Genomic DNA, 55810 nt, shown 5'->3' with positions numbered 1-55810 from the left:
GAATGCCTGAGTTTGCGGCCTTCCGAGGAGAAGGTCATGCGCACGGCGATTGCCGGCCTGTCTTCCCCCTCGCGCAGCGAGCAGAGATCGTTGGAGATGCGTTCAGGAAGCATCGGCACGACGCGGTCCGGAAAATAGACCGAATTGCCGCGCTTCAGGGCTTCGCGGTCGAGCGACGTGCCGTAGCGAACATAGGCTGCGACATCGGCGATCGCCACGGTGATCACAACGCCGCCGGGATTCTTCTCGTCCGTGTCGGGCGTGGCGAAGACCGCGTCGTCATGGTCCTTGGCATCGGCCGGATCGATGGTCACCAGCGGCAAACTGCGCCAGTCCTCGCGGTGATCGAGCGTCGCCGGCTTCACCGCTTCGGCCTCGGCAATCACGTCCGCAGGAAAGACATGGGGAATGTCGTGGGCGTGGATGGCGATCATCGAGACGGCCTTCTCGCTGCTCAGCGAGCCCAGCACCGCCAGCACCTTTGCCCGAGGCAGTCCGTAACGGGATGCCCGCGCCGGCTCCACCTCCACCAGATCGCCATTTCTGGCGCCGTTCTGGAATTCCTTGTCGACGATCAGTTCCGGCTGCCGCCGTTCGACCGGCTCGATGCGGAACGTTCCATCCTTCAGCACGCGGAAGACGCCGAGCACGGCGTCGCTGCGCTTCTCGAAGATCTTCATCACCCGCCCGGTATAAGCAGGGCCTGACGGATCGTCGGTCGGGAAAGTCTTGGCAAGCACGCGGTCGCCAATGCCGGGGACCGGGCCGCCGGCGGCGCGCGAGATGCGGATGGCAATGACGGGGGGCGAGCCGGCGCCGGTATATTCGCTCGGATTCGCCAGAAGCACGCCGTCATCGTCGCGGCCAAAAATGTCGAGCACCGCGACATGAGGCACGGCGCCCGCACGGGTGAGGCGCTTGCGCTCCTTGTTGAGGAGGCCTTCATCCTGCAGATCTCGCAACAGGTCTTTCAGCCAGATGCGGTCCTCGCCGCGCAGCGCGAAGGCCTTGGCGATCTCGCGCTTGCCGGAGCGATCGGGATTTTCGGCGATGTAGCGCAGGACCTCGTCACGCGACGGACGATAGTTGTCCTTGACCTTGGCCCTGGTGTCGGCGTTGCGCGGATCGCCGTGGCTTCTTCCGGAGATCCTGCGCGCCACGTCCTGCTACCCCTTCTTCGCCGCCCGGCGGAAGGGCTTTTTGCCGCCTCCGCCCTTGGCTTCCTTCTCTGCAATCAGGGCGAGCGCTTCTTCCATCGTCACCGATTGCGGATCCTTGCCTTTTGGCAGCGTCGCATTGACCTTGCCGTAGTTGACGTACGGACCATATTTGCCGTCGCGAACGACGATCTTGCCGCCGTCGTCGGGATGATCGCCCAATTCCTTGAGCGCCGCCGGCGTGGCGCCGTTGCGGCCACCCTTGCCCTTCTGCTGCTTCTCGGCGATCACCGAAACGGCGCGGTTCAGGCCGATCGAGAACACGTCCTCGATGCTTTCCAGATTGGCATAGGTGCCGTCATGCAGCACGAACGGGCCGTAGCGTCCGAGGCCGGCCGAGATCATCTTGCCGGTTTCGGGATGCTTGCCGACATCGCGCGGCAGACCCAGCAGCGCCAGCGCCTTCTCGTGGTCGATCGACTCGGGCGTCCAACCCTTGGGCAGGCTGGAGCGCTTGGCCTCCTTGCCTTCGCCGCGCTGGATATAGGGGCCGAAACGGCCACTGCGCAGGGTAATTTCTTCGGCGGTGTAAGGATCCTTGCCGAGCAGCTTGACGCCGTCCTCGCCATTGCCGTTCTCGCCATTGGGATTGGCGGCGTCGCCGAGCTGGCGGGTGTAGGAGCATTCGGGATAGTTCGAGCAACCGACGAAGGCGCCGAACTTGCCGAGCTTCAGCGACAGGTTGCCGGTGCCGCATTTCGGGCAGATGCGCGGATTGGAACCGTCCTCACGCTCCGGGAAGACCAGCGGCGCGAGTTCTTCATTAAGCGCATCGAGCACGTCGGCGACGCGCAGTTCCTTGATGTCGTCGACGGCGCCGGAGAAATCCTTCCAGAAGTCGCGCAGCACGTCCTTCCAGGCGAGCTTGCCGTCGGAAATCTCGTCGAGCTTCTCCTCGAGCGAGGCGGTGAAGTCATATTCGACATAACGCTCGAAGAAGCTTTCGAGAAAGGCCGAGAGCAGCCTGCCCTTGGCCTGCGGCACGAGCTTGCGACGGTCGATGGTGACGTAGTCGCGGTCCTCGAGCGTCTTCAGGATCGCGGTGTAGGTCGACGGCCGGCCGATGCCGAGCTCTTCCAGCTTCTTGATCAGCGACGCCTCGGAGTAGCGCGGCGGCGGCTCGGTGGTGTGCTGGGTGGCGTTGATCGCCTGACGGGCAAGCTGCTCGCCGGAGCGGATCTCGGGCAGGCGGCGGCTCTCCTCGTCCTCGGCGTCCTCGTCCTTCTGATCGGTGTAGGCGGCAATGAAGCCGTCGAAGCGGACGACCGAGCCGATCGCGCGCAGCTCCGCGGTGCGGGCGCCGTTGACCGCCTCGATCTCGACCGTGGTGCGTTCGATCTCGGCCGGCTGCATCTGGCTGGCGATGGCGCGCTTCCAGATCAGCTCGTAAAGCCGGGCCTGGTCGGCATCGAGATATTGCCGAACGGAAGCCGGCGTGCGCTTGAAATCGGTCGGGCGGATCGCCTCGTGGGCTTCCTGGGCGTTCTTGGCCTTGGTGGTGTAGAAACGCGGCTTCTCCGGCAGGTATCTCGCGCCGAACTCGCTGACTATGGCGCTGCGGGCAGCCTCGATCGCCTCAGGTGCCATCTGCACGCCGTCGGTACGCATATAGGTGATGAGGCCGGCGGTCTCGCCGCCGACATCCATGCCTTCATAGAGTCTTTGCGCCACCTGCATGGTGCGATTGGCCGAGAAACCGAGGCCTGACGAGGCGGCCTGCTGCAGCGTCGAGGTGGTGAAGGGCGGGCCGGGATTGCGTTTTGTCGGCTTGGCCTCGACCGACAATGCCTTGAAGGTCGCGCCTTCGAGCATCGCCTTGATGTCGTCGGCCTGCGCCTTGTTGGCGATGTCAAGCTTCTGCAGCTTCTTGCCGGCAAAGGCGGTCAGCCGCGCCTCGAAACTGTCGTTGCGCGGGGTGCCGAGGATAGCGGCGATCTGCCAGTATTCCTCGCGGATGAAGCGCTCGATCTCGGATTCGCGGTCGCAGACCAGGCGCAACGCCACCGACTGCACGCGGCCGGCGGAGCGGGCGCCCGGCAGCTTGCGCCACAGCACCGGCGAAAGCGTGAAGCCGACGAGATAGTCGAGCGCGCGGCGGGCCAGATAAGCGTCGACAAGCGGCGCGTCGATCTGGCGCGGATTGGCCATGGCATCCAGCACCGAGGCCTTGGTGATGGCGTTGAAGACGACGCGGCTAACCGGCTTGTCCTTAAGCGCGCGCTTCTGCTTCAGGACTTCGAGCACGTGCCAGGAAATCGCCTCGCCCTCGCGATCTGGGTCGGTGGCGAGGATCAGCCCGTCGGCATCCTTGACCGCCTTGGCGATGTCGGCGAGGCGCTTGCCCGACGCGGTGTCGACCGACCAGGACATGGCGAAGTCCTCGTCAGGGCGCACCGAGCCGTCCTTGGCCGGCAGATCGCGGACATGGCCGAAGGAGGCCAGAACCTTATAGTTCTTGCCGAGATATTTGTTGATTGTCTTCGCCTTGGCCGGCGATTCGACGACGACGACGTCCATGAGGTCTCTTAAATCAGCTGTGAGGTGGCGGAAGAACTCCGCGACGCGCGACGAAATCCCACTCTTTTCGTCGCTCACATGGCCGTGCTTTTGCGATCGGTCAAGGGGAAGTCGCCAATTTGGGAAGCGGCCGCTGGCAATACACTCTTAGAGTGTATGGCAAAAATCACATTTTTGGGGATGGAGGCATGCACGCCTCGATCCCGGTCGACGACCGGTAAAAGACGACCGGCTGCCGGATCAAGGGAACCGGCAGCCGGAGCATTCAACAACGTTGCCTCAGTCGGCCTTGACCACGTGCCAGGCGCCGGCAACGCCTTCGCCGGCCATGTCGCCGGCCTTCTTGTCCTTGACGAAGGTATAGACCGGCTTGCCGTCATAGGCCCACATCTTGCTGCCGTCGGTGCGGTCGACGATCGTCCATTCATCGTCGGCCTTGGCGCCGGCCTCGGCCTTCAGCGGCGGCCAGTTGGCGGCGCATTTGTCGTAACAATTGGACTTGCCCTTCTCGTCCTTGTCGAAGGTATAGAGCGTCATGCCCTTGGCGTCGGTATAGATCCTGGTGCCGTTCACTTCGGCTTCCTTCCAGGCTTCGGCGGCCTGGGATGCGGCGGTGCCCAGCAGTAGCGCGGCAAACCCGAGTGCGATTGCTTTCACGGTAGTCTCCTGAAACAAGCGCGCGGCAGTCGCGCGCTGTTCGGTCAACGCGTTGGGATGCCTGTTTCTTCCTGCGGCAAAGCGGCGACGTGCCACACAATGGTGATTGGCACGGGCGTGCCCGCATCGCTATATCGACGCCAGCACAATCGGGACTCATTGGATGGCATTGGACATCGGCTATGTCAGCGCGGTCGGGGCAGGGGCGATCTCGTTCCTGTCGCCTTGCGTGCTGCCGCTGGTGCCGCCCTATCTCTGCTACATGGCCGGTGTTTCGGTCGATGATTTCCGCGGCAATCAAAGCGTGACCGCAAAGGAAGGCGCGCGCGGCGCGCTGCTTTATGCTTCCGTGGCCTTCGTGCTCGGCTTTTCCACCGTCTTCGTGACGCTTGGGGCCGGCGCCTCGACCATCGGCCGCCTGCTGCGCGTCTGGCAGGAACCGCTGGCGATGGCGGCGGGCGTGCTGATCATCATCATGGGCCTGAACTTCCTTGGCATCCTGCGCATTCCGCTTTTGTCGCGCGAGGCGCGCTTCCAGTCGCAGGGCAAGCCGGCCAGCATGATCGCGGCCTATGTCATGGGGCTGGCCTTCGCCTTCGGCTGGACGCCTTGCATCGGCCCGGTGCTGGGGCCGATCCTGACTTTGGCCGGCGGGCGCGAGACCGTTGGCGAGGGCGCGCTGCTGCTTGCCGCCTATTCGCTGGGCCTCGGCATCCCGTTCCTGATCGCGGCGCTGTTTTCCGGCGCCTTCATGCGCTTCCTCGGCAAATTCCGCGTCCATCTCGGCCGTGTCGAGAAAGCGATCGGCGCGCTGCTGGTCGTCGCCGGCGTGTTTTTCCTCACTGGCGGCGTGCAGAGCGCGTCCTATTGGCTCTTGGAGAATTTCCCGGTGCTGGGAAGGCTGGGGTAGTTTAGTTGCTGGCAGAGAGTCGAGCTGTGAACCCGTTGTAGAGATCAGCATCGAAGGGTCCTGTGCCCTCTATCTCGTGTTCCATAATTTGCTATGGAGACCTGGGGCGACCACTATGTTCAGACAACCCATCGAGTCACCTGCTCCGCCGTCTCACCGGAATTTCCGCCGCGACGATCACTCCGGCACGCCGGAGATGCCCAGCGCCTCGACGTAACGCTCGCCGAACACCTTGTCCTGCCATGGGTTGATCTGTCTCTGCAGGGTGAGCGTGTAGGTCGGGAACGCCTCCATCAGCCGCCGCGCCGCCGCCCGCGCCTCCTCCAGCCGGTTGAGTTTGACCAGCGCCATAATCACCACCCGGTGCGAGGAGCCGTAGTTCGGCATCTCCTGCAGCGCGCGTTCTCCCCATGCCAGCGCTTCCTCGTAGCGCTCGAGCATCAGGTAGCTCATCCCGATGCCCGAGAGCGCGATGCCCTTCTCGGGGTCGACCGGGCTCAGCCGCATTGCCCTGTGAAAGTGCTCGATCGCGACGAGCGGGCGGCCGGAATGTGCGTTGACCCAACCGCAGCTCGTATGGCCCTGCGCCGAATTGGGATTGAGCAGCAGGGATCGTTCGATCGTGGCCAGCGCCATCTCGTAGTCCTTCGCGCTGTAGGCGATCACCTGCGCGGCGAAGCGCAGGCTCGTGGGGTCGTCGCGCGCTTCCGCCAGTACCTCGCGCGCCATGCGCGTGGCGACCCGGGTATCCTCGGGCTCGTGCCAGCACTGGCTCACGGATATGCTGCGGATATAGGCGCCGAGTGCCTTCGCCAAGTTGAAGCCGGGGTCGATGCTAAGCGCCTCGTTGGTGAGCCGACGCACGTCGGCAAAGCCTTCGCGCGTCATGCTGTAGAAGCGCGGCAGCGCGCGAAGGTAGAGGTCGTAGGCGCTCATGTAGTCGGTCGGCTTCATGCGCGCCTGCTTGATTTCCTCCAGCCGGATGCTCGGCTCGACAGCGCCGACGACGCTCTCGGTCACCTTGTCCTGCAGGTCGAAGATGTCGCACATATCGCCCTCGAAGCGGTCGGCCCAGACATGGTGTCCGCTGATCGCGTCCACCAACTGCCCACTGATACGCACCCGCGATCCTGCCCTGCGGATGCTGCCTTCGAGCACGTAGCGGACGCCCAGCTCGCGCCCGACCTGGCGCAGGTCCACCGCCCGGCCCTTGTAGGTGAAGGACGAGTTGCGGGCGATCACGAAGAAGGAGTTCACTCGGCTCAATCCCGTGATGATGTCCTCCACCAGCCCGTCGGCGAAGTATTCCTGATCGGGGTCGCCGCTCATGTTGGTGAAAGGCAGAACCGCGATCGAGGGTTTCTCGGGCAGGGGAGGCGGGGCAGCGCTGGCGTCGGACTCGACGCGGTAGGCGCGCACGGGCCGCTCGATGTTCTTGAGGCGCAGCTCGCCGAGCGGCGTGAAGCCGCAGTCGAGCTTGCCCTGAAGGTGGTCGTAGGCGGTGCCCGAGACGACAACGGTGCCGGGATCGGCGACGCTTTCGAGGCGGGCGGCGATGTTGACCCCGTCGCCGTAGAGGTCGCCGTCCTCCTCGCAAACCACGTCGCCGAGATTGACGCCGATGCGGAAGCGAATCCTCTCTTCCTCGGGGGTCTCCGCCTCGCGTTCTGCCAGGGTCCGCTGGATCGCCATCGCCGAGGTCACCGCGTTGACGACGCTCGCGAATTCGCACAGCATGCCGTCGCCGGTGAGCTTGACGATCCGACCCTGATGCTCGGAGACCAGCGGTTCGAGGAGGTCCTTGCGGTAGATCTTCAGCCGCTCGAGCGTGCAGCGCTCGTCGCGCTCCATCAGGCGCGAATAACCGACCACGTCGCAAGCTAGGATCGCAGCGAGGTGGCGCCGCACGGTCATCGCACCGCTCGGCCAAGCGCCTGCACGCGTGCCGCTCCGCGTCCATGTCCCGCCAACTTCCAGACGCGCCACGCGCATGGTATCCATCTCTCCCAGTCTCCGCCCGTCGCCGATGTGGAACGGAAAACGCAGCTCGACCTTGCCTTCACGAGATTTCGCCATCCCGCTTGCGACGCAGCACCCCCAGCAGGCCGGGGATATTTCCTGACCTGTGTAACCGGCTGACGCCACCGCGGCGGTGCTTTTGTATCGGGCATCACACCCGACGTTCGCACTTGGAGACTTGGCTTTGCCATCTCACCGGAATTTAACCGCATTGGTGCAGCATGGCCTACGCTGTTAACATGCGTTGATTCAAACCTTTTTCATACGGTTGCCCATCCATGAGCCAGAGAACCTGCCTGTCCGTTATCCTCGCCGCCGGCGAAGGCACGCGCATGAAAAGCGCGATGCCCAAGGTGCTGCATGCCATTGCCGGCCTGCCGATGGTGGCTCACGTCGTGAAAGCCGCTGAGGCCGCCGGCGCGACCGGTGTGGCGCTGGTGATCGGCCACGGCGCAGACGAGATGCGCAAGGCGGTGCAGAAATTCGCGCCGAAGGCGGAGACCTTCGTGCAGGAGAAGCGGCTTGGCACCGGGCATGCGGTCCTCGCCGCGCGCGAAGCGATATCAAAGGGCTATGACGATATTCTCGTGATGTTCGGCGACACGCCGCTAATCGATGCGCAGGCGCTGGCCGCCGCGCGGCAGAAGCTGGCGGAGGGTGCCGCCGTCGCGGTCATCGGCTTCCGTCCGCCAAGCCCGACCGGCTACGGCCGGTTGATCGAAAAAGGCGGTCATCTCATTGCCATCCGCGAGGAGAAGGACTGCTCGGAGGAAGAGAAAAAGATCGGCTTCTGCAATGCCGGCATGATGGCGGTGGCGGGCAAGCATGCGCTGCGGCTGCTCGACAAGGTCGGCAACAAGAACGCCAAGGGCGAATTCTACCTCACCGACATCGTCGAGATCGCCGGCGCGGAAGGGCTCGACGTAGTGGCAACGGAAGCGAGTTTCGAAAGCGCGCTCGGCATCAACAACCGAGCCGAGCTCGCCGAGGCGGAAGCGATTTGGCAGGCGCGCCGTCGGCGCGAGGCGATGCTGTCCGGAGTTACGCTGATCGCGCCCGAAACCGTCTATTTCTCGCACGACACCGAGATCGGCGCCGATACGCTCGTCGAGCCGAATGTCTGGTTCGGGCCGGGTGTGAAGATCGCGTCAGGCGCCAAGATTCACGCCTTCAGCCACATCGAGGGCGCAACGATCGCCTCAAATTGCGATGTCGGGCCGTTCGCCCGGTTGCGGCCGGGCGCGGACCTTCGAAACAAGGCAAAGGTCGGCAATTTCTGCGAGGTCAAGCAGGCGACGATCGAAGAGGGCGCCAAGGTCAATCACCTGACCTACATCGGCGATGCGCGCGTGGGTGCCGCTGCCAATATCGGCGCCGGCACCATCACCTGCAATTATGATGGCTACTCGAAATTCTTCACCGATATCGGCGAGGGCGTCTTTGTCGGCTCGAATTCCTCGCTGGTGGCGCCGGTCTCGATCGGCAAGGGCGGGTACATCGCTTCCGGCAGCGTGATCACCGAAAGCGTGCCCGACGATGCGCTGGCCTTCGGCCGCGCGCGCCAGAAGACGATTCCCGGCAAGGGGAAGGAATTGCGCGAACGCTTCGCCTCGGCCGCCGCGGCGCGGAAGAAGGCAGCGGCGGAATAGCGTTTCAGGTGGTGCTTTCGGTGATTTTGCCGAAAGCAGCCGTTACCACGATCTCGCCGACGATTGCCTTGTTGAACTGAGGCAGGTCTTCAGCGGGTATCCAATATTCGAGATGCGCTCTGCTGCCGGCATGCTCGACGCGGTAGCCGTCGAGGAAGCTTTTCAGGACCTCAAACCGCGTGACGAAGCCGGAACCGCTCGCCTGCACGTTCCAGTCGCGGGCGATCTGGACAGCATAGGCTTCAGTGAGCACCGGATAGAAAATCGGCTGATCGGGCAGGCGCGGCGGAAATTCGCGCATGCCCGAAGCCTTGATCAGCGTCAACTCCTGCGGTCCGACCGGCCGCCACAGCGTTACGGTATTCGTCGCTTTGCTCATAGGTTAAATAAACTGCCCAATTCGAGTCGAGGCAATGCCCCCAAGGAGCGTTCGCCATACGGGCCTTTGCCAACTGTGGCGTGGCGTTTGTCGTTCGAACGATGACATGCTCCGGCCACAAATGTTTACATGGTGATGAACGCCGCCAAACCGTCTAAGCGACAAGACAAGGCGTTTGCGGTAACCGGATTGCAAGGGCGTTCTGAGAATGTCCAATGGTACAAAAACCGTTCCCGGTGACATGGAACGAAACGCAAAGTGACTTTTACGGCAGGCCGGCAATCCATAGATAGCGCTGGGTTTTCTGCTGGGAATCGGGGGCAATCGCCATGTGCGGTATCGTTGGAATCGTTGGCCGAAGCCAAGTCGCGCCGCTCATCGTCGATGCGCTAAAGCGGCTTGAATATCGCGGCTACGACTCGGCCGGCGTCGCCACCATCGAAAGGGGCGAGCTCGGCCGCCGCCGCGCTGAGGGCAAGCTGGTCAATCTCGAACGCCGGCTGAAGGACGAGCCGCTGGACGGCACGATCGGCATCGGCCACACACGCTGGGCGACACATGGCGTGCCCAACGAGACCAATGCGCATCCGCATTTTTCCGAAGGCGTCGCCATCGTCCACAACGGCATCATCGAGAATTTCGCCGAGCTGCGCGACGAACTCACCCGCGACGGCTACTCTTTCTCTTCGCAGACCGACACCGAGGTCGTCGCCCATCTGGTGGCGCGCGAGCTCGCCAAGGGGCTGAAGCCGGTGGAAGCCGCGCATGCGGCGCTGAAGCGGCTTTCCGGCGCCTTTGCCCTGGCAATCATGTTCAAGGGCGACGAGGACCTGATCGTCGGCGCCCGCAACGGACCGCCTTTGGCCGTCGGCCATGGCGAGGGCGAGATGTTTTTGGGCTCCGACGCCATTGCGCTGGCGCCTTTTACCAATGCGGTCACCTATCTCGAAGACGGCGACTGGGCGGTCGTGCGTCGCGAAAGCGTGACCATCTACGACATCGACGGCAGACAGGTCGACCGCAAGCGCCAGCAGTCACTGTCGACCAGCTTCATGGTCGACAAGGGAAACCGCCGCCATTTCATGGAAAAGGAAATCCATGAGCAGCCGGAGGTGATCTCGCACACGCTGGCACACTACGTGGATTTCGCATCGGGGGTGTCGAAGCCGCTCGACCTGCCCTTCGACTTCGCCAAGATCGGCCGCCTGGCGCTTTCGGCCTGCGGCACCGCCTATCTCGCCGGGCTGATCAGCAAATACTGGTTCGAGCGCTATGCACGGCTGCCGATCGACATCGACGTCGCCTCCGAGTTCCGCTACCGCGAGATGCCGCTTTCGGCCAATGACGCGGCCTTCTTCATCTCGCAGTCGGGCGAGACCGCCGACACGCTTGCTTCGCTGCGCTATTGCCGCAAGGCCGGCATGAAAATCGGCGCTGTCGTCAATGTGCGGGAATCGACCATGGCGCGCGAATCCGACGTCGTGCTGCCGACGCTGGCCGGGCCGGAGATCGGCGTCGCCTCGACCAAGGCTTTTACCTGCCAGCTATCCGTCTTGGCTGCGCTCGCGGTCCGCGCGGGCGTGGCGCGCGGCACGATCTCGCGCGATGAGGAAAAGCAGCTGGTGCGCGAGCTTTCCGAGGCGCCGCGCTACGCCACCCGGGTGCTGAAGCTTGACGAGCAGATCGAGCGCATCTCGCGCGAGCTGTCGCGCTACAAGGACGTGCTCTACCTCGGCCGCGACACCAATTTTCCGCTGGCCATGGAAGGCGCGCTGAAGCTCAAGGAAATCTCCTACATCCACGCCGAAGGCTATGCCGGCGGCGAGCTGAAGCACGGGCCGATCGCGCTGATCGACGAGAACATGCCGGTGATCGTGATTGCGCCGCATGACCGTATATTCGAAAAGACCGTGTCGAACATGCAGGAAGTGGCGGCGCGCGGCGGCAAGATCATCCTGATCACCGACAAGAAGGGCGCGGCGCAGGCCGGCATCAAGACGATGGAGACGATCATCCTGCCCGAAGTGCCGGAGATTATCTCGCCGATCATCTACGCGCTGCCGATCCAGATGCTGGCCTATTTCACCGCCGTCTTCATGGGCACCGACGTCGACCAGCCGCGCAATCTGGCGAAGTCGGTGACGGTGGAGTAGCACCGTCACTACCGCCGGATTGTGGATTGCGTCATGGGTTCCTCGGTTAGTGACAGTACTTCGAAGTGCGACGGCCAACAGCCTTCTTTCGTCATCCACGGGCGGAGCAGGAGCGAAGCTCCTGCGCAGACCCGAGGATCCATTCCGTGACGTTTGCGGCGGATCAAAGCGGTGCAGAATTAGGCACTACCACCCGATACCGCGGAACAGCTCGAACCACTCAGGATTGGCCTTTTCGATCAGTTCGATCTTCCACTGGCGAGGCCAGCGTTTCAGCGACTTTTCACGCTGGATCGCATCGCGGATGTCGAATACTCCTCGTACCAGACCAGGCGTTGTACGCCGTAGCGCCCGGTAAAGCGCGAGCCTTCGCCGGACCTGTGCTCCGGCATCCGACGGCCAAGATCGTTCGTCACACCAGTGTAGATGGTGCCGCGCTTCTTGCTTGCTGTCATATAGACATAGCCGGTCATGCGTGAACGATAACGGATTGATGGTTAGGGGACTATTCTGACGGGTGGCATTTTTTGGCCGGCGTCACGGAATGGATCCTCGGGTCTGCGCGTCCGCTTCGCTCCCGCTCCGCCCGTGGATGACGAGGGAGGGGTGTTGCGGCCAATCGCGAACGGAGCAGCTTCCATTTGGAATGCTGAAAGCCGGTTGATGGAGGGCACCCTTAAAAACTTCGCAGTTCCAAACCGGCTCGCGGTTCACTAATCTCAGCGTTGCAACCTGCGCCGCGGTGAACCCATGTCCGACGCCCTGAAGACCTCTGGCATGACCCGGCTGAGGAATTATTTCCTGACGGGCTTCATCGTCTGCGCGCCGCTGGCGATCACGGTCTATATCGCCTGGTCGCTGATCGGCTGGGTCGATTCCTGGGTAAAACCCTATATCCCAGCCCGCTACAACCCCGATACCTATCTGCCGTTCCCGGTTCCGGGCTTCGGGCTGATCGTGGCGCTGGTGCTGATCACGCTGATCGGCTTCCTGACGGCGAACATCGTCGGCCGCGCCATTGTCAATTTCGGCGAGCGGCTGCTTGGCCGCATGCCGCTGGTGCGTGGCATCTATGGCTCGCTGAAGCAGATTTTCGAGACGGTGCTGTCGAACAAGGGCGACATGTTCCGCCAGGTCGGGTTGGTCGAATATCCGAGAAAGGGCGTCTGGTCGCTGGTCTTCGTCGCCAGCGACAAGGAAACCGAGATCAACCAGAAGCTCGATCAGGAAGGTGATCCGCTGATTGCGGTGTTCATGCCCTGCACGCCCAATCCGACCACCGGTTTCCTGATGTATGTCCACAAATCCGAGATCGTGCCGCTCGACATGTCGATCGAGGACGGCGCCAAGCTGATCGTCTCGGCCGGCATGGTAGCGCCGGAGGTCAAGGCCAAGCTGGTGACGCTGAATGGCGAACCGGTCGAAGGACCGCTCGCCAATCCGCCGCTCGGCGCTCAGCCGGCGCGCAGCAGCCGCACCGCCTCGTCGCGGCCGAACAGGTAAAGCAGCAGCCGCAGCGCCCCGCCGCGTTCGGACTGCAATTCCGGGTCGCGCGACACGATCAGACGTGCGTCGTCGCGCGCGGCTTCGAGCAGATCGGCATGGAACTCGAGGCGCGCCACCTGGAAGCCCGGCGTGCCGGACTGGCGGGTGCCCAGCAACTCACCTTCGCCGCGCAGTTTCAGGTCCTCCTCGGCGATCTTGAAGCCGTCCTCTGTCTCGCGCATCACCGAGAGCCGGCGTTTGGCCGTCTCGCCGAGCGGCTCCTTGTAGAGCAGGACGCAGGAGGAGGGCTTGTCGCCGCGCCCGACCCGGCCGCGCAACTGGTGCAACTGGGCAAGGCCGAAGCGTTCGGCATGCTCGATCACCATGATCGTTGCGTCGGGCACGTCGACGCCGACCTCGACCACGGTGGTGGCGATGAGGATGCGCGTTTCGCCCTGCTTGAAGGAGCGCATCGCCTCGTCTTTCTCCGCACCCTTCATGCGACCGTGCACCAGGCCGATCCGGTCGCCGAAGAGCGGTTTCAGCGAAGCAAAGCGGTCCTCCGCCGACATCAGCTTGATCTCTTCGGATTCCTCGACCAGCGGGCAGATCCAGTAGATCTTCTGGCCATCGGCGACGGCGTCAAGCATGCGGCCGACCAGCTCATCCAGCCGTTCCATCGGCAAGGTGACGGTGCGGATCGGCTGCCGGCCGGCCGGCTTCTCGGTCAGTTTCGAGACGTCCATGTCGCCGAAGGCGGTCAGCACCAGCGTGCGCGGAATGGGCGTCGCCGTCATCACCAGCATATCGGGTGCATCGCCCTTGGCGGTGATGGCGAGGCGCTGATGAACGCCGAAGCGGTGCTGCTCGTCGACGACGGCAAGCACCAAGTCGTGAAACGTCACGCTTTCCTGGAACAGCGCATGCGTGCCGACGACGATGTCGATTTCGCCGCCGGCAAGACCGGCAAGCGTCTCGGCACGCTCGCGGCCCTTCTCGCGCCCGGTCAGGATAGCGAGGCGCAGGCCGGCTTTTTCCGCTAGCGGCGCGATCGTCGCCAGATGCTGGCGCGCCAGGATCTCGGTCGGCGCCATCAGCGCCGCCTGGCCGCCGGCCTCGACCGCGCGCGCCATGGCGAGCAGCGCCACCACCGTCTTGCCTGAGCCGACATCGCCCTGCAGCAGGCGCAGCATGCGTTCGGGATCGGCAAGGTCCGCATTGATTTCGCCGAGCGCGAATTCCTGGCTGGGGGTGAGCTTGTAGGGCAGGGCAGCTCGCAGCTTCTCGACGATGCGGCCGTCGCCGGTAAGCGGCCGGCCCGAGAGGCGGCGAATTCTCGCTCGCACCAGCGCCAGCGAAACCTGGCCGGCCAGCAATTCGTCATAGCCAAGGCGTCGCCAGGCCGATCCCTCGACGGCAACGTCGATCGGATCCTTCGGATAATGGATGCGGGCGAGCGCATCGCTGAAGGACGGGAATGTATGGCGGCGCATGAAGGCATCGTCCTGCCACTCCGGCAGTTCTGGCAGGCGGCCAAGCGCCTGTCCGATGGCGCGGCGCAGCACCTTGGCCGAGAGGCCGGCGGTGAGCGGATAGACCGGCTCGACCAACGGTAGGCCCTCGGCCTCGTCGATCGGCGCGATGTGGTCGGGATGGACCATCGTCGGGCGGCCGTTGAACCACTCCATGCGGCCCGAGATCACCACACGCTCGCCCTCGGGAAGCATTTTCTGCAAATAGGCGGCATGGGCATGGAAGAAGGTCAGTGCGACCTCGCCGGTGTCGTCATGGGCGTAAACCCTGTACGGCACCGACCTGTTGCCGCGCGGCGGCGGCTGATGGCGGTCGACGCGCACCTCGAGCGTGACGATCTGGCCCTCGGCCGACAGCGCGATGCCAGGCCGGTTGCGGCGGTCGATGACGGTGTTGGGCAGCACGAACAGAAGGTCGGCCGCGCGCGCAGCGCGATCGCCGAGGTCGGCTGGCACGACACGCTCGATCAGCAATCCGACCTTCGGGCCGACGCCGGCAAGCGAAGTGATCGGAACGAACAAGGGATCGAGGACGGTGGGACGCATCGTGTCAGCTTATGTCGCGACGAGGGCAGCGCAAAGGCTGACACCGCTCTCTATCCACGCTATACGCGCCGCTTTGGACAGGGATGCGGCGCCATGACCGGAACACAGCGATCAAGCGAGGGGTTGGACGCGCGCCGCCGCAAGCTCCTGTTCCGCTCCTGGCATCGCGGCATGCGCGAGATGGACCTGATCCTCGGTTCCTTCGCCGACGCCGAGATCGGCGCCTTGACCGGCGATGAAATCGACCAATATGAGAGACTTCTCGAAATTCCCGACACCGAATTTTTCCCGATGGTCACCGGCGAGCGCCCAGTTTCGCCCGATATCGACTGCGCGGTTCTGCGGAAGATCCTGGCGTCGCGCCGGACCATGACATTTTGAAAAACGCATATCCATGACCCTCATTCCTTCCATTGGCCTGCCCAAGGGCCGCGCCGGCCAGTTCGTTGTCGACGGCGTCGCCGACGGCTACGAAGCCTTCGCCCTGGTGCAGACGGCGCAGGAGATCGCGCCCGACAAGCCGGTGCTGTTCGTCGCGCGCGACGGCCAGCGGCTGCCAGCGATCATCGAGGCGCTCGCCTTTGCCGCGCCCGGCCTGCCGGTGCTGGAGCTGCCGGCCTGGGACTGCCTGCCTTACGATCGAGTCTCGCCCGGCGCAGATGCCGCGGCGCGGCGGCTCGACGCGCTTTCGGCCATGATCGCACTGGCCAAGAAACCGCATCGCGCGGTGATCCTCACCACCGCCAATGCGCTGTTGCAGCGCATCCCGCCGGCCGAGCTGATCGAAGCGCAGACTTTCCACGCCAAGCCGGGAAACCAGATCGACATGAACGCGCTGATCGCGCGGCTGGAGACGTCCGGCTTCGAGCGCGTGCCGACCGTTCGCGGGCTTGGTGAATTCGCGGTGCGCGGCGGCATCCTCGACCTTTTCGCGCCCGGCTGGAGCGAGGCGCTCAGGCTCGACTTCTTCGGCGACACGCTGGAATCGATCCGCGTCTTCGACGTCGCGACGCAGCGCACCACCGGGCAGCGCAAGTCGATGTCGCTGCAAGCGATGAGCGAGGTGGCGCTGACACCGGAAACGATCAGCCGCTTTCGCCGGTCCTATATCGAGGCCTTCGGCGCGCCGTCGCGCGACGACGCGCTCTACGCGGCGGTCAGCGAAGGCCGCCGCTTCGCCGGCATGGAGCACTGGCTGCCCTTCTTCTACGAGCGGCTGGAGACCGTGTTCGACTATCTGCCGGACGCGCCCGTCGTGTTCGACCATCTGGCACATGAGGCCTTGGCCGAGCGCCACACGCTGATCCTCGACCATTACGAGGCGCGGCGGAAGCAGGCCGACAGCGCGCTCAAGGATGCCGTACCTTACAAGCCGGTGGCGCCGGATCTGCTGTATCTCTCGCCCGAAAACCTCAAGGCGTCGCTCGGACCGCGCGAGGACATAGACTTCACCGTCTTCGACGCCCCCGACGTCGGCGGCAAAAAAGTCTTCCATGGCGGCTCGCGGCAAGGCCGCAGCTTTGCCGAGGAGCGCGCCGATCCCAACATCAACGTCTTCGACGTCGTCGTGAAGCACATTGCCGACGAGCGCGCGGCGCGTCGCCGCGTCGTCGTCGCCGGCTGGACTGAAGGCTCGCTCGACCGGCTCGGGCAAATTCTCGCGGAGCACCATCTCAGTAATCTGAAACCTGTCGCGACGCTGGCCGAGGTCGAAAAGCTAGAGCCGGGGCAGGCGGGCCTTGCCGTGCTGCCGCTCGAATCCGGCTTTGAGACCGACGATCTGGTCGTCGTCGCCGAGCAGGACATCCTCGGCGACAGGCTCATTCGGCGTTCCAAGCGCAAGAAGAAGGCCTCCGATTTCATAGCCGAAGCCTCGTCGCTGTCGGCAGGCGACATCGTCGTCCATGCCGACCATGGCATAGGCCGCTTCATCGGCTTGCGCACCATCGAAGCGCTCGGCGCGCCGCATGACTGTCTCGAAATCCACTACGCCGGCGACGATCGCCTGTTCCTGCCGGTGGAAAACATCGAGCTTCTGTCGCGCTATGGCTCGGATTCGGCTGAGGCGACGCTCGACAAGCTGGGCGGCGGCGCCTGGCAGGCGCGCAAGGCACGGCTGAAGCGGCGTCTGCTCGATATGGCCGGGCAATTGATCCGCATCGCCGCCGAGCGGCAGATGCGTGCAGCGCCCTCCATGATCCCGGCGGAAGGGCTTTATGGCGAGTTCGCCGCCCGTTTCCCCTATGAGGAGACCGACGACCAGCAGACGGCGATCGATTCCGTCCTGGATGATCTCGGCGCCGGCAAACCGATGGACCGGCTGATCTGCGGCGACGTCGGTTTCGGCAAGACGGAAGTTGCGTTGCGCGCCGCCTTCATAGCGGCCATGGAGGGGTTCCAGGTCGCGGTCGTGGTGCCGACGACGTTGTTGTCGCGGCAGCACTTCAAAACCTTCTCGCAGCGCTTTTCGGGCCTGCCGATCCGCATTGCGCAGGCGTCGCGCCTGGTTGGTTCAAAAGAATTGGCGGAGACCAAGAAGGGCATCGCCGAAGGCACGGTCGACATCGTCGTCGGCACGCACGCGCTGCTCGGCAGCTCGATCTCGTTCAAGCGCCTCGGCCTGCTGATCATCGACGAGGAGCAACATTTCGGCGTCAAGCACAAGGAGCGGCTGAAGGATCTCAAGTCCGACGTGCATGTGCTGACGCTGTCGGCGACGCCGATCCCGCGCACGCTGCAACTGGCGCTGACCGGCGTTCGCGAGCTCTCGCTGATCGCCACGCCGCCGGTCGACCGCATGGCGGTGCGCACCTTCATCTCACCCTTCGATCCGCTGGTCATCCGCGAGACACTGCTGCGCGAACGCTATCGCGGCGGCCATTCCTTCTATGTCGTGCCGCGTATTAGCGACCTGGCCGAAATCCAGGATTTCCTGAGGGAATCCGTGCCGGAGCTGAAAGTGGCGGTGGCGCATGGCCAGATGCCGCCGGGCGAGCTCGACGACATCATGAACGCTTTCTACGACGGTCAGTATGACGTGCTCCTGTCGACCACCATCGTCGAATCCGGGCTCGATATCCCGACCGCAAACACGCTGATCATCCATCGCGCCGACATGTTCGGCCTCGCGCAGCTTTATCAGTTGCGCGGCCGCGTCGGCCGTTCGAAGGTGCGCGCCTATGCGCTGTTCACGCTACCGGCGAACCGCAAGCTCACCGATACGGCCGAGCGCAGGCTGAAGGTGCTGCAGTCGCTCGACACGCTCGGCGCAGGGTTCCAGCTCGCCAGCCACGACCTCGACATCCGTGGCGCCGGCAATCTTCTGGGCGAAGAGCAGTCCGGCCATATCAAGGAGGTCGGCTTCGAGCTCTACCAGCAGATGCTGGAAGAGGCGGTGGCCGAGGTGAAGGATACCGGCGAGGCGCAGGACGGCGGCTGGTCGCCGCAGATCGCCGTCGGCACCGCGGTGATGATCCCGGAAAGCTATGTGCCCGACCTGCAGCTCCGCATGGCGCTCTACCGACGCCTTGGCGACCTCGAAACCACCGAGGAGATCGACGGCTTCGGCGCCGAGCTGATCGACCGTTTCGGGCCTTTGCCGGAAGAGGTGACGCACCTGTTGAAGATCGTCTTCATCAAGGCGCTCTGCCGCAGGGCCAATGTCGAGAAGCTCGATGCCGGGCCCAAGGGCGTCGTCATTCATTTCCGCAAGCGCGAGTTCCCCAATCCGGTCGGGCTGGTCAAGTTCATCGGCGAGCAGGGATCGCTGGCCAAGATCAGGGCCGACCATAGCGTCGTTTTCATCCGCGACTGGCCGAACGCGGAGAAGCGGCTCGCCGGCTCGGCCGTGGTGATGACGCAACTGGCGCGGCTCGTCGATAAGGCCGCGTAACGGCGTCTACATTGGAAGCCGAGCAGCTCAACGCATTCGCCACCACTGAAAAACCCGGCTAGAATAGGCAGTCGGCTTCGTGTAAGGAGCCGCGACCTCGTATCGAGGCTGGAATGGCGGGCAACCACGCTCGCCGGTTTATTTGACGCAATTCCGGACGGAAAGCCGTTACACTTTCCTGGAGTTGCTCTGGAAGGGCGTTGGGTGCAGCGATGACGAAATGGTCCCCGAATTCGTGGAGGGCAAAGCCGATCAAGCAGGTCCCGGCCTACCCGGACCTTGGGGCTTTGCAAGCCACGGAAGCGCGGCTCGCGACCTATCCGCCGCTGGTCTTCGCCGGCGAGGCGCGCAAGCTGAAGAAGCAGCTGGCGGCGGTCGCCGCCGGCGAAGCCTTCCTGCTCCAGGGCGGCGATTGCGCCGAGAGCTTTGCCGAGCATGGCGCCGACAACATCCGCGACTTCTTCCGCGTGTTCCTGCAGATGTCGGTGGTGCTTACCTTCGCCGGCGCGCAGCCGGTGGTGAAGGTCGGCCGCGTCGCCGGCCAGTTCGCCAAGCCGCGCTCGTCCGACAACGAGACGAAGGCCGGCGTGACGCTGCCGAGCTACCGCGGCGACATCATCAACGGCATTGAATTCGACGCCTCCTCGCGCATTCCGGATCCGGCGCGCCAGGAGATGGCGTATCGCCAGTCCGCCGCGACGCTCAATCTTCTGCGCGCCTTCGCGCAGGGCGGCTATGCCAGCCTGGAAAACGTGCATCGCTGGATGCTGGGCTTCGTCGCCGACAGCCCGCAGGGAGAAAAATACGAATCGCTCGCCAACCGCATCACCGAGACGATGGATTTCATGCGCGCGGTGGGCATCACGTCCGAAACCAATTTCGCGCTGCGCGAAACGGATTTCTACACCAGCCACGAGGCGCTGCTGCTCGGCTATGAGGAAGCGCTGACGCGAGTCGATTCGACCTCCGGCGACTGGTACGCGACCTCGGGCCACATGATCTGGATCGGCGATCGCACCCGCCAGCCAGATCACGCGCATATCGAATATTGCCGCGGCATCAAGAATCCGCTCGGCCTGAAATGCGGGCCGTCGCTGACACCGGACGGCCTGATGGAATTGATCGACCTGCTCAATCCCGAAAACGAGCCGGGCCGTCTGACGCTGATCGCGCGCTTCGGCTCCGACAAGGTCGCCGAGCATCTGCCGAAGCTGGTGCGGGCAGTTAAGAAGGAAGGCCGCAACGTTGTCTGGTCGTCGGATCCGATGCATGGCAACACGATCGAGGCGGCCGGCTACAAGACGCGGCCGTTCGACCGCATCCTCAAGGAAGTGCAGACCTTCTTCGAAGTTCATCGCGCGGAAGGCACGCATCCGGGCGGCATCCATATAGAGATGACCGGCAAGAACGTCACCGAATGCACGGGCGGCGCCCGCGCCATCACGGCGGAAGACCTGCAGGACCGCTATCACACCCATTGCGACCCGCGCCTCAACGCGGATCAGGCGATCGAGCTCGCCTTCCTGGTCTCGGACCTGCTCAAGAAGAGCCATCCGGTCCAGCACAAGCAGGCCGCCAACGCCTGAACAGAGGCTTGACGCCTATCGTCGGAGGCGCTGGCGGCGATGCCGCCGCCTTTTGACGTCGGGCTAATAAACTTCAAGTCGCGGGTCATTCCAGATCGGGCGGTCCAGGCGGATCGCCCGGGAAACTGGCCCTGCCGGGCGGAATGACGGCAAAGCTGATCTCCAGCGGCGGTGCCTTGAGCGACCAGTCGAACGGCACGGTCTTGACCGGCAGGCCGGCGATCCACGCCTGCTGTTGCGGGGAGAGCCTCCAACCGGTCGGCCACACCAGCAGCAGGCCCTGATCCCGCAGGCGCTGGTCCGTGATCCAGGGGGCAAGGCGCCTGTCGAGCGTCGTGAAAATCGACGGCCGGTCCGCCGCTTCCAGCCCGGCAAGCTGAGCCACGCCGTCCTCGCCGCCGACGATGCCCAGTGGTCCTGGTACCGTCTCATGCCAGATCGCTTCGGCCGTCTGCGAGATCGATCGTGCCGGCCAGCACATCGGCTGCAGGCGACCGAGGACGTTGCAACCGGTCCAGCGTGTAATCGCATAGGCGCTCGATACGCCGACCACGCATAGCAGTGCCAGCAGCGTCAGCCGGCGCAACTCAGCCAGCCCCAGGCGTTGTCCCAAGAGTGCAACCGCGAGGGTGCCGACCAAATTGTACATCGTCGCGCCCCAGGACTCGCCGGTGCCGGTAAACAGCGAGGCGGCCATGATCAGGAGCGCCGGCCCCAGGCCCATCCATGCCAGGTAGACAATCGCGCGCCGCTCGGGGGCAGGGCGGGCCGGTAAGGGGTCTCGTGCCGGGCCGGGCCGCCGTCGCAGCAGGCCGGAAATAGCAAGAACGGCGGGAAGAGCGGCAAGCCCTGCAAGCTGAACGCCGATATAGTAGAGCCGTGCGCGGTTAGCGAGCACCCAGGCGTTGCGATGCTCCGCATAGGTCAGCGGCAGGAAATCGAGGCGGAAAAGCGCAATTGCCAGCGGCGCCGCGAGGCCCAGAAAAACCGCAAGACCGAGCCATGGCCATGGGGTGGCAAGCCGGCTTCGAGCGCGGGCGTCGTACAAAATCCAGATACCACCGAACACCAGTAGCAGAGCCGTCGAGAGCTTTGCGTAGAGCCCGATGCCGGAGACGAGGCCGAGGGCGAGCCACCAGCCTGGACGGCCGTCGCACGCCGAGCGCCACAGCAACCATGAGATTGCGGCCCAGAACGGCATCTGCGCATAGTCATGGTTGAATTGCGGGGTCGGCCAGCCGAAGAAATAGATCGACGGCATCAAGAGCACGGCGGCGATCGCCCGGGTCGGGCCCATGATGTCGCGCGCGAGAAGGTAGACCAAAACGAAAGTCGTCGAGATCATCAACTGCGACAGCATATATTGCGGCCAGCGGAATGAGCCGGTGAGCAGGTGGCTGATCTCGAGCAGCCAGCAGGGGAGTTGCGGGTGCTTGTAGGTCAGCAGCACCCATTCGCGTCCCCACATGAAACCCTCGACGACGTCGCGCGGCGGCCCAACATTGACGAGCGCGGGCATGACAGTCCAGCAAGCGATCTGGATCAGGCATAAAAGCGCCAGCAACCGCCATGGATGCCGGACCAGACCTTTCCAGATGGAAGACAGATCGTCTTCCGCCGCAGCCGCGGCGGGCCAGACATGCACGGATTCACTGGTTCTCGACATACGGGCCTAAAATCATACCGATGGATTGCTGAACAGTCCGATAGCAAAAGCTTACGAAAAAGTATTCTTCCGCAACATTGTAAAACCAAGATTGCGATGGAACCCGTCGCCGGCGCTTCGGGCAGGACCGGCCGGCCGATCATTGCCGGAGCCCGTCCGTAGCGCCGCGGTTTTAGCAATACAGGTTCCTCCATGCGCCATCAGCATGCCGTCATCCATCACCGGGGCCTCGATTTCTGGTCGGCGCGCGCCGCGGTTCTCGTCGTCATCTGCCTGCAGCTTCTGGTCATCAACAACCTGTCCTTCGGTCCGCGCTGGCTGGCCCCTACAGTGGAGGCGGCGCTGCTGGCGCCCCTGTCGATCGCGACGGCCTGGACGCAAATGGCGACGCGCAACGCCGTCGACCATGAGCATTGGTACGCGATCGGCCGATTGCGCCTCTATATCCGCCGCGCAGCATTGGTGATGACCGGCGTCATCAGCATCATGAATTGCGGGTCGCTGGTCTTCCTGGTGCGGGCGTTGCTGGAAGGGCATGCCGGGGCCGGCACGACGCTGCTCGTCGACGCGCTCAACATCTGGGTCACCAATGTGATTGTCTTTGCGCTATGGTTCTGGAGCACCGACCGGGGCGGCCCGCCGACCTGCGGGCTGGTCAAGCGAGCGCAGGCAGATTTCCTGTTTCCGCAAATGACGCTGCCAGATCGCGAGATACAGGGCTGGCTGCCGGGCTTCGTCGACTATGTCTTCCTGGCCTTCACCAATGCCACGGCGTTCTCGCCGACCGACACCTTGCCGCTCACGCAGCGCGCGAAGCTCCTGATGATGGCCGAAGCGATGATCTCGCTCCTGACGATCGCGCTGGTGGCGGCGCGTGCGGTGAACATCCTGGCTTAAAACTGGATCGATATTCGGGTGAGGGCGGCCTGCGAATGGCGGCCTCCTGCGCTTCCGGTGCTCACGTACTTGAAGTACGCTCCGCTCGGGTTCTCGGAGGCCACCATTCTCGGCTCTTCCTGACCTGAATCTCGATACAGTTTTCGGAGTTCAGTAGCCGCGCTCCCAGCGCATTCCGGCAAGCCTTGGGTCCGCAAAAGCAGCGCGTGAGAATTCCAGCCTCTTCTCCGGGAATTCGCAGATCGCCTGCAGGCCGAAAGAGCCGATCCGGATGCGCCAGGTCTGCGGCTCCAGCGGCCTGGCCTTGGCAAAGCCCTTGCAGGTCAACAGCGCGATGTTGGCGCCCCTGGGATCGCGCACCGAGCGATAGCGGATCGCCTGCAACTCGGCTTCGCGCGCGACATCGGCGATCGCCTGGCAGGCGGTGTAGTCGGTGGGCTGCGTCCAGGCCTGTTCGTCGCGATCCAGGGGCGGCCGTGTCAGGTCGATCGCGCGGCCGCATTTTATCGCAGCGGCGAAGGCAGTGTATTCCGCGGCGTCGTTCGGCCATGGCGTCGCCGGCGACTCCGCAAAGAACAGCAAGCGGTAGAAAGCCATTTCCGCCACCGCCGTCAGCACCGTCTCGGCGGCATAATAGACGCCTTTGGTCTTACCGGCGCGGCGAAAACGCGAGCCGTATGGATAAACGGAGCCATAGCGAAAAGGCGTCGACAACAGGTAATGGAGGTGGCGGCACTCCAGCGGGATATGCGGCTTGGTGTCCTCGATGAGATCTTCCAGCAGCGCCTGCTCGTCGAGCGTGTCGATGAGCTTAAGGGTCGAGACGCGGTGCTGCGCCTCGACCATTCGCCAGTACTTGCCTTCGAGCCGGACGGCCTCAGACGAGAGCGCGCCGGGAGTCCAGGTAGGCAATGACATCGACAAGTCCGGCAATCGTCAGGATTTTTTCGAGCGGCGTGCCGTCGAGCGTGGTGTTGGGATTCTTCAGCCACGCCCGGGCGACGGTCTCGTCGCCGCCGACGATGGCGTCGAGCGAGCGGAACAGGCGCACGAACAGCACCGCCAATTCGAACGGCTTGGTGCCGCGTTCAAGCAGGAATTCCTGCCGGCGCATGCGCGAGACCGTTGCTTCCGACACGCCGATGACCAAGGCAAGCGTCCTGGCGGTGATATCGAGCAGGTCGGCCGCGCGCAGCGTGGCCTTGGTAATGACGGCATTTTCGGCCGCCGTCGCGGCCGCGACTGGACGTTGCATAAGCGCACCCTTTCATTTCTGTGGAAAATATAATCCACAAAAATTCGCCTGGAAAGGGGTGTGTCAGTCTTTCTTGTAAAGCAGCCAGCTTTTGCCAGCCCGGCTGACCGTGGCCGAGTGCTTTGTCACACGGTTGCGGCCGCCGACCTTGGAGCGGTAAAGCGCCTGGTCGGCCTTGGTGTAGAGATCCTCGGGGTTTTCCGCCTCCGAGGCCATGCAGATGCCCATCGATACGGTAACGGTGCCGTAGTTCATGCCGGTCTGGCTGCCGGTGAACGGTGTCTGCTCGATTAGCGCGCGGATGCGCTCGGCGATCTCGTATGTGGCTTCCTCGCTGGCGCCTTCGACGATAAGCGCGAACTCCTCGCCGCCGGTTCGCGCGACAAATATGTCGGCACGCACGCTGGACTGGAAGATCTCGGCGATGATCTGCAGGATCCTGTCGCCGACCGGGTGGCCATAGCGATCGTTTATGTCCTTGAAATGATCGATATCGGCAAGGATCAAGGCGTTGAACAATATGCCGCGGTTGCTGTTGTAGATCCGGGTGATCTCCTTGTCGAAGGCGCGGCGGTTCCACAGCTGCGTAAGCGGGTCGGTGTCGGCGAGCCGCTTGTATTCCTCGAGCTTCGACTTGACGCTTTCAAGCTCGGCTGTCTTTTCGCTGAGCGTGCTGGCGATCTGACGGCCATGGTCGATCGTCGAGCTGGTGGCGGCTGACATCGCGCCTGCGATCTTCTGCAGGAGTTCTTGCGAAAGCAGGCTGCGATTGCTCAGGCCGCTCGAGGTCTCGTCGAGGATGCGGCCATACTTCTCGATATGCGAGCGCTCGCTGCGCAACAGCGCGGCGATGTCCTCGAGCTCCTTGGCGACCACTTCACGGGCGTGCTCGACAATGGCGGGGCCGTGGTGCTGCGGGAAGAAGCTCCGTCCGATGCGGTCGAGATCTTCCTGGGTCGGGCGGTTGCTCAACGAGACGACGGCAAGGCTGAGTTCGCGATTGCTGCTGCTGAGCGCCTCGTAGAAGATTTCATAGTTACGCGGCAGGCCAAGCACGCCGAGCTGTCGCATCGTCGTCACGACGGTGCTGGCGATGTCGGTATTCCTGTCGGTCGGAATGGCTGCCGGCTTCATGTCTGTTCACTGCCCCTTCAGTGCGACCGGAGACCTGCCACCGCCGGCGTTCGCTCACGCGGGGATTTGAATCAGAACTGCGACGGCGCGTCCCCAACACGACCATCGCTTGTGGGAACGATAAATGCAGTCCTGCTAAAGTTTCCTTAATAGCCTGCATTTCCTCATTGTCCTTGCTACCACAGGGTGCAAAGCGGTGCAGGGGCAGCTTCTGAAACGCGTCGCTTCGGTGTCGCATTTGCCGGTGCCCGGTCATCTCAAAACTGGAATTCTATCCGGCAATGAACGGTGCAGACGACGTCGAAGGAGGCCGGAATGGACGACAATCATAGCGGATCGTGCCTGTGCGGGGCGGTGCGTTTCAGAACGAAGGGCCCGCTACGCGGCGTGATTTATTGCCATTGTTCACAATGCCGCAAGCAGAGCGGCCATTTCTACGCCGCAACCAATGTAGCGGACGCCGACATCGTTATCGAAGGCATGGAAAATCTCACCTGGTATGAGGCATCCGACTTCGCCAAGCGTGGCTTTTGCAAGACATGCGGCTCGGTGCTGTTTTGGAAGCCGAAAGGCGATGCATATGTTTCGGTTATGGCTGGTTCATTCGAGGAACCGAGCGGGCTTCAGGGCGAATGCCACATCTTCGTCGGCGACAAGGGCGATTATTATTCGATCGAGGACGGGTTGCCGCAGTTCGAGAAATCGGCGCCGTCGATAAAGGTCGCGGGCGGATGAATTTTGCAGCGGCTGCCTTATTCCCTTGGTCCCACCATTGCGATATCCCCTGCCGGTGACTCGCAAAGGGGCAGAGGAATGCAGCGGCTGATCGATGCTTTCATCAATTCAGTGCGGGCCTTCCGCAAGTTGGCCGCCCACGAAAAGGCGTTCCAGCAGGAATTGCTGTTGCTGGCGCTCGCCTTGCCGGCCGGCTGGTTCATCTCGGTTTCCTGGCGCGGCTATGCCCTGCTGATCGGTGCTGTGCTGCTCCTGATCATGGTCGAAGTGCTCAACACCGGCATCGAGGCGGCTTGCGACGCAATCTCGCGCGAATTCCACATCGACATCCAACTTGCCAAGGACTGCGGTTCGCTGGCCGTGCTGATTTCGATCGTGATCGCCGGCGGCGTCTGGGGCATCGCCCTCATCGAACGCCTTGTCGGCGCGCCGATCTGATCCTCGCGGATTGATCAAGATCCTGCCTGGTCTTCCCTGGCGCGTTCGCGCTTCGCGAAGTGATGGCCTACCAACCAAGCGACCACGGCGATAACGATGCCGACGCCGAGGGCGATGAGCAGGCGCTGATGGCGAGCAAACGCCTGGCCCACGATTTCCTCCGCGCCCAGGCCGAAGACATAGCCGATGCCGCTGAACAGGGCCGACCAGACCGCGGACGAGATGGCATTCAGGATGACGAAACGCGGCATGGACACGGTCGACAGGCCGGCGGCGACGCCGCCGACCAGGCGCATGCCGTAGATATAGCGGTTGGTCAGCACGAAAATGTTGGGATGGGTGTTGAGCAGGCGATAGGCGCGGCTGAAGCCCGGACGCCTGCGCAACAGTCTCACATAGCGATGTTCGGCGAAGCTGCGCCCCAGGGTGAAGAAGAACGTGTCGCCGGCGAAGGCGCCGAGGAAGGCGGCAAAGAAAGTCTGCCACAGCACGAAAACATGCTGATGAGCGAAGAAGCCGCCCAGGATCGCCGCGCTTTCGCCTTCGGCCACGCAACCCAGGAAGACCGCGATCAGCCCGTATTGCTCGATGAGGCGATGGATGGTCTCGCTCATTCTGTTGCGGGCCGCGCGGACAGTTTTTCGTCAATGCGCCTGATCTGCTCGGCCATGCGCAGGATTTCGTCACGCATGCCGATGATCTCGCTATGGCGAAGCTCGTCGAGTTTTTCATGCAGGGCCATGATCTCGATCTCGGCCTTCAGATTGACCTCGTAGTCATGGGCGGCGTCGATGCGGTCGCGCTCGGTCTGGCGGTTCTGCGACATCATGATCACCGGCGCCTGGATCGCCGCCAGCATCGACAGAACAAGGTTGAGGAAGATGAAAGGGTAGGGGTCGAAGGCGTCGCGGGTGAGCAGCCAGGCGTTGCCGGCAGTCCAGACAACAAGAAAGGCCAGGAAGCTCAGGATGAAGGACCAGGAGCCGCCGATCCTGGCGATGGTGTCGGCAATACGGTCGCCATAGGTCTCGTGGAAGGCCACGGCCTTGTTGGTGTCGCGGGTGATGGTGGTGCGCTCGAGCGTCGACTGGAGCACGCGGCTCTCGAGCGGACCGAAACCGTCCGGCTTTCGCTTGAGCAGGCGGTTCGCCATGTCTTCGACGATCTTGTTCATTTGTCCTCTCCTTCGGCCGGGCGTCGATAGAGGTAGAGGCTGCCGGGCCGGACGTGAAGTGATAGATTGCGGCGAACAAGCGGGGACAATGATGCTCGATTTCCAGAAAATCCATGCACGGGCGGCAAAGCGCAAGGGCGGAGAGGCCGTGCTGGCGCCGTTGCTTGGCCCCGCGCCCGATAATATGGCGGTGGCAAAGATCCCCGACGACCGCATCCTCTCCACCATGGCCGAGCGCATTTTCGCCGCCGGCTTCGTGTGGCGGGTGATCGAGCAGAAATGGCCAGGTTTCGAGGAAGCGTTCCTCGGCTTCGAGCCGAAGCGGCTTCTGTTCCAGCCGGACGACTTCTGGCACGAGCTTGCATCCGACAGCCGCATCGTGCGCAATCCGCAGAAGATCAAGTCGGTGCGCGACAATGCCGCCTTCGTTGATCGCGTCTCGAAGGAGAATGGCAGCTTCGGCAAATTCATCGCCTCCTGGCCCGCGGACGATCAGGTCGGCCTGACCGCCTATCTCGCCAAGCATGGCAGCCGGCTCGGGGGCAACACCGGCCAGTATTTCCTGCGCTGGCTCGAATGGGACACGTTTGTGGTCTCTACCGACATGGCGGCGGCATTGCGCGATGCGGGCCTCGACATCGCCGAAAACCCGACCTCGAAGCGGGACCTCGACAAGATCCAGGCGCAGATCAACCAATGGTCGGCCGAGACCGGCCTGCCGCGCCGCCACATCTCGCGCATCCTGGCGATGTCGATCGGCGAGAACCGCTCGGCAGAGGCGCTGCGCGAATATATGAGCGACTAGGTGGTTGGGATCGATCGACGTCCGTCGATCGATCAGGGAGATAGTCGGCTCTGCCGGCGCCGCCGATCAGTCAGGATACGATCCTCGATCGATCAAGGACATGATCGGCTCCGCCGATTAGTCAGGATACGGTCCTCAATCGATCAGGGACATAATCGGCTCTGCCGATTAGTCAGGATACGATCTTCGATCGATCAGGGACATAATCGGCTCCGCCGATTAGTCCTAAGTGGCACAACCAAACGCCATTGCGGGGCGATTTCAGCCACGCTAAATCCGTACCATGACCAAGACCGCTCCCGATATCCTGCGCATTGCCGTCGCCCAGCTCAACCCGACCGTCGGCGACGTCGCCGGCAATCTGGCAAAAGCGCGCGAGGCGAGGGCGGACGCGGCGCGCCAGGGCGCCGATCTGGTGCTCTACACCGAGCTCTTCCTCGCCGGCTATCCGCCGGAAGACCTGGTGCTGAAGCCTTCCTTCCTGAAGGCTTGCGAGAAGGCGGCGCAGGACCTCGCCGAGGACACGGCCGATGGCGGGCCGGGCGTCATCGTCGGCACGCCGCTGAAGCGCCGGACCGGCACGCATAACTCGATCGTCTTCGCCGACGGCGGCAAGATCATCGCCGAGCGCTACAAGCTCGACCTGCCGAATTATGGCGAGTTCGACGAGAAGCGCGTCTTCCAGGCCGGGCCGGAACTGCAGGGTCCGGTCAACTTCCGCGGCGTGCGCATCGGCATTCCGATCTGCGAGGACATCTGGGGCGACATCGCCGTGTGCGAGACGCTTGCCGAAAGCGGCGCCGAGATCCTGCTGGTGCCGAATGGCTCCCCCTATTATCGCGCCAAGATCGACGTTCGCCACCAGGTCGTCATTCGCCAGGTCATCGAGACCGGCCTGCCGATGATCTATGCCAACCAGCTCGGCGGCCAGGACGAGCTGATTTTCGACGGCGCCTCGTTCGCCATCGGGGCCGACAAGACGCTGGCCTTCCAGATGAGCCAGTTCGAGGAGGCGGTCGCCGTCACCACCTGGAAACGGAAAGGCGATCATTGGGTCTGCTCGGAAGGCCCGATGTCGAAGATCCCCGAGCGTGAAGAGGCCGACTACCGGGCCTGCATGCTGGGTCTGCGCGACTACGTCAACAAGAACGGTTTCAAGAACGTGGTGCTCGGCCTCTCCGGCGGCATCGACTCGGCGATCTGCGCCGCTTTGGCCGTCGATGCGCTGGGCGAAGAGCGGCTGCGCACCGTCATGATGCCCTACCGCTATACGTCGAAGGATTCGCTGAAGGACGCCGAGGACTGCGCGCGCGCGCTTGGCTGCCGCTATGATATCGTGCCGATCTCCGAGCCGGTCGAAGGCTTCAGGCACGCGCTGACCCAGCTCTTCGAGGGTACCCAGGAAGGTATCACCGAGGAGAACCTGCAGAGCCGCGCCCGCGGCACGATCCTGATGGCAATCTCCAACAAGTTCGGCTCGATGGTGGTCACCACGGGCAACAAGAGCGAGATGTCGGTCGGCTACGCCACGCTCTACGGCGACATGAATGGCGGCTTCAACCCGATCAAGGATCTCTACAAGATGCAGGTCTACGCGCTGTCGCGCTGGCGCAACAACCATGTGCCGCCGGGTGCGCTCGGACCGTCGGGCGAGGTAATCCCGAACAACATCATCGACAAGGCGCCGTCGGCGGAGCTGCGCGAGAACCAGACCGACCAGGATTCGCTGCCGCCCTATCCGGTGCTGGACGACATCCTGGAATGCCTGGTGGAGAACGAGATGAGCGTCGACGACATCGTCGCGCGTGGCCACGACCGGGCGACGGTGACGCGTGTCGAGCATCTGCTCTATATCGCCGAATACAAGCGCCGGCAGGCGGCGCCTGGCGTGAAGATTACCAAGAAGAATTTCGGCCGCGACCGCCGCTACCCGATCACCAACCGGTTCCGGGATCGCGGCTAGTCCGCGAGATTGCGCCGCGCATGCAGGATGTTGAAATCAGTTTCGACGTGTCGCGGATCGATTTCCGGGCGACCTCCGATCTGCTCATGCAAAGCTATTGGGGTGCGTCCAGAACCGACGAAGCCAACCGCCGCGCCTTCGACAACTCGCTCTGCGTCGGCGCCTATCTCGATGGCAAGCAGGTCGGATTCGCCCGCGCGATCACCGACTACACGGTCTTTGCCTATCTTGCCGACGTCATCGTCTGGCCGGAGCGTCGTGGGCATGGCATCGGCAAACGGCTTGTGCAGGCACTCCTGGATCATCCCGATATGAAGACGGTTTCTCATTGGAGCCTCACGACCAGCGACGCTCACAGCCTCTACCAGAAGTTCGGGTTCCGGGCGGAAGGGCGCTACATGCGACTGGATCGCTCACCCGCTGCCTGAGGCCTGGCCACAACCCGCCGTTGTTGCAAATTCGTCGCAGTGCTTGGACCAGATGTCGTTTTGGCGACGGGCCGACTTGGCGATCGGTTGATGCCTGCCTATAACAACCTTTCCGCGATTCCCTTCCGGGAGGACCGTATGGCAGGATTTGACATCGTTATGCGAGGCCGCGAGGCCTAGGTCGGCGCTGGCGCTCCGAGGGTTTCTCGGAGAGCCAGACGCGGACCAGGCATCTGCCGCTGCCGGTCGCCGCCTCAGGGCAGGCGGCCTACCATACTGAACCTCCCGCTTTCAGGGTCGCCGCAACGCGCGGACGCGGGTTTTCCAATTCGATTTTTACCGGGACCGGGCTTGTTTGCGCCCGGATGACATCATGGCTCGTTTCAAGATCGACCTGCGCGCAAGCGCCTTTCGCAGCGTGCTTGGCTTTACGTTCAGCCATTGGCGCCACCAGCCGTGGCGGCTTTCGCTCATCATGGGCGCCTTCCTGCTCTCGACGCTCGCCGACGTGCTGACACCCTTCTATTCCGGCCGCCTGGTCGATGCCGTCGCCAGCGGCGCCGGAACCGACGCAGTCGCCTGGAATGCGGCGATGACGGCGTTCTCGACCCTGATGGCGCTGGCGCTGGCCGGTGTCGCGCTGCGCAATGTCGCGTTCCTGTGCATCGTCCAGTTGACGCTGAAGATGATGTCGGACATCGCGGCCGACGCCTTCCATCGGGTGCAGCGCTTTTCGACGGACTGGCACGCCAACAGCTTTGCCGGATCGACGGTGCGCAAGATAACGCGCGGCATGTGGGCGCTGGACCTGCTCAACGACACGATCCTGATCGCGCTGCTGCCGTCGGTCGTCATGCTCGTCGGCTCCACGCTGCTGCTCGGCTGGTTCTGGCCGTTGATGGGGACCGTGGTGGCCGCCGGTTCGGTGCTGTTCATCGCCGTCACGGCGATGCTGTCGCTCGGCTATGTCGCGCCTGCTGCGCGGCTCGCCAACAGCTGGGACACGCGGCTGGGCGGCTCGCTGGCAGACGCGGTGAGCTGCAACGCCGTCGTCAAGGGCTTCGGCGCGGAGGCTCGCGAGGAAGCGCGGCTGGCGCGCGTCGTCGCCAAATGGCGCCTGCGCACCGGCCGCACCTGGATGCGCGGCACTGCCAACGGCACCACGCAAGGGGTGCTGCTGCTGGTGATGCGGGCGGCGGTCATCGGTCTTGCCCTCATGTTGTGGGCCTGGGGCCAGGCGAGCGCCGGCGACGTTGCTTTCGTGCTGACCTCGTTTTTCGTGCTGCAGGGATATCTGCGCGACATCGGCACGCATATCCGCAACCTGCAGCGCTCGATCAACGACATGGAGGAACTGGTTGACTTCCAGTCCGAGCCGCTCGGCATCGAGGACCGGCCCGGCGCTCGGCCGATCCGGATCGGCGACGGGCACATCGCCTTCGACAAGGTGACGTTCCACTACGGCACCCACCTTCTGCCGCTCTACCGCGATTTCTCGGTCGATATCGCGGCCGGCGAGCGCATCGGACTGGTCGGGCATTCGGGCTCGGGCAAGACGACCTTCGTCAAGCTGATCCAGCGGCTTTATGATGTGAGTGCCGGGCGGATACTGATCGACGGGCAGGACATCTCGCAGGTCGAGCAGGCTTCGTTGCGCAGCCAGATCGCCATCGTTCAGCAGGAGCCGATCCTGTTCCACCGGTCGCTCGCCGAAAACATCGCCTATGCCAGGCCCGGCGCCAGCCAGGCCGAGATCGAGCATGCGGCCAAACTCGCGAGCGCGCATGATTTCATCACCAGCCTGCCCAAGGGCTATGGAACCCTGGTCGGCGAGCGTGGCGTGAAGTTGTCGGGCGGCGAGCGTCAACGTGTGGCGATCGCCCGCGCCTTCCTGGCCGACGCGCGCATTCTGATCCTGGACGAGGCGACATCGAGCCTTGATTCGGAATCGGAAGTGCTGATTCAGAAGGCGATGGAGCGATTGATGGTCGGGCGCACGACCCTGGTGATCGCGCACCGGCTCTCGACGGTGCGCGCGCTCGACCGGCTGCTGGTCTTCGATCGCGGGCGTATTGCCGAGGAAGGTTCGCATGACGAGCTGATCCGGCTGAACGGCGGCATCTACCGGCGGCTGTTCGAGCGTCAGGCGCTCGAGCTGACCAAGGGCCTCGTCGCCTGAGGAAAGGACGGCGCCCGGCCTCCGCCGGGCGCCATCAGCCGCAACACGGTTGCAACCGCTCTCCCGTCATACGGTTAGAGGGGTTCAATATGTTTTTCAAATTACTTTATATATATTGAAATTTTTAGGAAATTATATTTTAGATTTTAGCTATTCACGCACATTCAAACAATGATTTTAATGTATTTACAGAAAAGAAAATCAGATATGGCAGAAGAAGGCCTATAGGATTTTTTTGCAGGAAGCCGACCAGGCGGAGATTTCCTTTGAGAAGCACGACCGCCTTTAGCGCTTTCGTATAGGCAATCACGATGAATCTTGTTTCCGCGAGTCCGGGACAGGTGGTTGCGCCACTGGAATCCCAGCATGGCTCGGTTCGGCCTTTAACCGCCGAGGATCTCGAGCAGGTCGCCGCGCTGTTCCTGATGAAGTTTCGCCATCGTCGCCGCCAGCGCGATCACGCGATCGCGCTGACGGCGGATTATATGAGGGGGCTTTACCTGGACGAGGATGAGAGCAAGGCTCTTGTCCAGATCAACCCGCAGGGCCGCTTGGGTGGCTTCATGGGCGTTCTGAAAGCCCGCTATGAGCTCAATGGAAGAGCATTGAGCGCGGCCATCATCGGTCCCTTCATGACCGACTCCCGCACCGATCACGGTTGGGCCGGCCCGCAATTGCTGCGTGCCCTGCATCAAGGCGAATTCGATCTGTACCTGACCGATTCCGCCAACCGGACATCCTTGGCCTTCGCGCGTCCGATGAAGTATCAGCTGCTGCCGGTGCATTGCCTGGAGTGGACCTGTATTTTCCGGCCGGGCGCCATGGCCGCCGCCGTGCTGCGCCGTAAATGGCCCGGGCTGCCGCGCCTGGCACTCGATCCTTGCGCGAGAGCGTTCGACGCTCTTGCAGGAAAAAGGTTCGAGCCATCGGCCCAGCATTCGTCATCCCAACGGCTCCACCGGGAGCCGATCGATGCGGCCCAATTTGCGGAGCAACTGCCTGCCCTCATGACCGACTACTCCCTTCGGCCGAGTTGGAGGGGCGAGGAGTTGCCGCGGCTGCTCGCGCTGGCGGCCGAGAAGCGGGCCGACGGGCCACTTCATTTCGGCGGGACTTACGACGAAACGGGCAGGATGCTGGGCTGCTACGCCTTCTACGGCCAGGCCGGCGGCATCGCGAACCTATTGCAAATCCAGGCATCCGGATCCCATTGGGGAGCGACGCTGGATGGCCTCATCGCGGCTGCGCGGGAGATGGGCTGCGTCGGCATCGCCGGGCAGACGCAGAACCGGTTCATGCCGCAACTCTTCGGCCACAAGGACGTCTTCTTCCGCTATGCCGGGGGCACGATGGTCCGCTCGCGCATCGCCGAGGTCACCGAAGCGGTCCGCTCCGGCGACATTTTCATCGGCGGGTTGATGGGCGATCGTTGGACCCGGCTCAGTTCCGACGATTTTGGCCGTGCCTGAGCGGGTCAGGCGAACTTGCGCGGCGCGGCGCAGAAGCCGGCAATGATCTGGCAAAGGTCGGGTTCGTTGACCATCCGGATGGCTTCGTTCGGGCCAACCCATTTGCGCGTCCGCGCGCGCTTCTCTTTCCAGCGATCCGCGACGCGGTCGACATGCAGCGGAAAGACCAGTACCTCGCAAGGCACTTCCTCGCCGGAGGCGAGGACTTTGGCGTAGAAATAGCGGCCGGCTTCAACATGCGATATGGAGCCGCGCAGTCCGGCTTCCTCGCCTGCTTCGCGAGCGGCGGCTTCGCAAAGCGGTTCCCTGGCTTCGGGCCAACCCTTGGGCAGCACCCAGCGACCGGTGTCGCGGCTGGTGATCAGCATGATCTCGACGCCGTTCTCACTCTCGCGCCAAGGCAAGGCGGCAACCTGCAGGCGACAAGGCGCAACGCCGAAGAGCCGCCGGACTCTTTCGGCCATCTGGTTGTGCGTCGTCGGCCTCGTCAACATGGTAAGAAGCTGCCCCAGCCTCCAGAATCGTTTGCCACCTTACGAATCTTACGGCGAATTATGAGCTTTAAAAGTAAAAAACTTCACTCCGTCGGAAAATCTCACCAGAAAAAGTCAATCCCGCAAAGTAGTCGTGCTCCTTGGCACGACTACACGACCCAAGTTTGAGGCAGATTCTCTGGAAAACAAAATGGCCGTTCAGCCGGCGTGATCGTCCGCGATCGGCTTCTGGTAAGTGAAGCCCATGTCCCACGGGAAGTAGATCCAGGTGTCCTGACTGACCTCAGTGACGAATGTGTCGACCAGCGGACGGCCCTTCGGCTTGGCATAGACCGTCGCGAAATGCGCCTTCGGCATCATCGCGCGCACTATGCCGGCCGTCTTGCCGGTATCGGTCAGGTCGTCGATGATCAGCACGCCGGCTCCGTCATCGGCGAGCAACGGAGGCGAAATCTCCTTCAGGACCTGCAGCTGACCCTGGCTGGTGTAGTCATGATAGGAGGCCACGCACACCGTCTCGATGACGCGGATGCCGAGTTCGCGCGCGATGATGGCGGCGGGCACCAGGCCGCCGCGCGTGATGCAGACGATCGCCTTCCATTGCCCCTTGTTGGCGCCGGACAGCCGCCAGGAAAGCGCGCGGGCGTCGCGGTGGAACTGGTCCCAGGAGACGGGAAAGGCTTTTTCGGGAAGGGACATGTTCGCGCACTCCGCAAGCGCGCGCCATCAGCGCGCAGAAACAATGGAATGCAGGCGGAATTAGCTGGAAAGCCTTGCTCTTGGCAAGGGACAGCGGATGGACGTCCCCGGATGATGTTTGACCACGGCAGGTGGGACGGCCCTCGACCTGAAATTCCGACGATCTTCCGCGGGAGACCGGTGGACCTCCGTTTCGAGAGCGCGACTGAGATATCATCGCGGACGGAGAACCGTGTCACGCTTTTCCCGGAGTTGCTCCGGCGTCACCGCGACAGGAAAGCGGCTACATTCGTGCTGCGCAGTACCGTGCGGGTAACGCCGCCGAACAGGAGCTGGCGCAGCCAGGAGTGGCTGTAGGCGCCGAGCACGAGCAGGTCGGTGCCGGATTCGGCCATCCTCGACTGGATGATATCGTCGATTGCCGAGCCATCCGACTTCTGCACCGAGACGCTGACATTGGCGCCGTGGCGCGACAGGGCGGCCGCGATCTCGGCGCCGGCCGCCTCGGGGGATTCGTCCAGGCTCTCGGGCGGATCGATGACGAGAATGTCGGTCTTGTCGGCCTCGGCAATGAAGGGCAGGGCGTCGAAGGCCGCGCGGGCCGCTTCCTTGCTGCCGTTCCAGGCCAGCAACACACGCCTGAAGGTTGTCACCAGCGGGCCGTCATGCGGCACGACCAGCACCGGCCGGCCGGCATCATAGACCAGCGTGTCGACATCGGCGCTCGGATCGCCGCCGGTGTCACGCTGCGCGGCGATGATCAGATCAGCGGCACGCACGCTTGATATGCCGGTCAGCGCGCTGTCGCCGGAAAAGCTCTCCAGGCTTCGCCATTCGAAGGAGAGGCCGGATTCCTCGATCCGCTTGAGGAAATAGGCCTGCAATTTGTCGGCGCGCTCCTTGTTCATTTCGGCCGAGACCTGCAGGAATTCGGTATCGGGAAAGCCCGTGGCCGATGTGTAGGGCACGGGAAGCGCCTCGGCATGGATGCCGACGAGATGGCTCTCGAATCTTTCGGCAAGCGGAAGGGCGCAATCGAGCACGCGCTCGGCGTCCTGTTCGTTCTGCAAAATGGCCACAATCGTCTTGAAGCGCATGGCTGGTCCCTCAATTGTTTACCCCGCGCATCTGCGCGGCAAGGGAACGCCTCAGCGCATTGACTGGTTCCAGCCGCGGATCAGCCTGCCTTGGCCAAGCCCGCCACCATCTCCTCGACGTCCTTGCGCGCGGCCTCGAGCGCTTCCTCGCTGCGGGCGCGGACAACGAGCTCGGTCCAGAACTTGCCGTCGCCATATTTGGGATAGGAGCCGATGATGGTGCCTGGATGCGCCTTCTGGATCTCGGCCAGCGGCCCGCCGATCAGGCCCTCGCCGAAGGGGCAGTGCACCGTGGCCGACAACATTTTGGTGCCTGCCTTGAGCGTCGGCACCACATTGTCGAGCATGGCCTGGAAGATCGACGGCACGCCGGCCATGACATGGACGTTGCCGATGCGGAAGCCCGGCGCGACCGAGACGGGATTGTCGATATGGTCGGCGCCGCGCGGCATGCGCGCCATGCGCTTGCGCGCTTCGGTGAACTCAATGCCGCGCCCGGCATAGCTTGCTTCGAGCAGCGCATAGGCCTTGGCGTCGTATTCGCAAGGCACGCCAAAGGCCTTGGCGATGGAGTCGGCGGTGATGTCGTCATGCGTCGGGCCGATGCCGCCGGTGGTAAAGACGTAGGTGTAGCGGGCGCGCACGGCATTTACCGCCGCAACGATCTCGTCTTCCTCGTCAGGCACGATGCGCACTTCCTTCAGGTCGATGCCGATCGCCGTCATGATATCGGCGAGATGGCCGATGTTCTTGTCCTTGGTGCGGCCGGAGAGGATTTCGTCGCCGATGACGAGCATGGCGGCGGTGACGATTTCAGGCATGGTGGGCTCCGGCACAATAGGTCGCTTGAGATAACGCGGCCGGCGGCCGGCGGCAATGCGAAACCCGGATCAGTGCTTGTGGCGGCGGCCGTTGCGGATATGGTGCGGTCGGTCGGCTGGGGTGAAAACATGCTGATGTCGTTTGTCCTGTGGTTGCTCGTCGGCTTACTCATCGCGGCGGCGCTTGCCGTGCTGGCCGTGACAGTTGCGACCTGGCGGATTGCGGCAAAGGCCGAAAGACTGGTGCCGGCTTGCGGCAAATTCGTCGAGATCGACGGCAACCGCATCCACTATGTGGAAGAGGGCGACGGCAGGCCGATCGTCTTTGTGCACGGGCTGGGCGCTCAACTCCACCACTTCCGCCAGACGCTGTTCGGCCGCTTCGGTCCTGGCTACCGGCTGATCGCCCTCGACCGGCCGGGGTCGGGCTATTCAGTTCGGGCAACCGGGGCCACCGGCCGGCTGCCCGAGCAGGCTGACATCGTGCGGCGCTTCATCGAGGAATTGCGCCTGGAGCGGCCCCTGGTCGTCGGCCATTCGCTCGGCGGGGCCATCGCGCTTGCGCTGGCGACCGGCCATCCGACAGCGATTTCCGGCATCGCGCTGCTCTCGCCGCTGACGCATCAGGAAGCGAGGGGGCGTCAGGGATTTGACCTGCTCTATGTTCCGTCACGGCTGCTGCGCCGTGTCCTGGCCTATACGGTGGCGATACCGCTCAGCCTCCGTTACGCGCAGCCGACGCTGCAGTTCATTTTCGCGCCGCAAGCGGTTCCGGCAGACTACATGATCGGCGGCGGCGGATGGCTGGGGCTGCGTCCGTCCCACTATTTCGCCACGTCCACCGATGTCGTGGCCGTGGAACGGGATCTTGGCGAAATCGAACGGTCTTACCGCGAAATTGCGATGCCGGCAGGCATTCTGTTCGGCACCGGCGACCAGGTGATCGGCGAGGCGGTCCATGGCCAACCGATGCTGGACAAGATCGACGCCCTCGACTTTGAGCGGATCGAAGGCCTGGGCCACATGCCGCAATTTACGGACCCTGAACGGGTCGTCGCCTTCGTCCGGCGTATCGCCGCGCGCGCTTTCGCGCATTGACCGCAATTGACCTTGGCGGGGGGCTCGCGGCTCTTCACGCGGCGTCACGCAAATGTGTCGGACATTCTGTCCTACCCGGAATTTCCAGGGGAACCTTCGCACCCAACCCAGGGTTTCGTTGGTGTCGCCAGGGCCTTGGCGCCCGTTTTTTTTGGCGATCAAGAGAATGGAGAATCCAATGATTACAAGACTCATTGCAGCTTCGGCGCTGGTGCTGGCCATGGGTGGCGCAGCCATGGCGCAGTCATCCGATGACTGGTGGTGGTGGCACCGCGATCATCGTCCCGACACGAGGCAGCAGGTAGATCCCTATACCACAGGCAGCATCAATGGCGGCTCCGGGCTGACCACCTACGGGAATACCGGTGGCATGGGGCCGTGCGCCCACAACACACCCGGTCCGGATGCCAACTCGCAACAGAACGTCAACGATAACTACTGCGGTAAGTAGTGCCGCATAGCCACCAGCGGCCGGTGCGAGGCCTTCCGGCTTCGCCGGTCGCGGGGCGGTTCCAACTCGCTTAGTCGGAGACTTCGGTTTGCGGGCGGTCGCGGCCGTCGGCGAGTTCGTCGTGCCACGTGCCTTCGGCGTCCTCATATTGGATGCCGTCGGTGGTACCGGCAACCTGCTGTTCGGACGAGGCGATCTCGGCGGCGCGCAGCGCCTCCTGGTGCGTGCGGAAAGTCTCGGAAAATGTCGAGCCGACCTTGTAGGCCCAGCCGCCATCATGCTCGACGATCTTGTAAGTCAGCTTCGCCATGGAATCCTCCGGTTAAGAAGCGTGCTCAGTGCAGCTTTCCGTCGGGCAGCCTGTCTTCGGGAACCAGAACTTCCGATTCCCTGGCTGCCTCGACAAGGGCGCGACGCGCGTCCGCTGTCGAACGATAACCTTCCAGCGCTTTGAGGCAAGTGTCGAGAGCATAACGATGGCGATCGCCGCGATTGAGCGGCCAAACGGTCATCAGGCACTCGGCGGCCTCGCGGGTGCTGCTTATCTGGCGGTATTTGCCGACATGGCCGAGCTCGACCACCACCGGCTTTTCAAAGGGTTTGTTGTCCATCATGGCCGCCAACGTAAAGCGGCCAAATTGGTTGCAGTTGTGGCGAGGATCCTGCGCCCAAACGTCTCAGGACCCGGCCGATTTCCGGTTTTGTTTTGACGCAATTCGGACGGAAAGCCACGGCGAAGCCGCCGAGGCTGACCGTGTCACACTTTCCCTGGAATTGCTCTAGCCGGCGGCCTTCATCCAATGCCGCATCGTCGTCACCGAACGTGCCAGCTGCGGCGCGGGATGGATTTCCTCACCGAAGGCGGTGGCAGCGCGCCAGCCCCAGCGCGGGTCGGCGAGGAATGCGCGCGCCAACGCCACCATGTCGGCACGACCGTCGGCGACGATCGCCTCGGCTTGGCTGGGATCGTCGATCAGCCCCACGGCGCGCGTCGGAATGCCGGCGCCGTTGCGCACGGCCTCCGCCAGATGCACCTGGTAGCCGGGACCGGGCGGCACCTGCTGCAGGGGCGAATTGCCGCCGCTGGAGCAGCAGATATAGGCGATGCCCTCGGCCTTCAGCGCTTTGGCCACCTCGATTGCGTCCTCGATGTCGAAACCGCCTTCGACCCATTCCTTAACCGAAAGGCGCGCCCCCAGCATCATGGACGGGACGGCCTTTCTCACCGCCCTGGCGATTTCGAGAGCGAAGCGCATGCGGTTTTCCAGCGACCCGCCCCAACGGTCGGTACGCTGGTTGGAGAGCGGCGAGAGGAACTGGAAGATCAGATAGCCATGCGCGGCGTGCAGTTCGGCAAAGTCGAAGCCGGCCCGTTCGGCGCGCACGGCCGACTGCGCAAAACGTGCAATGAGCTCCAGGATCTCGTCCTCCTCCAACGCATGCGGCACGTTCCAGCCCGTGTCGTAGGCGAGGGCCGACGCAGAAACCGTCTGCCAGGGATCTTCGCCCGGCTGCAGCGGACCGCCGCCTTCCCAGGGTTTGCGGTTGGAGGCCTTGCGGCCGGCATGGGCAAGCTGGACACCGAATTTCGTGGCGGGCGCGGCGACGCGCCTGGCGGCGTCGAGCGTACGCTTCGCGGCCGCCTCGTTGTCGTCCGAATAGAGGCCGAGGCAGCCATGCGAGATGCGCCCGCGCCGCTCGACATCGGTCATCTCGACGGTCACCATGCCGGCGCCCGACATTGCCAAGTTCATCCAGTGATGGAGATGCCAATCGCTGGCCGAGCCGTCCTCGGCCGAATACTGGCACATGGGGGCAACCGCGATGCGGTTGGGGAAGGTGAGGCCGCCGAGGGTGATCGGCTGGAAAAGCGATGACGTCATGTGAAACGGGCTCCTGGAGAGATACCGCTATCTAGGCAGTCGCGACGCGACGCGCCAGATACGAGCCGGTGAGACTCCCCCGCTGGACCAATCGGTTTCGAGGCCAGTCGGATACCAGGCCAGTCGGTTTCCTGGATTGCCTGCGACACCTTTCACCGCTACGCCTTTGCAACCAATACGGAGGTCGTCATGGAAGATCGCATTCGCATCCGTTCGCAGGAGGTCCTTTCGGACGACTGGGCGGTGCTGAAGAAGACGGTGCTCGACTATCGCCGCCGCGACGGGCGATGGGAGACGCAGACCCGCCAGACCTACGACCGCGGCGACGGCGCCGTGATCCTGCCCTTTGATCCGCAGCGCTCGACCGTCCTCCTGGTGCGTCAATTCCGCTTCCCGGCTTACGCCGTAGGCCACCACGAGCCGCTGATCGAGGCTTGCGCCGGCTTGCTCGACGAGAACGATCCCGAAACCGCCATCCGCAAGGAAGCGGAAGAGGAACTGGGTTATCACCTGAAGGATGTCGAGCGGCTGTTTTCGCCGTTCATGAGCCCGGGCAGCGTGACGGAGCGGCTCTGGTTCTTCACCGCGCGCTATTCGCCGGCCGACCGTATTTCCGACGGGGGCGGTGCGCCGGAAGAAGGCGAGGACATCGAGGTTCTGGAAATGCCCTTGGACGAGGCGCTGGCCGGCATCGCCGACGGCCGCATCGTCGATGCCAAGACGATTATTCTGATTCAGCATTTGAAGCTCAACCCGATGAAAGGTTGAGCCGATTGCGCGTTGGAGGTGGCCTGCCATCCGAAGCTCCTCCTTCGCCAAGGCTTCGGAGGACTCGTCGAAGAGCGAAGGGTGGTGCGGACGACGGGAATCGAACCCGTACGATCAGAGATCGAGGGATTTTAAGTCCCTTGCGTCTACCAATTCCGCCACGTCCGCAGGCGTGCCCTTTTCAGATGCCAGATATGAGCCGTCAAGCCATGTTTCGGATCGGCTGCGCTTTTTGCCGCCGTCCGGCCCGTTCTCAAGTGCAGATTTAATATTAGCGATATTTAAAATGCCAACTTCTCCGAACTGATCCCATTAGCCTTTATGTGCGAGTCTATGGCCGGCTTTGATGGTGGAACCATGCGTGGGCCAGGCTGGATCAGGGGACTGCGGGAGGAGGAGGCGCAGCAGCTGCGCCGGGAGATCGGTCGGCTCGAACGAGGGCTGATCGAGGCCGCCAATTCGAAGGCCAAATGGAACCTGCACGAGGTCGCCCACACGTTGCGCTGGCAAAAGGCCCGGCTGCGGCGGCTGGAGGAATGCCTCGAGGCCATGCCTGAAGGAAAGAGGGCTTCGGACCGATCCTGACCGTTCAGCCAAGCATGTCCGCTAGGCGGGGCAGGGCGGTGGGAAAGTGGCGCGATCACGCTATTACGGCCTGCCTTGGGAACGCTAATGTTTGCGCCGTGGCGGATCGATCCGCCGAGGCCGGCGTCTATCAGGCCCCTACCCATTCCCCCGCCCCCTGCGGGCGCCGGCCACCTGAATTTTCAAGAGATGCGGAAGCGGGTGTTGCGCATCGTCGCGGTGCCGCAAGCCTCAGAATTTGTAGCTGAAATTCACCCCCAGCGTCTGCAGCTTCACGTCCTGGTCGCGGTCGGCGAACGTGTCCGGCGCATCGAAATGCTCCTTGCCGAAATCGTAGTAGCGGTATTGTGCGCCGACGACGACATTGTTGGTCAAGGCATAGTCGACGCCGGCGCCGAGCGTCCAGCCGGTGCTGGTGCGGGTTTGGGCAAAGGCCGTGCCTGCTGCCTGCGAGGTCTCGATGCCGGCGAAAGCGACGCCGCCGATGCCGTAGATCAGCACGCGATCCATGGCGTAGCCGGCCTTGGCATCGATCGATCCGAACCATTTGATGTCGGTGCCGAATGTGTTTGCCGGGCCGGCCTCGGCGGTGCCGTCGATCGAGGCGTAGTTCAGATCGGCTTCTGCGCCGATCACAGCCTGGTCGAACTGCCAGAGCCCCGCGACATGGCCGCCGACGAAACCGCCATCGATATCGGGCTTCACCGAACCGCCCTCGACGCTGATGTCGGACCGGCCCCAGCCATAGCCGGCCTGCAGGCCGGCGTAATAGCCGGTCCAGTCGAAGCCGGCCGCGGTCATCGGCAGATTAGCCCCCAGATCCGCCGCCCGGGCGGATCCGGACAGCAGGACAAGAAAGCCGGCACTGGCAAGCGTCAGTCGACGCATCGATCGCTCCGAAATGGCGGTTTCGAACGACTCCTCGAAGCAGACTAGCCCCATTCGCCGCGAAACGGAATTGCATCTCTGCAACAGTGGTTTACGACCTGACGCTCTGGCTCCGGACGCCGACATTTGCCAAAGTGACCTACGCAGAGGACTCAAGCCCATGACGAACGCCAAGCCGACCAGCGCCGCAAAGCCAAAGCCGTGGACGGAAGTGGCGACACATCTGGTCGACGTCGCGATGGGCCGAAAGCCGGCCGATCTGGTCATCCGCAACGGTCGCTGGGTGAACGTCCATTCGGGCGAGATCATCCCCGGCACCGATATCGCGATCGCAGCCGGCCGCTTCGCCTATTGCGGGCCGAACGCCAGCCATGCCATCGGGCAGGGGACGAAGGTCGTCGATGCCGGCGGGCGCTATCTGGTGCCCGGCCTTTGCGACGCGCATATGCATGTCGAGAGCGGCATGGTGACGGTGACGGAGTTCTGCCGCGCGGTCATCCCGCACGGCACGACCTCGATGTTCATCGATCCGCACGAGATCGCCAATGTGCTTGGACTGCCGGGCGTGCGCCTGATGCATGACGAGGCGGTCGCGATGCCGATCAACGTGCATGTGCAGATGCCGTCCTGCGTGCCGTCGGCGCCGGGGCTGGAGCATGCCGGCGCCGAATTGACGGTCGCCGACGTCGCCGAGGCCATGACCTGGGAAAATATCATCGGGCTTGGCGAGGTGATGAATTTCCCCGGCGTCGCTGCCAACGATCCGGTGATGTCGGGCGAGATCGCCGAGACGGTCAGGGCCGGCAAGACGGTGGGCGGCCATTATGCATCGCCCGATCTCGGCCTGCCCTTCCACGGCTATGTCGCCGGCGGAGCGGAGGACGACCATGAAGGCACGCGCGCGGAGGACGCGATCGCGCGGGTGCGCCAGGGCATGAAGGCAATGCTGAGGCTGGGATCGGCCTGGTACGACGTCGCAGCGCAGATCAAGGCGGTGACCGAAGGCGGCATCGACCCGCGCAACTTCATCCTGTGCACCGATGACAGCCATTCCGGCACGCTGGTGCATGAAGGCCATATGGATCGCGTGGTGCGGCATGCCATCAGCCAGGGGCTGAAGCCGGTGACGGCGATCCAGATGGCGACGCTCAACACCGCGCAGCATTTTAGGCTGGAGCGCGAGATCGGCTCCATCGCGCCCGGGCGGCTCGCCGATCTGCTGATCGTTTCGGACCTTGCCCGGATGACCATCGACGAGGTCTATGCCCGCGGCGTCCGGGTGGCCAAGGCCGGCAAGCTCGAGATCGACATCCCCGCCTATGACTATCCGCAATCCGCAAAGAACACGGTCAAGCTCGGCAAGAAGCTCGCGGCGAAGGATTTTGACATTTCCGCGCCGGCGGGCGCCAACGAGGTGCGGGCGCGGGTGATCGGCGTGATCGAGAACCAGGCGCCGACGCGGGCTCTGGAAGCCGATCTGGCGGTTGAGGACGGGCTGGTCGCCATGGATCGCCGCAACGACATCTGCCAGATCGCCCTGGTCGAGCGGCATCGCGGCACGGGCGGCGTCACCAACGCCTTCGTCTCCGGTTTCGGCTATGTGAAAGACTGCGCAATGGCGTCCAGCGTCGCGCATGACGCGCACCACATCATTGTCGTCGGCACCAACAAGGAGGATATGGCCTTGGCCGTGAACCGGCTGAGCGAGGTGGGCGGCGGCGTCGTGCTTTATTCCGAGGGCAAGGAACTGGCGCTCGTCGAGATGCCGATCGCCGGCCTGATGTCCGACGAACGCGCCGAGATCGTCGCGGCCAAGGCCGATCAACTGACCGAGGCGATGCGCAAGGTCGGCTGCTCGCTCAACAACGCCTATATGCAGCACTCGCTGCTGGCGCTCGTGGTCATTCCGGAGCTCAGGATCTCGGACGTCGGCCTGGTCGACGTGACGACGTTCCAGAAGGTCGATCTTTTTATCTGAGCGTCAGCTATCCGCCGGTAGCGATGGTCAAGACCCTGAACGGCGTGGTGATGACGACCTCGGCGACCGAGCCGACCGCCTTGCCGAGGCCTTGGCCGATATTGTTGAGCTGCGTCGGGTCGGGCTCGTCCGACGCAAGCCCGGCCGGTGTGCGCAGCCGGTTGCCCAGCAATTGCACCAGGATCGGATTGTCGGCGAATTTGGCGTGGTTCAGGCCGTCGCCGCCCTTGGCGTGGGTCAGGTCGACGACCGTCACGCCGTAATCGGCAAGATCGGCGGCGTTGCCGTAGTCGCCGACGCGCGGCTTGTCGCCGGAAATGAAGCTCGACAGCTTCAGCGCCCGGTCGTCGCCCGAAAGCAGGATGGCGAAGGGTTTGTCCGGCTTGCCGTAGCGGATCATTTGCTTCTTGAAGACATCGACGTCGATGTCGGGCGAGGCGAGGATGACGTAACCGAGCTTGCCGCCGAGATCGCGGTCGCCGGTGATGGCGAGCTGTCGCAGCGCCTCCATCGTCAGCCAGGTGCCCATTGAATGGGCGATGATGTCGATGCTTTTGACGCGTGTCTTGGCAAGCATCCGCAGCGTCGCCTCGAGATCGTCGCGCGCGGCGGTCGAACTGTCCTTGTCATAGATGTAGCCGGTCGCCTTGGCGCTCGATGCCCATGAGAACAGCACCGGCGTTCCGGGATATTTGGTGTCATGCGCTATCTGCGTGATGCGGTAGATGCCGTCGTCGAAACCGTTGTTGAAGCCGTGCACGAACACCAGGGCACGGTCGCCGCGCATGGAAATGTCGGCGCCGACCGCCTTGGCGAATTGCCGCGCGTCGCCATAGTGGACGACATCGGTGGCGGTGAACTGCTTGGCCGGATTGGAGTCTGCCGAGCCCTTGGCGCGCTCGATCGCGCCGACCTGGTGGATCTTCGGCACGGTGACGTCGACGCGGGCGTAGCTGGTGGTCAGCGAACGGTCGCCGTCGAAGACCTGGCGCGGATCCTTGGTCGCCTGCTGGCGGGTGGTGGCGACGAAGATCTCATGCGTGGCGGCGATGTCGGAGGCAGGCGCTGTAACTGTTTTGCGGTTGAGAAGATCATGCGTGGGACCGGCGCAGCCGGCGAGGGCGAGCGTGAAGGCAAGGCCGACAACGATCTTCACATGCGCAATCACCCGGGGTCCCCCAAGGGCGGCAACATCTCTTGCTACTGCGATAAAGCCAGAGAGCGGCCGGGTCCAGTTCAAAGTCCCTGCGGCGCGGAACCCGCACCGATACGGTTACTGCGCAGCCAGCTGACGGATGCGGTCCGTCACATCACGATCGCTGGCAAAGCCATCGTCCTCGCGCAGCCGCTGTCCGATCATCTGCACCATCATCGGATTGTCGGCGAATTTGGTGTGGTTGAAACTGTCGACGCCCTTGATCTTGGAGAGGTCGACCACCGTGACGCCATAGGAGGCGAGATCTGCGGCATCCCGATAGTCGCCGACGCGCGGCCGCGCGCCGGCGATCAGGCCGGAGAGCCGCAGCGCCCGGTCGTCGTCCGACAGGAGCAGGATGAAGGGCTTGTCCGGCTTGCCGTAGCGGCGCATCTGGCTCTTGAACACATCGACATCGATGTCGGGCGAGGCGAGCACAACGTCACCGAGCTTGCCGCCGAGATCGCGGTCGCCGGTGATGGCAAGCTGGCGCAGCGTCTCCATCGTCACCCAGGTTCCCATCGAATGGGCGACAATGTCGATGCGCCGGGCGCCGGTCTGCGCCAGCATCCGCAACGTCACCTCCAGCTGGTCGCGGGCGGCGGCGGCGCTTTCCTTGTCATAGACATAGTCGGTGGTCTTGGCGCCGGAGGCCCAGGAAAACAGCACCGGCGTGCCCGGATAGCCGGAATCGTGGACGATCTGGGTCAGCCGGTAGACGGCGTCGTCGAAGCCGGTGTTGTAGCCGTGGACGAAAACCATGACGCGGCCGCCGCGGGCGTCGATGTCGGTGTTGAGGGCGCTGGCGAATTTCGGCTGCGTGTCGTAGCCGACGACTTCGGAGGCCATGAAATATTTCGTCGGGTCGTTCGACTTGCCGCGCGAACGGCGTTCGATCTGGCCCGTCTGGTGAATGGGGGGAACGGTGACGTTGACACGCGCATAGTTGAGGGTCGCCGAGCGTTCGCCGTCAAAAACCTTGTTCGGGTCGTCGGAGCGCTTGCGGGTCGTGGCGATGAAGATCGAGTGGTTGCCGGCGATCTCGGTCGCCGTCGTCGGCACGACGACGCTGCCCAGGATTTCCTGCGTCTGCTGGCCCGCGCAGCCTGCTATCAGCAGGGCAAAGGCAATGATCAGAATTGTCTTCAACCGCACGTCGACACTTTCACTGGCATTCCACTCCGGCCACGATTGGCCGTCCACCTCCGCGAAAATCTCCCGGACAGCCGAAGTGCGGCTAAAGTAAGTCGTGTCCAGCGGAAATTGGCTCAGCGTCGGGCGACGGCCATCGCACTGTTGCGCGAAAGCCAAAACGGCGGCAGGAAGATTGCAGGCGCGGGATATGGCTGTCCTGGCGTACCGCCGAGACCAAATGAGGGACTTCTATTGAACAGCTTCTCTTCTCGCGTCGCCGCTGCCGCCGAGGCGATCCGCGAAATCTTTCCGGAGACGCCGCTGCAGGAGAACGATTACCTGTCCAAGAAGACAGGCGCGCGCATCCTTTTGAAGCGTGAGGATCTGACGCCGGTGCGCTCCTACAAGATCAGGGGCGCGTTCAACTTCTTCCGCAAGGCGCTCGCCGCCGGCAACAATGCCGAGCTGTTCGTCTGCGCCTCGGCAGGCAATCACGCTCAGGGCTTTGCCTTCGTCTGCCGCCATTTCGGCAAGAAGGGCGTCGTGTTCATGCCGGTGACGACGCCGCAGCAGAAGATCGACAAGACGCGGCTGTTCGGCGGCGATTTCGTCGAGATCAGGCTGGTCGGCGACTTCTTCGACGATTGCTACCGCGCCGCCTTCGAATTCACCGAAACCGCCGGCGCGCATATGGTGCCGCCCTTCGACCACAAGGACATTATCGAGGGCCAGGCGACGGTTGCCTACGAGATCGCGGCCCAGATGCCGGGCGAGCGCGTGCCCGACATCGTCATGCTGCCGGTGGGCGGCGGCGGCCTCGCCGCCGGTGTGACCCACTATTTCGCCGACCAGCATCGCGATCCGCGTTTCGTGTTCTGCGAGCCGGCGGGCGCGCCGAGCCTGCGCGAGAGCCTTGCCGGCGGCAAGCGGGTCAAGCTCGCCAAGGTCGACAATTTTGTCGACGGTGCCGCGGTGGCCGAGATCGGACGCGAGCCGTTGCGCCATCTCAAGGACTTCACCGCCGATGCCGTGCGGCTGGTTCCGGAGAACCGGCTCTGCGCCACCATGATCGAGATGCTCAATGTCGAGGGCGTCGTGCTGGAGCCGGCCGGCGCGCTGGCGATCGACGCGCTCAAGGATTTTTCGCGCAAGGAGATCAGGGGCAAGACCATCGTCGCGGTCGTCTCCGGCGGCAATTTCGACTTCGAGCGGCTGCCGGACGTGAAGGAGAGGGCGCTGCGCTTCGAGGGGCTGAAGAAGTATTTCATCATCCGCTTCCCGCAACGGCCGGGCGCGCTGCGTGATTTCCTCGAAATGCTCGGTCCCGACGACGACATCGCCCGCTTCGAGTATCTGAAAAAATCGGCGCGCAATTTCGGCTCGGTGCTGATTGGCATCGAGACCAAGGACCGGCGCAATTTCGACCTGCTGAAGACCAATTTCGACGCCGAAGGCGTGCAATATCAGGATATCACCGACAACGAGACGCTGGCGGGGTTCATCATATGAAGGGCCCGGTTTTCGTTGCGCTATTTTCCGGCATCAATGTCGGCGGCAACCGCATCGTCAAAATGGCGGAGCTCAAAGCCTTCTTCGAAAGTCTCGGCTTCAGCGATGTCGCGACTTATGTGCAGAGCGGCAATGTCGTGTTCCGGGCGAAGAAGGGGGACGCGGCGGCGCTGACCAAGGAGATCGAGGCTGCCTTCGAGAAGAAGTGGGGTTTTCATTCGCGCATCATGGTGCGCGATGCCGGCTGGTTCGGGCGGCTGGTGAAGGACAATCCCTATCCCGAGGTCGCCGGCGAGCCGACCAAGCTGCACGCTTATGCGCTGGAACGGGAGCCGACCGCCGAGGAGACGAAGCGGCTCGCCGACAAATGCTCCGGCCCCGAGCGCTTCGAGATCAAGGGCGACGTGCTTTACCTCCATGCGCCGGACGGGCTCGGCAAATCGGTGTTCGCCAACCTCATCCCGCGTACCTTGAAGGTGCCGGGCACGGCGCGCAACTGGCGCAGCGTGCTGGCCCTGCTCGACATGGCCGACAAGGCCGGCGGCTGACTGTCCGAGGCACTTTTCCGGGAATTGCTCCGGCTCAGGCAGCCTTTTGCCAGTCGAAGCTCAATTCCTCGCGGAAGGCGAAGCGCTTGATATGGTCCGCGACCACGCTCTCCAGCCGCTCCAGCGACGCTTCGTCGTCGGCGGCCACAGCGATGTGCAGGGCACGATCGTCGGCATCCATCACGGTGCGGCCGATCGAGAGCTGGATAGCGCCGTGCTGCGGGTCGAACTCGACCGGGAATTTATGCGACCAGTGCTTGCAGAGCTGCTGCAGGTAGCGGCTGGCATGTTCGGTGGCGACATCGGCGCGGCTGGTCAGCATGAAATTCTCCTGGCGGATGAAGAGACGCCAGCCTGGATGAGGCTGGCGCCAATCGCGGATAGATAGGCAGCGCCGGGCGAAACGCTAGCTGCCCCCGGTCAAATCGGGGTGGATTTACCAGACGCCCGTGTTCGGCATCGAGGCCCATGGTTCGGCCTTCGCCTTGGCCGGGCCTTTCTGCAGCAGCTCGATCGAGATGCCGTCCGGCGAGCGGACAAAAGCCATGTTGCCGTCGCGCGGCGGACGATTGATGGTCACGCCATTGTCCATCAGCTTCTGGCAGGTTGCGTAGATGTCGTCGACCTCATAGGCGAGGTGGCCGAAATTGCGGCCGCCCTTATAGTCCTCCGGGTCCCAATTGTAGGTCAATTCGATCAGCGGCGCCTTCTCATGGATGCCGCTTTGCTCGTCTTCCGGCGCGGCGAGGAAGATCAACGTGTAGCGGCCCTGCTCGTTCTCGTAGCGGCGCACCTCCTTGAGGCCGAGCTTGTTGCAGTAGAAATCGAGCGACTGGTCGATATCGGCGACGCGGACCATTGTGTGCAGATAGCGCATGGCGGCTTCCTCAAAGTGTTGGGGTTGGAAGGCACCATAGGAGCCGTCCGGGGAAAGGGCAATCGTCCGACAATAGCGGCGGCACGGTCGACTTCAGGCCTTGCGATTTCGGCTTCCGGAAGCGCCGGCAAAGGACATTTCAGCCTTTCCGGTGCTGAACGGTGAAAAAAGGCACGTCAGCCCTTGCACACCCCGGAAGCCGCAGTGTTAATCTCTTGGCAAGAATCAGTTGCAGTTCAGTTGGAAAAAAGGGGGCATTCTTATGGGGGAAAAAGCCTCTTTCACGAGGCGGGACGGAAGCCTTGACGACGCCTTGCAGCGGGACAATGGCGGCGACTCCGCCGAGCTTGTCGAAATCGCCGGCGCTATCAAATGGTTCGACGTGGCCAAGGGCTACGGCTTCATTCTTCCGGACGACGGCGTCTCGGGTGATATTCTCCTCCATGTGACATGTCTTCGAAGGGACGGTTTCCAGACGGCGCTCGAGGGCGCGCGGGTCGTCTGCCTGGTGAAACAGGGCGAGCGCGGCTTGCAAGCTTTCCGCGTCCTTTCCATGGATGCTTCGACGGCCGTCCACCCGGCAGAGCAGGAACAGCGCACCCACGTCACCGTCAACCCGGAGAGCGGCCTCGAGCGAGCCTTGGTCAAGTGGTTCAACCGCACCAAGGGATTCGGCTTCCTGACGCGGGGCGAGGGGACGGAAGACATCTTCGTCCACATGGAGACGCTGCGGCGCTACGGCATAACCGAGCTCCGGCCCGGCCAAGTCGTGCTCGTTCGGTTCGGGCGCGGCGACAAAGGCCTTATGGCCGCCGAAATCCACCCTGATATGGGTACCTTGTCGGTCTCGCACTGAGGGCTTCTCGACGCAACTCGAAAAGTCCCTTTGCCGCGGCGCGACCATCTTGTCCGAAAACCGGTTCCACTTGTCCGGATCATGGGTTAGGACGAGCGTCTGGACGAGGTACGCATGGTTCATCGCAATTGGCTGACTGCGGGCATATTCTGCGCCGCGATCGTTTTCGCCGCCTGTTTCATCGCTGCGAAGCCAAGTTCGGCGGATGCGATGCTGCTGCCGATCGACCGGACGCCGCTTGTGGTGTCGACCGGTTCGGGAGAGCGTTCCTTCTCCATCGAGATCGCCGATACCTCTGCCGAACGCGAGGCGGGACTGATGTTTCGCCAGACCATGGCCGACGATCACGGCATGTTGTTCGTCTTTGAAAGAACGGACGAGGTGGACTTCTGGATGAAGAACACGCCGATGGCCCTCGACCTGATCTTCATCGGTGAGGATGGCAGGATCAAAGCCATCAAGCGCGGCGAGCCCGAATCCGAAGCGATCATCTCGCCGGGACAACCCGTGCGCTTCGTGCTTGAGCTCAAGGCTGGCACAGCCGCCAGGGACGGCATCAAGGAAGGCGATCTGTTGCGCCACCCGGCTATCGGTACTGGCGCCAACTGAAAAGCAAATCTGCCGATGCAGTTCTTTTCCCATGACGGTTTCGAACTTGCCTATCTCGATCGCCGGCCGGCCTCGGGGCAGGGCGACCCGGTGCTGATGATCCATGGCTTTGCCTCGAGCCACTACGTCAACTGGGTCTCGCCGGGCTGGTTCAAGACGCTGAACGACGCCGGCTACCGGGCGATCGCTTTCGACCATCGCGGCCATGGCTCGTCGTCGAAGAGCTATGACGAGGCCGATTACACGCCGGCCAAGATGGCGTCCGATGCGGCCGCGCTGCTTGATAATCTCGGCATCGAGCGCGCGCATGTCATGGGTTATTCGATGGGCGCGCGCGTTTCGGCTTTCCTGGCGCTCTCCGATCCGCAGAAGGTGGCGACGCTGGTGTTCGGCGGCCTCGGCATAGGCATGGTCGACGGGGTCGGCGACTGGGACCCGATCGCTGCCGCCCTGCTGGCGGAGGATCCTTCCCAGACCACGCATCTGCGCGGCCGCTCCTTTCGCGCTTTCGCAGATCAGACGCGCAGCGACCGTCGTGCGCTTGCGGCTTGCATCGCAAAGTCGCGCGAGTTGCTGAGCGAGGATGACATGGCCCGCATCGCCCAGCCGACACTGATCGCCGTCGGCACCAAAGATGACATCGGCGGCTCGCCGGACGAGCTTGCCGCCCTCATGCCTAACGCCAGGGCCTTTCATATCGAGGGCCGCGACCACATGCTCGCCGTCGGCGACAAGAGCTTCAAGCAACGCGTGCTCGAGTTCTACGCCGAGAACCCGCTCTGAGCGCGCGGCGCTGCTGGGCTGACAAATGGTCGATCTGCACGTCGCGCTAGCCCTGCGCCCTCCTGTCGGCGAGGGACCTCGCCATGACGCACAGCAGCTCGAACATCATCGTCGCGCCGGCCAGCGCCGTCATGCCGCCGACATCAAAGGGAGGCGCGACCTCGACGACATCGGCGCCGACGAAATTCAATCCGCCCAACAATCGAACCAACTCCTGCGCCTCGCGCGTCGTGAAACCTCCGATCTCCGGCGTGCCGGTGCCGGGAGCCATGGACGGATCGATGCAATCGATGTCGAACGTCACATAGGTCGCGCTGTCGCCGACGAGATCGCGCGCCTCCTGCATGACGGAAGCGACGCCGCGCTTGACGAATTCTTCCATATAGATGATGCGCACGCCCTGAGCGGTCGCCCAATCGTGTTCGCCCGGTTCATAGATCGAGCCTCTGATCCCGATCTGGACAATCCGCTTCGGGTCGAGCAGCCCCTCCTCGATCGCGCGGCGGAAAGGCGTTCCGTGCGTGTAGGGATTGTCGCCGAAATAGCGGTCATTGGTGTCGGAATGCGCATCGAAGTGAACCATGCCGACAGGCGCCTTGCGGGCCACGGCGCGCAGCACCGGCAGCGTCGTCAGGTGGTCGCCGCCCGCGGCGAGCGGCAGGGCACCGTCCGCTACGATCGCCGCAATGCCGTCCTCGATGCGCTTCAACCCGTCGAGCAGGTTGATCGGGTTGACCGAGACGTCGCCGACATCGGCAATATTGGCGATGGAGAACGGTTCGGTTCCCGAGACATGGTGGACCCGGCGCATCAGGCTCGACTGGTTCCTGATTTCGCGCGGACCGTGGCGGGCGCCGGCCCGGTTGGTCGTGCCGCCGTCCCATGGAATTCCGACAAGGGCGATGTCGAGCCCCTTCGCGCTCGGCACGGCCGGCAGCCGCATGAATGTGGAAAGCCCGGCAAAGCGCGGCACCTGCGCGGCGTCGACGGGTTGGTGGAAGCTGTTTTCCATGGTGACGCCATCCCAGAGCGGTTCACGTTCGATAGTGATCGCAGGGCCCTGAATTTGGGCATAGGGGCAAAGCCCCGCGGGAGTATGGGCCTATCAGGGCTGGTCTTGCAGGGCGTCCAATGAATGGCTGAGATTTTCCCTAGCCTGCGCCTCGAATCGATCCCGGAACTCGGTCGTATAGAAAATGTGCGGGCGGGCGAGGAAACTCTTCAGGACGGCCGCGCGGCCCGCGCGCCACATCGGCTCCTCCACCCAGCCATATTCAAGCCGGACCGCCTTCTCGTAAGCATCGAACACCGACGGTTCGGCGCCGAGGATCGCCAGATCCATGTCGAGCAAAAGGGCTGCATCGTTGAGCGCGTCCTCGTCGCGGAAAGGCGGCAATTGATGGGTGGCGGTAGCGTTGATCATCGCCGCTATGCGGGCGAGCCGATGAGGATCGACGCGCCGGGCGAGCCTTTTCTCGGCCAGTTCGGCGCTTTTTGCCTCATTGTCCTTGGCGCTGCTGTCATAGATCGCGTCATGAAACCAGATCGCCGCTTCGATGGCGCCCGGGTCGTCGAGTAGGTCTCGGTATTCTTCAGCCAGCGCCAGCATGGCCTCGATATGGGCGAGGTTGTGATAGTGCCGGTCCCCGGCCTGATAGAGGGCGCAAAGCTCGGCTTTCAGCGCAACATCGATCAGCGTCTCTTTTTCCATGACGAATTTTTCCGGGCGGCTAACGCTGGCAGGACAACGCAAGTCGCCGCCGGCTTCAAGAGCATATGTATCCGATTGACCAAAATGCGCGACGGGGGGAAGCTGCCGAGATCGAACCCAAGGAGCGTGACATGACCGGCGGGACCAGACCTGGCACGATCGACATGAAATTGGAGGCGGTCGTCATCCCGGTTGCCGATGTCGATCGAGCCAAGGGCTTCTATGCCGGCTTGGGCTGGAGGCTCGATGCCGACTTCGTGGTCGGCGACGCGTTCCGGGTCGTGCAGTTCACGCCGCCGGGTTCGCCATGTTCGATCCATTTCGGCACGGGCCTCACATCGGCCGCGCCTGGTTCGGCGAAAGTGCTTTATCTGATCGTGTCCGATATTGAAGCGGCCCGGGCTGAACTCGTGGCGCGTGGCGTCGGGGCAAGCGACATCTTCCACCGCAACGGCCCCGGCCAGCCGCCGATCAAAGGCCGGCATCCGGAGGGGCGCAGCTATTCCTCGTTCGTCACATTCAGCGATCCGGACGGCAATGGCTGGCTGCTGCAGGAGATCACCCAGCGCTTGCCCGGGCGCGTCGATGCGGGTGATACGACGTTCACTTCATCCCCGGAACTTGCGGCCGCGCTGCGGCGGGCCGCGGCGGCACACGGCGAACATGAGAAACGCGCTGGCGGACAGTACGACAAGAACTGGCCTGACTGGTACGCCGCTTACATGGTGGCGGAACAGGCCGGAACGGCATTGCCGCAATGAGGTCTGACGCCGGACTGTGACCGTTTCCTACGTTTGGGGAGACGACAATCGAGGCGATTTCGAATGCGCTCCCGATCAAGGGTTCGTTTTCCATCGCCGCTTGAATTTGCGTGAACCAGGTCCATTTGACAAAGCACTAAGGAAAATTGAGTTCAACCGTGCTATGATGTGGCCTATATGTGCCGCCGGAGAATGAGGAAGGCCGGAGAGCGTCGATGAACAGCATTACGATTGCCCGCCCCAGCAGGGTGCAGCCGGTCGATCCGATCTGGCGGTCGATCCGCGACGAAGCGATGGAGGCGGTGAACCGCGATCCGTTGCTGGCGGCCTTCCTCTATTCGACGATCCTCAACCAGGAGAGCCTGGAAGAAGCGGTGATC

53 protein-coding genes, 1 tRNA gene and 1 pseudogene (2 of these 55 only partly in view) are annotated in these 55810 nt (G+C 63.4%); 27 read left to right on the top strand and 28 right to left on the bottom strand.

From position 1 onward, the window contains the following. The 3 genes from rnr to LB538_RS00835 form a co-directional block, all read right to left on the bottom strand. A protein-coding gene (rnr, locus tag LB538_RS00845) for a ribonuclease R (protein ID WP_224525431.1) crosses the window boundary here: on the bottom strand, nucleotides 1-1160 show its 5' portion. It extends 1147 nt beyond the left edge of the window; only the first 1160 of its 2307 coding nucleotides appear in the window; the start codon lies at nucleotides 1158-1160; the stop codon falls past the left edge of the window. Nucleotides 1161-1166: 6 nt separating this feature from the next. Next, a complete protein-coding gene (gene topA / locus LB538_RS00840) occupies nucleotides 1167-3734 on the bottom strand; it encodes a type I DNA topoisomerase (protein ID WP_224525434.1) in 2568 nt (855 codons plus the stop codon). A 279-nt stretch (nucleotides 3735-4013) separates the two neighbouring features. Beyond that, complete coding sequence (locus tag LB538_RS00835; protein WP_224525437.1) at nucleotides 4014-4391, bottom strand: hypothetical protein; 378 nt, start codon at nucleotides 4389-4391, stop codon at nucleotides 4014-4016. 163 nt (nucleotides 4392-4554) lie between these two features. Here LB538_RS00835 and LB538_RS00830 point away from each other — a divergent pair, with 163 nt between their 5' ends. After that, the gene (locus tag LB538_RS00830; protein ID WP_224525439.1) at nucleotides 4555-5301 is read left to right on the top strand and encodes a cytochrome c biogenesis CcdA family protein; all 747 of its coding nucleotides are present in this window, start codon (nucleotides 4555-4557) and stop codon (nucleotides 5299-5301) included. 177 nt (nucleotides 5302-5478) lie between these two features. Here the strand turns inward: LB538_RS00830 and LB538_RS00825 are convergent, their stop codons facing one another. Beyond that, on the bottom strand, nucleotides 5479-7377 hold the full coding sequence (locus LB538_RS00825) for an adenylate/guanylate cyclase domain-containing protein (protein ID WP_224551605.1): 1899 nt from the start codon (nucleotides 7375-7377) through the stop codon (nucleotides 5479-5481). A 221-nt stretch (nucleotides 7378-7598) separates the two neighbouring features. Here LB538_RS00825 and glmU point away from each other — a divergent pair, with 221 nt between their 5' ends. Beyond that, a complete protein-coding gene (gene glmU / locus LB538_RS00820) occupies nucleotides 7599-8969 on the top strand; it encodes a bifunctional UDP-N-acetylglucosamine diphosphorylase/glucosamine-1-phosphate N-acetyltransferase GlmU (RefSeq protein ID WP_224525447.1) in 1371 nt (456 codons plus the stop codon). 4 nt (nucleotides 8970-8973) lie between these two features. Here glmU and LB538_RS00815 read toward each other — a convergent pair whose 3' ends face one another. After that, nucleotides 8974-9348: an ADP-ribosylation/crystallin J1 gene (locus LB538_RS00815; RefSeq protein ID WP_224525448.1), complete on the bottom strand. Its 375-nt coding sequence runs from the start codon at nucleotides 9346-9348 to the stop codon at nucleotides 8974-8976. A 329-nt stretch (nucleotides 9349-9677) separates the two neighbouring features. Here LB538_RS00815 and glmS point away from each other — a divergent pair, with 329 nt between their 5' ends. Beyond that, nucleotides 9678-11501, top strand: a complete 1824-nt coding sequence (gene glmS, locus LB538_RS00810; protein WP_224525450.1) for a glutamine--fructose-6-phosphate transaminase (isomerizing) — start codon at nucleotides 9678-9680, stop codon at nucleotides 11499-11501. Nucleotides 11502-11687: 186 nt separating this feature from the next. Here glmS and LB538_RS00805 read toward each other — a convergent pair. Then, nucleotides 11688-11974, bottom strand: a pseudogene (locus LB538_RS00805) (GIY-YIG nuclease family protein). 277 nt (nucleotides 11975-12251) lie between these two features. Between LB538_RS00805 and LB538_RS00800 the strand changes: the two are divergent. Continuing rightward, nucleotides 12252-13004, top strand: a complete 753-nt coding sequence (locus LB538_RS00800; RefSeq protein ID WP_224525452.1) for a DUF502 domain-containing protein — start codon at nucleotides 12252-12254, stop codon at nucleotides 13002-13004. Here the strand turns inward: LB538_RS00800 and recG are convergent. Further along, entirely contained in the window at nucleotides 12956-15064 is a 2109-nt protein-coding gene (gene recG, locus LB538_RS00795) for an ATP-dependent DNA helicase RecG (protein WP_224525453.1), read from the bottom strand. The genes LB538_RS00800 and recG overlap by 49 nt on opposite strands. A 93-nt stretch (nucleotides 15065-15157) precedes the next feature. Between recG and LB538_RS00790 the strand changes: the two genes are divergently transcribed. The 3 genes from LB538_RS00790 to LB538_RS00780 all read left to right on the top strand — a co-directional run bounded on the left by LB538_RS00790 (nucleotide 15158) and on the right by LB538_RS00780 (nucleotide 20542). Further along, the gene (locus tag LB538_RS00790) at nucleotides 15158-15445 is read left to right on the top strand and encodes a succinate dehydrogenase assembly factor 2 (protein WP_140840305.1); all 288 of its coding nucleotides are present in this window, start codon (nucleotides 15158-15160) and stop codon (nucleotides 15443-15445) included. A 13-nt stretch (nucleotides 15446-15458) separates the two neighbouring features. Then, the gene (gene mfd / locus LB538_RS00785) at nucleotides 15459-18956 is read left to right on the top strand and encodes a transcription-repair coupling factor (protein WP_224525455.1); all 3498 of its coding nucleotides are present in this window, start codon (nucleotides 15459-15461) and stop codon (nucleotides 18954-18956) included. A 212-nt stretch (nucleotides 18957-19168) separates the two neighbouring features. Next, a complete protein-coding gene (locus LB538_RS00780) occupies nucleotides 19169-20542 on the top strand; it encodes a class II 3-deoxy-7-phosphoheptulonate synthase (RefSeq protein ID WP_095765121.1) in 1374 nt (457 codons plus the stop codon). A gap of 85 nt (nucleotides 20543-20627) precedes the next feature. Here LB538_RS00780 and LB538_RS00775 read toward each other — a convergent pair whose 3' ends face one another. Continuing rightward, nucleotides 20628-22187 (bottom strand): glycosyltransferase family 39 protein, encoded by a 1560-nt coding sequence (locus LB538_RS00775; protein ID WP_224525457.1) that lies wholly within the window; start codon nucleotides 22185-22187, stop codon nucleotides 20628-20630. Nucleotides 22188-22400: 213 nt separating this feature from the next. Here LB538_RS00775 and LB538_RS00770 point away from each other — a divergent pair, with 213 nt between their 5' ends. Beyond that, complete coding sequence (locus LB538_RS00770; RefSeq protein ID WP_140840299.1) at nucleotides 22401-23105, top strand: hypothetical protein; 705 nt, start codon at nucleotides 22401-22403, stop codon at nucleotides 23103-23105. Between the two features lie 150 nt (nucleotides 23106-23255). On the opposite strand, the gene LB538_RS00765 is transcribed toward LB538_RS00770, so the two are convergent. From LB538_RS00765 to LB538_RS00755, 3 genes are all read right to left on the bottom strand, one after another. Then, a complete protein-coding gene (locus tag LB538_RS00765) occupies nucleotides 23256-24023 on the bottom strand; it encodes an RES family NAD+ phosphorylase (RefSeq protein ID WP_224525458.1) in 768 nt (255 codons plus the stop codon). Then, complete coding sequence (locus LB538_RS00760; RefSeq protein WP_027166494.1) at nucleotides 23983-24360, bottom strand: antitoxin Xre/MbcA/ParS toxin-binding domain-containing protein; 378 nt, start codon at nucleotides 24358-24360, stop codon at nucleotides 23983-23985. The genes LB538_RS00765 and LB538_RS00760 overlap by 41 nt, the downstream gene beginning before the upstream one ends. A gap of 63 nt (nucleotides 24361-24423) precedes the next feature. Further along, nucleotides 24424-25494 (bottom strand): GGDEF domain-containing protein, encoded by a 1071-nt coding sequence (locus LB538_RS00755; protein WP_224525459.1) that lies wholly within the window; start codon nucleotides 25492-25494, stop codon nucleotides 24424-24426. A 315-nt stretch (nucleotides 25495-25809) separates the two neighbouring features. Here LB538_RS00755 and LB538_RS00750 point away from each other — a divergent pair, with 315 nt between their 5' ends. Both LB538_RS00750 and LB538_RS00745 read left to right on the top strand, forming a co-directional pair. Continuing rightward, complete coding sequence (locus tag LB538_RS00750) at nucleotides 25810-26229, top strand: GFA family protein (protein ID WP_140691016.1); 420 nt, start codon at nucleotides 25810-25812, stop codon at nucleotides 26227-26229. Nucleotides 26230-26307: 78 nt separating this feature from the next. Continuing rightward, nucleotides 26308-26667 carry a diacylglycerol kinase gene (locus tag LB538_RS00745; protein WP_095765126.1) on the top strand — a complete coding sequence of 120 codons (360 nt, stop codon included), beginning with the start codon at nucleotides 26308-26310 and terminating at the stop codon, nucleotides 26665-26667. Nucleotides 26668-26681: 14 nt separating this feature from the next. On the opposite strand, the gene LB538_RS00740 is transcribed toward LB538_RS00745, so the two are convergent. Further along, nucleotides 26682-27281 (bottom strand): DedA family protein, encoded by a 600-nt coding sequence (locus tag LB538_RS00740; protein ID WP_140840291.1) that lies wholly within the window; start codon nucleotides 27279-27281, stop codon nucleotides 26682-26684. Beyond that, entirely contained in the window at nucleotides 27278-27841 is a 564-nt protein-coding gene (locus LB538_RS00735; protein WP_140840289.1) for a DUF1003 domain-containing protein, read from the bottom strand. Before LB538_RS00735 ends, LB538_RS00740 begins: the two co-directional genes overlap by 4 nt. Before the next feature lie 91 nt (nucleotides 27842-27932). Between LB538_RS00735 and LB538_RS00730 the strand changes: the two genes are divergently transcribed. The 5 genes from LB538_RS00730 to LB538_RS00710 all read left to right on the top strand — a co-directional run bounded on the left by LB538_RS00730 (nucleotide 27933) and on the right by LB538_RS00710 (nucleotide 34685). After that, nucleotides 27933-28646 (top strand): DNA-3-methyladenine glycosylase I, encoded by a 714-nt coding sequence (locus LB538_RS00730; protein WP_140691115.1) that lies wholly within the window; start codon nucleotides 27933-27935, stop codon nucleotides 28644-28646. Between the two features lie 283 nt (nucleotides 28647-28929). Continuing rightward, complete coding sequence (locus LB538_RS00725; RefSeq protein WP_224525460.1) at nucleotides 28930-30609, top strand: NAD+ synthase; 1680 nt, start codon at nucleotides 28930-28932, stop codon at nucleotides 30607-30609. A 20-nt stretch (nucleotides 30610-30629) separates the two neighbouring features. Next, nucleotides 30630-31037 (top strand): GNAT family N-acetyltransferase, encoded by a 408-nt coding sequence (locus LB538_RS00720; RefSeq protein ID WP_224525461.1) that lies wholly within the window; start codon nucleotides 30630-30632, stop codon nucleotides 31035-31037. Between the two features lie 373 nt (nucleotides 31038-31410). Further along, entirely contained in the window at nucleotides 31411-33216 is a 1806-nt protein-coding gene (locus LB538_RS00715; protein WP_224525462.1) for an ABC transporter ATP-binding protein, read from the top strand. A 311-nt stretch (nucleotides 33217-33527) separates the two neighbouring features. Next, nucleotides 33528-34685 (top strand): hypothetical protein, encoded by a 1158-nt coding sequence (locus LB538_RS00710; protein ID WP_224525464.1) that lies wholly within the window; start codon nucleotides 33528-33530, stop codon nucleotides 34683-34685. A gap of 5 nt (nucleotides 34686-34690) precedes the next feature. On the opposite strand, the gene LB538_RS00705 is transcribed toward LB538_RS00710, so the two are convergent. The 4 genes from LB538_RS00705 to LB538_RS00690 form a co-directional block, all read right to left on the bottom strand. Then, complete coding sequence (locus LB538_RS00705; RefSeq protein ID WP_224525466.1) at nucleotides 34691-35179, bottom strand: NUDIX hydrolase; 489 nt, start codon at nucleotides 35177-35179, stop codon at nucleotides 34691-34693. A 198-nt stretch (nucleotides 35180-35377) separates the two neighbouring features. Further along, nucleotides 35378-35878, bottom strand: a complete 501-nt coding sequence (gene gpt / locus LB538_RS00700) for a xanthine phosphoribosyltransferase (protein ID WP_095765134.1) — start codon at nucleotides 35876-35878, stop codon at nucleotides 35378-35380. A 263-nt stretch (nucleotides 35879-36141) separates the two neighbouring features. Continuing rightward, the gene (locus tag LB538_RS00695) at nucleotides 36142-36975 is read right to left on the bottom strand and encodes a universal stress protein (RefSeq protein ID WP_224525470.1); all 834 of its coding nucleotides are present in this window, start codon (nucleotides 36973-36975) and stop codon (nucleotides 36142-36144) included. Between the two features lie 80 nt (nucleotides 36976-37055). Beyond that, a complete protein-coding gene (locus LB538_RS00690; RefSeq protein WP_224525472.1) occupies nucleotides 37056-37796 on the bottom strand; it encodes a competence/damage-inducible protein A in 741 nt (246 codons plus the stop codon). Nucleotides 37797-37874: 78 nt separating this feature from the next. Here LB538_RS00690 and LB538_RS00685 point away from each other — a divergent pair, with 78 nt between their 5' ends. Then, complete coding sequence (locus LB538_RS00685) at nucleotides 37875-38894, top strand: alpha/beta fold hydrolase (protein ID WP_224525474.1); 1020 nt, start codon at nucleotides 37875-37877, stop codon at nucleotides 38892-38894. 178 nt (nucleotides 38895-39072) lie between these two features. Next, entirely contained in the window at nucleotides 39073-39345 is a 273-nt protein-coding gene (locus LB538_RS00680) for a hypothetical protein (RefSeq protein ID WP_224525477.1), read from the top strand. Between the two features lie 70 nt (nucleotides 39346-39415). Here the strand turns inward: LB538_RS00680 and LB538_RS00675 are convergent, their stop codons facing one another. From LB538_RS00675 to LB538_RS00665, 3 genes are all read right to left on the bottom strand, one after another. Beyond that, nucleotides 39416-39655 (bottom strand): DUF2188 domain-containing protein, encoded by a 240-nt coding sequence (locus LB538_RS00675; RefSeq protein ID WP_095765137.1) that lies wholly within the window; start codon nucleotides 39653-39655, stop codon nucleotides 39416-39418. A gap of 25 nt (nucleotides 39656-39680) precedes the next feature. Further along, the gene (locus tag LB538_RS00670) at nucleotides 39681-39959 is read right to left on the bottom strand and encodes a DUF982 domain-containing protein (protein WP_095765138.1); all 279 of its coding nucleotides are present in this window, start codon (nucleotides 39957-39959) and stop codon (nucleotides 39681-39683) included. 165 nt (nucleotides 39960-40124) lie between these two features. Beyond that, nucleotides 40125-41228 carry an NADH:flavin oxidoreductase/NADH oxidase gene (locus tag LB538_RS00665; protein ID WP_224525482.1) on the bottom strand — a complete coding sequence of 368 codons (1104 nt, stop codon included), beginning with the start codon at nucleotides 41226-41228 and terminating at the stop codon, nucleotides 40125-40127. Nucleotides 41229-41417: 189 nt separating this feature from the next. On the opposite strand from LB538_RS00665, the gene LB538_RS00660 reads away from it, so the two are divergent. Then, nucleotides 41418-41996: an NUDIX domain-containing protein gene (locus tag LB538_RS00660; protein WP_095765140.1), complete on the top strand. Its 579-nt coding sequence runs from the start codon at nucleotides 41418-41420 to the stop codon at nucleotides 41994-41996. An 82-nt stretch (nucleotides 41997-42078) separates the two neighbouring features. On the opposite strand, the gene LB538_RS00655 is transcribed toward LB538_RS00660, so the two are convergent. Then, nucleotides 42079-42164: transfer RNA gene (locus LB538_RS00655), tRNA-Leu, on the bottom strand. 165 nt (nucleotides 42165-42329) lie between these two features. Between LB538_RS00655 and LB538_RS00650 the strand changes: the two genes are divergently transcribed. Next, on the top strand, nucleotides 42330-42581 hold the full coding sequence (locus LB538_RS00650) for a hypothetical protein (RefSeq protein WP_224525483.1): 252 nt from the start codon (nucleotides 42330-42332) through the stop codon (nucleotides 42579-42581). Between the two features lie 231 nt (nucleotides 42582-42812). Here the strand turns inward: LB538_RS00650 and LB538_RS00645 are convergent, their stop codons facing one another. Beyond that, nucleotides 42813-43469: an outer membrane protein gene (locus tag LB538_RS00645; protein ID WP_224525484.1), complete on the bottom strand. Its 657-nt coding sequence runs from the start codon at nucleotides 43467-43469 to the stop codon at nucleotides 42813-42815. A gap of 160 nt (nucleotides 43470-43629) precedes the next feature. On the opposite strand from LB538_RS00645, the gene ade reads away from it, so the two are divergent. Further along, on the top strand, nucleotides 43630-45447 hold the full coding sequence (ade, locus tag LB538_RS00640; protein ID WP_224525485.1) for an adenine deaminase: 1818 nt from the start codon (nucleotides 43630-43632) through the stop codon (nucleotides 45445-45447). A gap of 7 nt (nucleotides 45448-45454) precedes the next feature. Here ade and LB538_RS00635 read toward each other — a convergent pair whose 3' ends face one another. Next, nucleotides 45455-46615: an alpha/beta hydrolase gene (locus LB538_RS00635; protein WP_140840264.1), complete on the bottom strand. Its 1161-nt coding sequence runs from the start codon at nucleotides 46613-46615 to the stop codon at nucleotides 45455-45457. Between the two features lie 105 nt (nucleotides 46616-46720). Then, nucleotides 46721-47797 (bottom strand): alpha/beta hydrolase, encoded by a 1077-nt coding sequence (locus tag LB538_RS00630; protein WP_140840540.1) that lies wholly within the window; start codon nucleotides 47795-47797, stop codon nucleotides 46721-46723. A gap of 231 nt (nucleotides 47798-48028) precedes the next feature. Between LB538_RS00630 and ilvA the strand changes: the two genes are divergently transcribed. Beyond that, the gene (gene ilvA, locus LB538_RS00625; RefSeq protein ID WP_224525486.1) at nucleotides 48029-49285 is read left to right on the top strand and encodes a threonine ammonia-lyase IlvA; all 1257 of its coding nucleotides are present in this window, start codon (nucleotides 48029-48031) and stop codon (nucleotides 49283-49285) included. After that, nucleotides 49282-49833, top strand: coding sequence for a DUF1697 domain-containing protein (locus tag LB538_RS00620; protein ID WP_224525487.1), 552 nt, complete (start codon nucleotides 49282-49284; stop codon nucleotides 49831-49833). Before ilvA ends, LB538_RS00620 begins: the two co-directional genes overlap by 4 nt. Before the next feature lie 34 nt (nucleotides 49834-49867). On the opposite strand, the gene LB538_RS00615 is transcribed toward LB538_RS00620, so the two are convergent. Next, nucleotides 49868-50155 carry a DUF2218 domain-containing protein gene (locus LB538_RS00615; RefSeq protein ID WP_224525489.1) on the bottom strand — a complete coding sequence of 96 codons (288 nt, stop codon included), beginning with the start codon at nucleotides 50153-50155 and terminating at the stop codon, nucleotides 49868-49870. A 114-nt stretch (nucleotides 50156-50269) separates the two neighbouring features. Then, nucleotides 50270-50710: a lactoylglutathione lyase gene (gene gloA, locus LB538_RS00610; RefSeq protein WP_095765146.1), complete on the bottom strand. Its 441-nt coding sequence runs from the start codon at nucleotides 50708-50710 to the stop codon at nucleotides 50270-50272. Between the two features lie 262 nt (nucleotides 50711-50972). Between gloA and LB538_RS00605 the strand changes: the two genes are divergently transcribed. The 3 genes from LB538_RS00605 (at nucleotide 50973) to LB538_RS00595 (ending at nucleotide 52958) form a co-directional block, all read left to right on the top strand. Next, the gene (locus tag LB538_RS00605) at nucleotides 50973-51566 is read left to right on the top strand and encodes a cold-shock protein (RefSeq protein WP_095765583.1); all 594 of its coding nucleotides are present in this window, start codon (nucleotides 50973-50975) and stop codon (nucleotides 51564-51566) included. A gap of 114 nt (nucleotides 51567-51680) precedes the next feature. Continuing rightward, nucleotides 51681-52175, top strand: a complete 495-nt coding sequence (locus LB538_RS00600) for a DUF192 domain-containing protein (protein ID WP_224525491.1) — start codon at nucleotides 51681-51683, stop codon at nucleotides 52173-52175. Nucleotides 52176-52190: 15 nt separating this feature from the next. Beyond that, nucleotides 52191-52958 (top strand): alpha/beta fold hydrolase, encoded by a 768-nt coding sequence (locus LB538_RS00595; RefSeq protein WP_224525493.1) that lies wholly within the window; start codon nucleotides 52191-52193, stop codon nucleotides 52956-52958. A 46-nt stretch (nucleotides 52959-53004) separates the two neighbouring features. On the opposite strand, the gene speB is transcribed toward LB538_RS00595, so the two are convergent. Next, complete coding sequence (speB, locus tag LB538_RS00590; RefSeq protein WP_224525496.1) at nucleotides 53005-53970, bottom strand: agmatinase; 966 nt, start codon at nucleotides 53968-53970, stop codon at nucleotides 53005-53007. A 93-nt stretch (nucleotides 53971-54063) separates the two neighbouring features. Further along, entirely contained in the window at nucleotides 54064-54669 is a 606-nt protein-coding gene (locus tag LB538_RS00585; RefSeq protein ID WP_224525499.1) for a hypothetical protein, read from the bottom strand. 131 nt (nucleotides 54670-54800) lie between these two features. Between LB538_RS00585 and LB538_RS00580 the strand changes: the two genes are divergently transcribed. After that, nucleotides 54801-55430, top strand: coding sequence for a VOC family protein (locus LB538_RS00580; RefSeq protein ID WP_224525502.1), 630 nt, complete (start codon nucleotides 54801-54803; stop codon nucleotides 55428-55430). Nucleotides 55431-55645: 215 nt separating this feature from the next. Further along, nucleotides 55646-55810: the 5' end (the start) of a serine O-acetyltransferase gene (cysE, locus tag LB538_RS00575; RefSeq protein WP_095765150.1), read on the top strand. The gene runs 684 nt beyond the window's last position; the window shows 165 of its 849 coding nt (coding positions 1-165); the start codon lies at nucleotides 55646-55648; the stop codon falls past the right edge of the window.

This window comes from Mesorhizobium sp. Ca11 (assembly GCF_020165275.1).
Taxonomy (GTDB): domain Bacteria; phylum Pseudomonadota; class Alphaproteobacteria; order Rhizobiales; family Rhizobiaceae; genus Mesorhizobium.
Note: the sequence above shows the minus strand (reverse complement) of the source record. Positions and strands in the feature narration are given on the sequence as shown.

What these genes read in the sequence shown, in the direction of transcription:
- topA (WP_224525434.1), bottom strand. Translation starts at nt 3,734, where the DNA reads ATGGACGTCGTCGTCGTCGAATCGCCGGCCAAGGCGAAGACAATCAAC.
- LB538_RS00830 (WP_224525439.1), top strand. Translation starts at nt 4,555, where the DNA reads ATGGCATTGGACATCGGCTATGTCAGCGCGGTCGGGGCAGGGGCGATC.
- LB538_RS00825 (WP_224551605.1), bottom strand. Translation starts at nt 7,377, where the DNA reads ATGGCGAAATCTCGTGAAGGCAAGGTCGAGCTGCGTTTTCCGTTCCAC.
- glmU (WP_224525447.1), top strand. Translation starts at nt 7,599, where the DNA reads ATGAGCCAGAGAACCTGCCTGTCCGTTATCCTCGCCGCCGGCGAAGGC.
- LB538_RS00815 (WP_224525448.1), bottom strand. Translation starts at nt 9,348, where the DNA reads ATGAGCAAAGCGACGAATACCGTAACGCTGTGGCGGCCGGTCGGACCG.
- glmS (WP_224525450.1), top strand. Translation starts at nt 9,678, where the DNA reads ATGTGCGGTATCGTTGGAATCGTTGGCCGAAGCCAAGTCGCGCCGCTC.
- LB538_RS00800 (WP_224525452.1), top strand. Translation starts at nt 12,252, where the DNA reads ATGTCCGACGCCCTGAAGACCTCTGGCATGACCCGGCTGAGGAATTAT.
- recG (WP_224525453.1), bottom strand. Translation starts at nt 15,064, where the DNA reads ATGCGTCCCACCGTCCTCGATCCCTTGTTCGTTCCGATCACTTCGCTT.
- LB538_RS00790 (WP_140840305.1), top strand. Translation starts at nt 15,158, where the DNA reads ATGACCGGAACACAGCGATCAAGCGAGGGGTTGGACGCGCGCCGCCGC.
- mfd (WP_224525455.1), top strand. Translation starts at nt 15,459, where the DNA reads ATGACCCTCATTCCTTCCATTGGCCTGCCCAAGGGCCGCGCCGGCCAG.
- LB538_RS00780 (WP_095765121.1), top strand. Translation starts at nt 19,169, where the DNA reads ATGACGAAATGGTCCCCGAATTCGTGGAGGGCAAAGCCGATCAAGCAG.
- LB538_RS00770 (WP_140840299.1), top strand. Translation starts at nt 22,401, where the DNA reads ATGCGCCATCAGCATGCCGTCATCCATCACCGGGGCCTCGATTTCTGG.
- LB538_RS00765 (WP_224525458.1), bottom strand. Translation starts at nt 24,023, where the DNA reads ATGTCATTGCCTACCTGGACTCCCGGCGCGCTCTCGTCTGAGGCCGTC.
- LB538_RS00760 (WP_027166494.1), bottom strand. Translation starts at nt 24,360, where the DNA reads ATGCAACGTCCAGTCGCGGCCGCGACGGCGGCCGAAAATGCCGTCATT.
- LB538_RS00755 (WP_224525459.1), bottom strand. Translation starts at nt 25,494, where the DNA reads ATGAAGCCGGCAGCCATTCCGACCGACAGGAATACCGACATCGCCAGC.
- LB538_RS00750 (WP_140691016.1), top strand. Translation starts at nt 25,810, where the DNA reads ATGGACGACAATCATAGCGGATCGTGCCTGTGCGGGGCGGTGCGTTTC.
- LB538_RS00745 (WP_095765126.1), top strand. Translation starts at nt 26,308, where the DNA reads ATGCAGCGGCTGATCGATGCTTTCATCAATTCAGTGCGGGCCTTCCGC.
- LB538_RS00740 (WP_140840291.1), bottom strand. Translation starts at nt 27,281, where the DNA reads ATGAGCGAGACCATCCATCGCCTCATCGAGCAATACGGGCTGATCGCG.
- LB538_RS00735 (WP_140840289.1), bottom strand. Translation starts at nt 27,841, where the DNA reads ATGAACAAGATCGTCGAAGACATGGCGAACCGCCTGCTCAAGCGAAAG.
- LB538_RS00730 (WP_140691115.1), top strand. Translation starts at nt 27,933, where the DNA reads ATGCTCGATTTCCAGAAAATCCATGCACGGGCGGCAAAGCGCAAGGGC.
- LB538_RS00725 (WP_224525460.1), top strand. Translation starts at nt 28,930, where the DNA reads ATGACCAAGACCGCTCCCGATATCCTGCGCATTGCCGTCGCCCAGCTC.
- LB538_RS00720 (WP_224525461.1), top strand. Translation starts at nt 30,630, where the DNA reads ATGCAGGATGTTGAAATCAGTTTCGACGTGTCGCGGATCGATTTCCGG.
- LB538_RS00715 (WP_224525462.1), top strand. Translation starts at nt 31,411, where the DNA reads ATGGCTCGTTTCAAGATCGACCTGCGCGCAAGCGCCTTTCGCAGCGTG.
- LB538_RS00710 (WP_224525464.1), top strand. Translation starts at nt 33,528, where the DNA reads ATGAATCTTGTTTCCGCGAGTCCGGGACAGGTGGTTGCGCCACTGGAA.
- LB538_RS00705 (WP_224525466.1), bottom strand. Translation starts at nt 35,179, where the DNA reads ATGTTGACGAGGCCGACGACGCACAACCAGATGGCCGAAAGAGTCCGG.
- gpt (WP_095765134.1), bottom strand. Translation starts at nt 35,878, where the DNA reads ATGTCCCTTCCCGAAAAAGCCTTTCCCGTCTCCTGGGACCAGTTCCAC.
- LB538_RS00695 (WP_224525470.1), bottom strand. Translation starts at nt 36,975, where the DNA reads ATGCGCTTCAAGACGATTGTGGCCATTTTGCAGAACGAACAGGACGCC.
- LB538_RS00690 (WP_224525472.1), bottom strand. Translation starts at nt 37,796, where the DNA reads ATGCCTGAAATCGTCACCGCCGCCATGCTCGTCATCGGCGACGAAATC.
- LB538_RS00680 (WP_224525477.1), top strand. Translation starts at nt 39,073, where the DNA reads ATGATTACAAGACTCATTGCAGCTTCGGCGCTGGTGCTGGCCATGGGT.
- LB538_RS00675 (WP_095765137.1), bottom strand. Translation starts at nt 39,655, where the DNA reads ATGGCGAAGCTGACTTACAAGATCGTCGAGCATGATGGCGGCTGGGCC.
- LB538_RS00670 (WP_095765138.1), bottom strand. Translation starts at nt 39,959, where the DNA reads ATGATGGACAACAAACCCTTTGAAAAGCCGGTGGTGGTCGAGCTCGGC.
- LB538_RS00665 (WP_224525482.1), bottom strand. Translation starts at nt 41,228, where the DNA reads ATGACGTCATCGCTTTTCCAGCCGATCACCCTCGGCGGCCTCACCTTC.
- LB538_RS00660 (WP_095765140.1), top strand. Translation starts at nt 41,418, where the DNA reads ATGGAAGATCGCATTCGCATCCGTTCGCAGGAGGTCCTTTCGGACGAC.
- LB538_RS00650 (WP_224525483.1), top strand. Translation starts at nt 42,330, where the DNA reads ATGGCCGGCTTTGATGGTGGAACCATGCGTGGGCCAGGCTGGATCAGG.
- LB538_RS00645 (WP_224525484.1), bottom strand. Translation starts at nt 43,469, where the DNA reads ATGCGTCGACTGACGCTTGCCAGTGCCGGCTTTCTTGTCCTGCTGTCC.
- ade (WP_224525485.1), top strand. Translation starts at nt 43,630, where the DNA reads ATGACGAACGCCAAGCCGACCAGCGCCGCAAAGCCAAAGCCGTGGACG.
- LB538_RS00620 (WP_224525487.1), top strand. Translation starts at nt 49,282, where the DNA reads ATGAAGGGCCCGGTTTTCGTTGCGCTATTTTCCGGCATCAATGTCGGC.
- LB538_RS00615 (WP_224525489.1), bottom strand. Translation starts at nt 50,155, where the DNA reads ATGCTGACCAGCCGCGCCGATGTCGCCACCGAACATGCCAGCCGCTAC.
- gloA (WP_095765146.1), bottom strand. Translation starts at nt 50,710, where the DNA reads ATGCGCTATCTGCACACAATGGTCCGCGTCGCCGATATCGACCAGTCG.
- LB538_RS00605 (WP_095765583.1), top strand. Translation starts at nt 50,973, where the DNA reads ATGGGGGAAAAAGCCTCTTTCACGAGGCGGGACGGAAGCCTTGACGAC.
- LB538_RS00600 (WP_224525491.1), top strand. Translation starts at nt 51,681, where the DNA reads ATGGTTCATCGCAATTGGCTGACTGCGGGCATATTCTGCGCCGCGATC.
- LB538_RS00595 (WP_224525493.1), top strand. Translation starts at nt 52,191, where the DNA reads ATGCAGTTCTTTTCCCATGACGGTTTCGAACTTGCCTATCTCGATCGC.
- speB (WP_224525496.1), bottom strand. Translation starts at nt 53,970, where the DNA reads ATGGAAAACAGCTTCCACCAACCCGTCGACGCCGCGCAGGTGCCGCGC.
- LB538_RS00585 (WP_224525499.1), bottom strand. Translation starts at nt 54,669, where the DNA reads ATGGAAAAAGAGACGCTGATCGATGTTGCGCTGAAAGCCGAGCTTTGC.
- LB538_RS00580 (WP_224525502.1), top strand. Translation starts at nt 54,801, where the DNA reads ATGACCGGCGGGACCAGACCTGGCACGATCGACATGAAATTGGAGGCG.